At 72.5% G+C, this 57,671-nt stretch carries 48 protein-coding genes and 1 pseudogene (1 of these 49 running past the window's edge); 16 read left to right on the top strand and 33 right to left on the bottom strand.

Translation table 11 applies throughout. The annotated features are described in order from the left end of the window. From AB0B76_RS08085 to AB0B76_RS08070, 4 genes and pseudogenes are all read right to left on the bottom strand, one after another. On the bottom strand, positions 1 to 314 hold the 5' end (the start) of the coding sequence (locus AB0B76_RS08085) for a lysine 5,6-aminomutase subunit alpha (protein WP_360371250.1). Its footprint begins 1,228 nt before the window's first position; only the first 314 of its 1,542 coding nucleotides appear in the window; the start codon lies at positions 312 to 314; the stop codon falls past the left edge of the window. Between the two features lie 17 nt (positions 315 to 331). Next, the gene (locus tag AB0B76_RS08080) at positions 332 to 1,843 is read right to left on the bottom strand and encodes an amidohydrolase family protein (RefSeq protein ID WP_360371247.1); all 1,512 of its coding nucleotides are present in this window, start codon (positions 1,841 to 1,843) and stop codon (positions 332 to 334) included. After that, complete coding sequence (locus AB0B76_RS08075; RefSeq protein WP_360371244.1) at positions 1,840 to 2,844, bottom strand: hypothetical protein; 1,005 nt, start codon at positions 2,842 to 2,844, stop codon at positions 1,840 to 1,842. The genes AB0B76_RS08080 and AB0B76_RS08075 overlap by 4 nt, the downstream gene beginning before the upstream one ends. A gap of 67 nt (positions 2,845 to 2,911) precedes the next feature. Beyond that, positions 2,912 to 3,019: pseudogene (locus AB0B76_RS08070) on the bottom strand (ATP-binding protein); the annotation flags it as partial. Between the two features lie 354 nt (positions 3,020 to 3,373). Here AB0B76_RS08070 and AB0B76_RS08065 point away from each other — a divergent pair. Continuing rightward, positions 3,374 to 4,747 carry a lysine 2,3-aminomutase gene (locus AB0B76_RS08065; RefSeq protein ID WP_360371663.1) on the top strand — a complete coding sequence of 458 codons (1,374 nt, stop codon included), beginning with the start codon at positions 3,374 to 3,376 and terminating at the stop codon, positions 4,745 to 4,747. Positions 4,748 to 4,808: 61 nt separating this feature from the next. Then, positions 4,809 to 5,225, top strand: a complete 417-nt coding sequence (locus AB0B76_RS08060; protein ID WP_360371241.1) for a hypothetical protein — start codon at positions 4,809 to 4,811, stop codon at positions 5,223 to 5,225. A gap of 472 nt (positions 5,226 to 5,697) precedes the next feature. On the opposite strand, the gene dinB is transcribed toward AB0B76_RS08060, so the two are convergent. The 9 genes from dinB to AB0B76_RS08015 form a co-directional block, all read right to left on the bottom strand. Continuing rightward, entirely contained in the window at positions 5,698 to 6,888 is a 1,191-nt protein-coding gene (gene dinB / locus AB0B76_RS08055) for a DNA polymerase IV (RefSeq protein ID WP_360371238.1), read from the bottom strand. Between the two features lie 40 nt (positions 6,889 to 6,928). After that, the gene (locus AB0B76_RS08050; RefSeq protein ID WP_360371236.1) at positions 6,929 to 8,323 is read right to left on the bottom strand and encodes a GH1 family beta-glucosidase; all 1,395 of its coding nucleotides are present in this window, start codon (positions 8,321 to 8,323) and stop codon (positions 6,929 to 6,931) included. Between the two features lie 45 nt (positions 8,324 to 8,368). Beyond that, positions 8,369 to 9,382 carry an ABC transporter ATP-binding protein gene (locus AB0B76_RS08045; protein WP_360371233.1) on the bottom strand — a complete coding sequence of 338 codons (1,014 nt, stop codon included), beginning with the start codon at positions 9,380 to 9,382 and terminating at the stop codon, positions 8,369 to 8,371. After that, on the bottom strand, positions 9,379 to 10,422 hold the full coding sequence (locus AB0B76_RS08040; protein WP_360371230.1) for an ABC transporter permease: 1,044 nt from the start codon (positions 10,420 to 10,422) through the stop codon (positions 9,379 to 9,381). Before AB0B76_RS08040 ends, AB0B76_RS08045 begins: the two co-directional genes overlap by 4 nt. A 1-nt stretch (position 10,423) precedes the next feature. After that, a complete protein-coding gene (locus AB0B76_RS08035; RefSeq protein WP_360371227.1) occupies positions 10,424 to 11,404 on the bottom strand; it encodes an ABC transporter permease in 981 nt (326 codons plus the stop codon). Continuing rightward, complete coding sequence (locus AB0B76_RS08030; protein WP_360371224.1) at positions 11,401 to 12,528, bottom strand: ABC transporter ATP-binding protein; 1,128 nt, start codon at positions 12,526 to 12,528, stop codon at positions 11,401 to 11,403. Before AB0B76_RS08030 ends, AB0B76_RS08035 begins: the two co-directional genes overlap by 4 nt. 102 nt (positions 12,529 to 12,630) lie before the next feature. Further along, positions 12,631 to 14,286 carry an ABC transporter substrate-binding protein gene (locus AB0B76_RS08025; protein WP_360371660.1) on the bottom strand — a complete coding sequence of 552 codons (1,656 nt, stop codon included), beginning with the start codon at positions 14,284 to 14,286 and terminating at the stop codon, positions 12,631 to 12,633. Positions 14,287 to 14,423: 137 nt separating this feature from the next. Next, positions 14,424 to 15,443, bottom strand: coding sequence for a LacI family DNA-binding transcriptional regulator (locus AB0B76_RS08020; RefSeq protein ID WP_360371221.1), 1,020 nt, complete (start codon positions 15,441 to 15,443; stop codon positions 14,424 to 14,426). Positions 15,444 to 15,703: 260 nt separating this feature from the next. Continuing rightward, entirely contained in the window at positions 15,704 to 17,275 is a 1,572-nt protein-coding gene (locus AB0B76_RS08015) for a serine/threonine-protein kinase (RefSeq protein WP_360371218.1), read from the bottom strand. 132 nt (positions 17,276 to 17,407) lie between these two features. Here AB0B76_RS08015 and AB0B76_RS08010 point away from each other — a divergent pair, with 132 nt between their 5' ends. Then, complete coding sequence (locus tag AB0B76_RS08010) at positions 17,408 to 17,923, top strand: hypothetical protein (RefSeq protein WP_360371215.1); 516 nt, start codon at positions 17,408 to 17,410, stop codon at positions 17,921 to 17,923. Here the strand turns inward: AB0B76_RS08010 and ppgK are convergent. The 9 genes from ppgK to AB0B76_RS07965 form a co-directional block, all read right to left on the bottom strand. Beyond that, complete coding sequence (gene ppgK, locus AB0B76_RS08005) at positions 17,891 to 18,652, bottom strand: polyphosphate--glucose phosphotransferase (protein ID WP_360371212.1); 762 nt, start codon at positions 18,650 to 18,652, stop codon at positions 17,891 to 17,893. The genes AB0B76_RS08010 and ppgK overlap by 33 nt on opposite strands. 87 nt (positions 18,653 to 18,739) lie before the next feature. Next, positions 18,740 to 19,000 carry a Prokaryotic metallothionein gene (locus AB0B76_RS08000; RefSeq protein ID WP_360371209.1) on the bottom strand — a complete coding sequence of 87 codons (261 nt, stop codon included), beginning with the start codon at positions 18,998 to 19,000 and terminating at the stop codon, positions 18,740 to 18,742. Positions 19,001 to 19,064: 64 nt separating this feature from the next. Then, positions 19,065 to 20,642 (bottom strand): fused response regulator/phosphatase, encoded by a 1,578-nt coding sequence (locus AB0B76_RS07995; protein WP_360371206.1) that lies wholly within the window; start codon positions 20,640 to 20,642, stop codon positions 19,065 to 19,067. Next, positions 20,639 to 22,345 carry an ATP-binding protein gene (locus AB0B76_RS07990; RefSeq protein WP_360371203.1) on the bottom strand — a complete coding sequence of 569 codons (1,707 nt, stop codon included), beginning with the start codon at positions 22,343 to 22,345 and terminating at the stop codon, positions 20,639 to 20,641. The genes AB0B76_RS07995 and AB0B76_RS07990 overlap by 4 nt, the downstream gene beginning before the upstream one ends. Positions 22,346 to 22,382: 37 nt before the next feature. Beyond that, entirely contained in the window at positions 22,383 to 23,405 is a 1,023-nt protein-coding gene (locus tag AB0B76_RS07985) for an ATP-binding protein (RefSeq protein ID WP_360371200.1), read from the bottom strand. Beyond that, positions 23,402 to 23,821: an ATP-binding protein gene (locus AB0B76_RS07980; RefSeq protein ID WP_360371197.1), complete on the bottom strand. Its 420-nt coding sequence runs from the start codon at positions 23,819 to 23,821 to the stop codon at positions 23,402 to 23,404. The genes AB0B76_RS07985 and AB0B76_RS07980 overlap by 4 nt, the downstream gene beginning before the upstream one ends. Next, positions 23,814 to 24,215, bottom strand: a complete 402-nt coding sequence (locus tag AB0B76_RS07975; RefSeq protein WP_360371194.1) for an STAS domain-containing protein — start codon at positions 24,213 to 24,215, stop codon at positions 23,814 to 23,816. The genes AB0B76_RS07980 and AB0B76_RS07975 overlap by 8 nt, the downstream gene beginning before the upstream one ends. After that, positions 24,215 to 25,072, bottom strand: coding sequence for an STAS domain-containing protein (locus AB0B76_RS07970; RefSeq protein ID WP_360371191.1), 858 nt, complete (start codon positions 25,070 to 25,072; stop codon positions 24,215 to 24,217). The genes AB0B76_RS07975 and AB0B76_RS07970 overlap by 1 nt, the downstream gene beginning before the upstream one ends. A gap of 167 nt (positions 25,073 to 25,239) precedes the next feature. Next, entirely contained in the window at positions 25,240 to 25,485 is a 246-nt protein-coding gene (locus tag AB0B76_RS07965) for a hypothetical protein (protein WP_360371188.1), read from the bottom strand. Positions 25,486 to 25,520: 35 nt separating this feature from the next. Here AB0B76_RS07965 and AB0B76_RS07960 point away from each other — a divergent pair, with 35 nt between their 5' ends. The 3 genes from AB0B76_RS07960 (at position 25,521) to nth (ending at position 28,136) form a co-directional block, all read left to right on the top strand. Beyond that, positions 25,521 to 26,309 (top strand): methyltransferase domain-containing protein, encoded by a 789-nt coding sequence (locus AB0B76_RS07960; RefSeq protein WP_360371184.1) that lies wholly within the window; start codon positions 25,521 to 25,523, stop codon positions 26,307 to 26,309. Positions 26,310 to 26,378: 69 nt separating this feature from the next. Continuing rightward, positions 26,379 to 27,368 carry a malate dehydrogenase gene (locus AB0B76_RS07955; RefSeq protein WP_360371181.1) on the top strand — a complete coding sequence of 330 codons (990 nt, stop codon included), beginning with the start codon at positions 26,379 to 26,381 and terminating at the stop codon, positions 27,366 to 27,368. Between the two features lie 72 nt (positions 27,369 to 27,440). Then, complete coding sequence (gene nth / locus AB0B76_RS07950; protein WP_360371178.1) at positions 27,441 to 28,136, top strand: endonuclease III; 696 nt, start codon at positions 27,441 to 27,443, stop codon at positions 28,134 to 28,136. Between the two features lie 2 nt (positions 28,137 to 28,138). On the opposite strand, the gene AB0B76_RS07945 is transcribed toward nth, so the two are convergent. From AB0B76_RS07945 to AB0B76_RS07935, 3 genes are all read right to left on the bottom strand, one after another. Continuing rightward, the gene (locus AB0B76_RS07945) at positions 28,139 to 29,218 is read right to left on the bottom strand and encodes a crosslink repair DNA glycosylase YcaQ family protein (RefSeq protein ID WP_360371175.1); all 1,080 of its coding nucleotides are present in this window, start codon (positions 29,216 to 29,218) and stop codon (positions 28,139 to 28,141) included. Positions 29,219 to 29,724: 506 nt separating this feature from the next. Beyond that, positions 29,725 to 32,076, bottom strand: coding sequence for an endopeptidase La (gene lon / locus AB0B76_RS07940; RefSeq protein ID WP_360371172.1), 2,352 nt, complete (start codon positions 32,074 to 32,076; stop codon positions 29,725 to 29,727). A 477-nt stretch (positions 32,077 to 32,553) separates the two neighbouring features. Then, positions 32,554 to 33,738, bottom strand: coding sequence for an FAD-dependent monooxygenase (locus AB0B76_RS07935; protein ID WP_360371169.1), 1,185 nt, complete (start codon positions 33,736 to 33,738; stop codon positions 32,554 to 32,556). A gap of 90 nt (positions 33,739 to 33,828) precedes the next feature. On the opposite strand from AB0B76_RS07935, the gene AB0B76_RS07930 reads away from it, so the two are divergent. Continuing rightward, the gene (locus tag AB0B76_RS07930) at positions 33,829 to 34,401 is read left to right on the top strand and encodes a TetR/AcrR family transcriptional regulator (RefSeq protein WP_360371167.1); all 573 of its coding nucleotides are present in this window, start codon (positions 33,829 to 33,831) and stop codon (positions 34,399 to 34,401) included. Positions 34,402 to 34,404: 3 nt separating this feature from the next. Next, positions 34,405 to 35,634, top strand: a complete 1,230-nt coding sequence (locus tag AB0B76_RS07925) for an MFS transporter (protein ID WP_360371164.1) — start codon at positions 34,405 to 34,407, stop codon at positions 35,632 to 35,634. Positions 35,635 to 35,927: 293 nt separating this feature from the next. Here the strand turns inward: AB0B76_RS07925 and AB0B76_RS07920 are convergent, their stop codons facing one another. Both AB0B76_RS07920 and AB0B76_RS07915 read right to left on the bottom strand, forming a co-directional pair. After that, positions 35,928 to 36,683 (bottom strand): PP2C family serine/threonine-protein phosphatase, encoded by a 756-nt coding sequence (locus AB0B76_RS07920; RefSeq protein ID WP_360371161.1) that lies wholly within the window; start codon positions 36,681 to 36,683, stop codon positions 35,928 to 35,930. Between the two features lie 87 nt (positions 36,684 to 36,770). Beyond that, a complete protein-coding gene (locus tag AB0B76_RS07915; protein ID WP_360371158.1) occupies positions 36,771 to 37,067 on the bottom strand; it encodes a hypothetical protein in 297 nt (98 codons plus the stop codon). 49 nt (positions 37,068 to 37,116) lie between these two features. On the opposite strand from AB0B76_RS07915, the gene AB0B76_RS07910 reads away from it, so the two are divergent. The 5 genes from AB0B76_RS07910 to AB0B76_RS07890 all read left to right on the top strand — a co-directional run bounded on the left by AB0B76_RS07910 (position 37,117) and on the right by AB0B76_RS07890 (position 48,227). After that, complete coding sequence (locus AB0B76_RS07910; RefSeq protein ID WP_360371155.1) at positions 37,117 to 39,225, top strand: hypothetical protein; 2,109 nt, start codon at positions 37,117 to 37,119, stop codon at positions 39,223 to 39,225. Positions 39,226 to 39,840: 615 nt separating this feature from the next. Further along, the gene (locus AB0B76_RS07905; protein WP_360371152.1) at positions 39,841 to 40,152 is read left to right on the top strand and encodes a CAP domain-containing protein; all 312 of its coding nucleotides are present in this window, start codon (positions 39,841 to 39,843) and stop codon (positions 40,150 to 40,152) included. Between the two features lie 1,377 nt (positions 40,153 to 41,529). Further along, positions 41,530 to 42,828 carry a glutamate-cysteine ligase family protein gene (locus tag AB0B76_RS07900; protein ID WP_360371149.1) on the top strand — a complete coding sequence of 433 codons (1,299 nt, stop codon included), beginning with the start codon at positions 41,530 to 41,532 and terminating at the stop codon, positions 42,826 to 42,828. Between the two features lie 29 nt (positions 42,829 to 42,857). Next, on the top strand, positions 42,858 to 43,796 hold the full coding sequence (locus AB0B76_RS07895; RefSeq protein ID WP_360371146.1) for a ribose-phosphate pyrophosphokinase: 939 nt from the start codon (positions 42,858 to 42,860) through the stop codon (positions 43,794 to 43,796). 546 nt (positions 43,797 to 44,342) lie between these two features. Next, entirely contained in the window at positions 44,343 to 48,227 is a 3,885-nt protein-coding gene (locus tag AB0B76_RS07890; RefSeq protein WP_360371143.1) for a BTAD domain-containing putative transcriptional regulator, read from the top strand. Between the two features lie 28 nt (positions 48,228 to 48,255). On the opposite strand, the gene AB0B76_RS07885 is transcribed toward AB0B76_RS07890, so the two are convergent. Together AB0B76_RS07885 and AB0B76_RS07880 are read right to left on the bottom strand one after the other, a co-directional pair. After that, positions 48,256 to 48,903, bottom strand: coding sequence for a hemerythrin domain-containing protein (locus AB0B76_RS07885; RefSeq protein WP_360371140.1), 648 nt, complete (start codon positions 48,901 to 48,903; stop codon positions 48,256 to 48,258). An 84-nt stretch (positions 48,904 to 48,987) separates the two neighbouring features. Then, entirely contained in the window at positions 48,988 to 49,386 is a 399-nt protein-coding gene (locus AB0B76_RS07880) for an SRPBCC family protein (RefSeq protein ID WP_360371137.1), read from the bottom strand. A 66-nt stretch (positions 49,387 to 49,452) separates the two neighbouring features. On the opposite strand from AB0B76_RS07880, the gene AB0B76_RS07875 reads away from it, so the two are divergent. Beyond that, on the top strand, positions 49,453 to 50,664 hold the full coding sequence (locus AB0B76_RS07875; protein WP_360371134.1) for a cytochrome P450: 1,212 nt from the start codon (positions 49,453 to 49,455) through the stop codon (positions 50,662 to 50,664). A gap of 5 nt (positions 50,665 to 50,669) precedes the next feature. Here AB0B76_RS07875 and AB0B76_RS07870 read toward each other — a convergent pair whose 3' ends face one another. The 4 genes from AB0B76_RS07870 to AB0B76_RS07855 all read right to left on the bottom strand — a co-directional run bounded on the left by AB0B76_RS07870 (position 50,670) and on the right by AB0B76_RS07855 (position 53,378). Further along, entirely contained in the window at positions 50,670 to 51,269 is a 600-nt protein-coding gene (locus AB0B76_RS07870) for a hypothetical protein (protein ID WP_360371131.1), read from the bottom strand. A gap of 70 nt (positions 51,270 to 51,339) precedes the next feature. Continuing rightward, positions 51,340 to 51,696 (bottom strand): tetratricopeptide repeat protein, encoded by a 357-nt coding sequence (locus AB0B76_RS07865; protein WP_360371128.1) that lies wholly within the window; start codon positions 51,694 to 51,696, stop codon positions 51,340 to 51,342. A 36-nt stretch (positions 51,697 to 51,732) separates the two neighbouring features. After that, entirely contained in the window at positions 51,733 to 52,563 is an 831-nt protein-coding gene (locus AB0B76_RS07860; RefSeq protein ID WP_360371125.1) for a lysophospholipase, read from the bottom strand. 428 nt (positions 52,564 to 52,991) lie between these two features. Beyond that, a complete protein-coding gene (locus AB0B76_RS07855) occupies positions 52,992 to 53,378 on the bottom strand; it encodes a VOC family protein (RefSeq protein ID WP_360371122.1) in 387 nt (128 codons plus the stop codon). A 50-nt stretch (positions 53,379 to 53,428) separates the two neighbouring features. Between AB0B76_RS07855 and AB0B76_RS07850 the strand changes: the two genes are divergently transcribed. Further along, complete coding sequence (locus tag AB0B76_RS07850) at positions 53,429 to 55,789, top strand: hypothetical protein (protein ID WP_360371119.1); 2,361 nt, start codon at positions 53,429 to 53,431, stop codon at positions 55,787 to 55,789. Positions 55,790 to 56,353: 564 nt separating this feature from the next. After that, positions 56,354 to 57,625: an FAD-binding monooxygenase gene (locus AB0B76_RS07845; RefSeq protein WP_360371116.1), complete on the top strand. Its 1,272-nt coding sequence runs from the start codon at positions 56,354 to 56,356 to the stop codon at positions 57,623 to 57,625. Positions 57,626 to 57,671 lie beyond the last annotated feature (46 nt).

Raw genomic sequence — 57,671 nt, 5'->3', positions numbered from 1 at the left:
CGGACACTGCCGGCCGCCGCCTTCTGCGCCAGCAACGTCAGATCGCCGTGCCCGTCGCGGACCAGCGCGTCGAACACCGGCAGCAGCACCCCATGACCGAGGCCGACGTCGGCGACGACCGCGTCGACGAGCCGGTTCACCCACGGGATCCCGTCCGGGTCGGCGCCGCCGATCCCGGCCAGCCGCAGCGTCGCCCGCTCCACCGCGACCGTCGTGTGGGTCCGGGCCAGATCGACGACGGGCCGGCCCGCCGCCGCGGCGAGCCGCCGCGCGTGAGCGACCGTCGCCGGGTCCAGGCCGAGTTTCCCCGCCACCGGCGCCTCCTTCGGGGTCAAAGATTCCAGATGTCGGTACCCGCGAGCACCGTCGTGCGCGCCGCGGGCGTCTGCTCACCGCCGAGGACGGCGGTCAGCGGCAAATTCGTGTCCCACACGGTGAACGTCGCCGTCCCGCCCGGGTTCAGGACCCCCTCGTCGTCCTCGCCGACGGCCCGCCAGCCACCCCGGGTGTGCGCGGCGAACGCGGCCTTCGCCCCGATCCGCTGCACCGGATTGTGGTGCCGCATCGCCGCCCGGCACGACCCCCACGGGTCCAGCGGCGTCACCGGGCTGTCCGACCCGAACGCCAGCAGCACCCCGACGCCGGCCATCGACCCGATCGGGTTCGCGGCCACCGCCCGCTGCGGGCCGAGCCGCTGCGCGTACATGCCATGCTCCCCGCCCCACAGCCGGTCGAACGCCGGCTGCACCGACGCGACGATCCCGTACTCGACGAACTTCGCGATCGCCGCCTTGTCCAGCAGCTCCGCGTGTTCGATACGGTGCCGGCCGGCCCGCAGCCGCTCCACCCCGACCGTCGCCGCGGCGAGCCCGAACCCGGCCAGGACGGTACCGATCGCGGCATCCCCGATGGCATGGAAACCGCCCTGCACCCCGTGCTCCGCGCAGCCGGCCAGATGCGACCCGACCTGCTCCGCACTCAGATACCCGTGCCCGCACCCGCCGTCGCCGTCGTCGAGGTACGCGGCGCCGAGGTGCGCCGTGCGGGCACCGAGGGCCCCGTCGGCGTACAGGTCCCCGGCCGCGCCCCGCGCCCCCAGCTCCCGCGCCTTCGCCGCCGCCGCCGCCCCCGCCTCGCCCCACAGCCCGAACACCCGCGGGAACCCGGGCCCGTGCCTGAGGGCGGTCGTGAAGTCCGCCTCCCCGGACGTGCCGGGCCCGCCGCACTCGTGCACCGCCGCGATCCCCAGCGACGCCGCATGCCGCAAAGCCGCCTCCTGCGCGGCGCGGGTCTGCGCGGCGCCGATCGACGCGTACGCCGCCTCCCGGACCACGTGGTGGGCGTCGCGGCGCAGCCACCCGCCGTCGTCGTACCCGGCCGCCGCCTTCGCCTCCGCCGACAGCAGCGCCGACGACACCAGCGCCGCGTGCACACACGCCCGCGACAGATACACCCGCCGGCCCCCGCCGGCCCGGTCCAGTTCGGCGGCCGACGGCGTCGTCTGGTCGTCCCACCCGGACTCGTCCCAGCCGTGCCCGATCACGACCGCGTCGCCCGGCAGCGCCGCCGCGTGCGCCGCGACCGCGTCCAGGACCTCACCCGCGGACCGGGTCCCGGCCAGGTCCAGGCCCTGCCGGGTGAGACCGGTCGCGGTGGTGTGCACGTGCGCGTCGACGAACGCCGGCGTCACCAGGGCCCCGGCCAGGTCCACGACCCGGTCCGCGCCGGCCGGGGCGTCCGCGTCGGGGCCGAGCCACGCGATCCGGTCGCCGTCGGTGAGCAGCGCGGTCGCGGAGGGGTCGGCCGGGGTGTGGACGCGGCCACCGCGGAAGAGGGTTCTCATACCGCCAAGTCTGCCAACCGCGCCCGGAACAGCCGCCGCAGCGTCGGCTCGGACCGCAGCAGCCCGATCGCGTACTCGGCGTGGCCGGGCACGTAGCCGTTGCCGATCAGCATCGTCACGTCCGCCGCGAGCCCCTCCGCGCCCAGCGCCGCGGCCGGGAACGACGTGGCCATGGAGAAGAAGATGACGGTACCGCCGGGCCGGGTCGCCAGGATCGCCGCGTGCTCACAGCCGGGCACGTCGACACACACCACGGTCAGGTCCGCGGGCGCACCGACCGCCGCGGGCAGGCCCACCGCGTCGCGGGCGTCCGCGACCACCACCTCACCGGCCAGGCCCGACTCCTCGAGCGCGGCCCGTTCCCGCTCGTCGCGCACGACCCCGACAGTGTGCCGGCCGCGGGCGGCGGCCAGGGCGAGACTCCCCGACTTCCCCGCCGCGCCCAGCACCAGGACCCGGTCGGCCAGGTGCCGCCGCACCAGCGCCGGCGCCCCGCACACGTCCAGCACCGCCAGGGCCAGCTCCGGCTCCAGGTCGGCGGGCAGCACCGCCGCCACCGACCGGGCGAACAGGATCGCATGCCCGTCGCACGGCACCTGCTCGCCGAGGCCGTCCCACCGGGCCAGCCCGTCGTACACCTGCAGCGGCGTCAGCGTCAGCGACACCAGCGTCGCGACCCGGTCCCCCGGCCGCAGGCCCAGCGGCGAGTCCGGCCCGGCCTCCTCGACGACACCGATGAGCATCCCGCCCGACCCGGTCACCGGGTTGTGCATCTTGCCCCGCGCCGCGATGATCCCGGCGACCGCGGCCCGGATCGCCGGCCCGTCCCCGCCGTGCGCCCCGGCCAGCTGCCGGTACGAGGCGGCGTCGAGGTTGAGCCGCTCGACCCGCACCCGCACCTCGTCGGCCCCGACCACCGGGGACGCGTCGAGGCGCTCCGCGGCCTGCGGCAGCACTCCGGCCGGGGCCAGAACCCGATGCAACCCGATCGGCGAACCCACTTTTCCCGCACCACCCCACCGTTGACCGAAGATTTTCCGGCACAGTAACGCGAACACAGGATATTTTTCAAGACCGGGCCAGGATGAGGACATGCTCCACCAGCCCGATCAACACCGCCTTCGACGACTCCCGATCCCGGGCATCACACAACAACAGCGGCACCCGCCCATCCAGTGCCGCGCCTGCACCACCTGCGCCTGGCCGCTCTTACGCCCCGACGCCAGATACGCCCCGTCAGCTGCCGCTCGGACTGCAACGCCGACAGCATCGTCTCCGCCGGCTCACCGACCCGGCCGGCGATCGTGGACGTGCCGCGCAGATCCAGCGCGGACGGCAGCCTGATACTCACCGCGAACAGCCACCACGCCAGGAGCACGACCAGCGGCACGGTCATCATCGCGTCGCCCCGAACCGTATGCATGACGCTGCATGCCCCGTCGGGTCGCAAGATCACAAACTCGCCCGGTCAGGCGCCAGCCAATAAACCTTCCGCAACAGGGATCGCCTGCCGAAGAATTTCCCGATAATCTGCCATCAAGACACAAAACCTTGAGGAGCGGGACCGTGCAGCCATACGCCTACCAGCGCCAAGCACTCACCGAGCCCGACTGGCGCCGCTACCCAGGCTGGGCCACCATCACCCGCGACCAATGGGAAAGCGCCCAATGGCAACGCGCCCACTGCATCAAAACCATCCCCCAGCTCCGCGCCGTCCTCGGCACCACCGTCACCGACGCCTTCTACGACGACCTCGCCACCGACCAGGCCAACCACGCCACCATGTCGATGCTCATCCCACCCCAAATGATCAACACCATGAGCCCCGACACCCCACCCACCGACGACACCCTCCGCAACGACCCCATCCGCCGCTACATGCTCCCCATCGCCACCGACCGCCACCCCGACTTCCCCTCACACCCCTACGCCACCCGCGACTCCCTCCACGAACACGACATGTGGGTCGCCGAAGGCCTCACCCACCGCTACCCCACCAAAGTCCTCGCCGAACTCCTCCCCACCTGCCCCCAGTACTGCGGCCACTGCACCCGCATGGACCTCGTCGGCAACAACACCCCCACCGTCACCAAACTCAAACTCGCCGCCAAACCCGCCGACCGCCACACCGCCATGCTCGACTACCTCCGCACCCACCCCGGCGTCCGAGACGTCGTCGTCTCCGGCGGCGACGTCGCCAACCTCCCCTGGCACCAGCTCGAAACCTTCCTCATGTCACTGCTCGGCATCGACACCATCCGCGACATCCGCCTCGCCACCAAAGCCCTCGCCGGACTCCCCCAGCACTGGCTGCAACCCACAGTCGTCGAAGGCCTCGAACGCGTCGCCCGCACCGCTGCCCGCCGCGGCGTCAACCTCGCCATCCACACCCACGTCAACCACGCCCAATCCCTCACCCCCCTCGTCGCCAAGGCCGCCCACACCGCCCTCGAAGTCGGCGTCCGCGATGTACGCAACCAGGGCGTCCTCCTCCGCGGCGTCAACGCCACCGCCGAAGACCTCCTCGACCTCTGCTTCGGCCTCCAGGGCGAAGCCGGCATCCTGCCCTACTACTTCTACATGTGCGACATGATCCCCAACGCCGAACACTGGCGCGTCGCCGTCTGGCAGGCCCAGCAACTCCAGCACGACATCATGGGCTACCTGCCCGGCTACGCCACCCCGCGCATCGTCTGCGACGTCCCCTTCGTCGGCAAACGCTGGGTCCACATGGTCACCGAATACGACCGCGAACGCGGCATCAGCTACTGGACCAAGAACTACCGCACCAGCATCGAGGACGACGAAACCCAGCTCGACCGCACCTACCCCTACTACGACCCGATCGACACCCTCCCCCAGACCGGCGCCGACTGGTGGCGCAAGGAAGAGCACACCGCCTGACCCCCCACCACCTGCGGCAAAACCCCCGCCGACCCCGCCCCGGAAGGCGCACCCTGAGAAAGTGCGCCGCAAAACCCTCCGCCTCCTGGGCATCGCCATCGCCGCCGCGGCGCTCCTGACGTACGCCAACTGGGCCGGCGACCGCGACGCCGCCCGCTTCGACCCAGCCGCCCAGCTGCGCTGCGCCCGCGGCACCCAGATCGCCGGCGCCCAGGCGACCGCACCCCCCACGAGCCGCGAAACCCGCACCCCTGACGACCTCGCCGACGCCTGGGCCAACGCCCGCAACCCCGACCTCGTCGCGGGCAAACGCCGCCTCTTCAACAGCGACGACCGCATCGACATCGGCTTCGACACCAAGGCCCAGACCGTCGCCGTGCTGACGTTCCGCGCCGACAAGGCCCTCGGCTGGCACCTGGACGCCGTCGTGGCCTGCCAGTCCCAGGTACAGCAGTCGACCGCGCCCAAGGCCACCTAGGCACCGCAGGCAGCCGACGCCGCGAAACCGAAAAACCTAAGTCAGCCGCGCAGCGGCTAGGTACTTGCTTTTCAGGCGTGGCGTAGCCACGTCCCCTAAGGCTTCCTAGGATGCTAGGATTAGACATAACCGCAGGTCACCTCGGGCGCGCGGTAGCAATCGCGGCCGCGGTCGCGCTGGCCGGGACGGTTGGCCGCGCTTGGCGCAGGAGCCCCATCGGTGGCCGTGACCGAGTCGTTGTCTGCGGCGACTCGCAGTCCCGGCCTGGCTTCGCCGGCCGGCTCGAAGCCGAAGCCAAGCCACCCGGTCCCTGGATTACCGCAATTACGATTACCGGTAATCCAACAATCCAGTATTCGCCCGGCGAAGAGCGCCGCGCGCGTAGGGCATCCTAGGACACTAGGATCAGAGTCAGCGCGGGAAGGCGCCGCTCGGCAGCAGCCCGCGCGGGGTGGCGCAGGGGTCGGGGATCTTAGTCGGGCAGCAGCGGTACCGTCGGGCCTTGCCGGCGGCCCAGCAGCGACGCCCGGGTCAGGGCGGCCGAGCCGAACCGGTCGCGGACCTTGTCCATCGCCGTGTCCAGCTCGTCGCCGGAGGTCACGTCGAACGGCAGCTCGAGCTGGGCCGAGCCGTCGCCGTCGAGGTTCGACACGGCTATGCCGACCAGGGTCAGGCCGCGGTTGGCGATGTCGGACACGGCCGCGGCGTGCAGGCGCAGGACCGCGTCCAGGATCGTCTGGGTGTGCGAGGTCGCCCGGGGCAGGGTGTGCGAGCGGGTCACGCGCGTGAAGTCGGCGAAGCGCAGCCGCAGCACCACGGTGCGCCCGGCCCGCCCGGCCGCCCGCATCCGCCGGGTCACCCGGTCGGCGAGCTCGGCCAGGACGGCCTGCTGGAACGCGTCCGGATGGGGGCCGCGGCCCAGGGCCCGCTGGGCGCCGACCGAGCGCCGCCGGCGGCCCACCACGACCGGCCGCGGGTCCCGGTTGTGGGCCAGGGCGTGCAGGTGCCGGCCGGTGCCCCCGCCGAGCATCGACACCAGCGTGGCCTCGCCGAGCCGGGCGACCTGCCCGACCGTCGTCACATGGTGTGCGTGGAGTTTGGCGGCGGTCACGGTACCGACACCCCACAGTCGTTCCACGGGGAGCTTGTGCAGGAACGTGAGCTCGTCGGCGGGCGGCACGAGCAGCAGCCCGTCGGGCTTGGCGACGCCGCTGGCCACCTTGGCCAGGAACTTGGTGCGGGCCACGCCGACGGTGATGGCCAGGCCGACCTCGGCGCGGACCCGGTCCCGCAGCCGCGCGGCGATGCCCATCGGCGCGCCGGCGATGCGGTACAGCCCGCCGACGTCCAGGAACGCCTCGTCGATGGAGAGGCCCTCGACGACCGGGGTGGTGTCGCGGAAGATCGCGAAGACGTCCTTGGAGGCCTGCGAGTAGGCGCCCATCCGCGGCGGTACCACGATCGCCTCCGGACAGATCGCGCGCGCCTGCCGCCCGCCCATCGCCGTGCGCACGCCGCGCCGTTTCGCCTCGTAGCTGCACGCCAGGACCACGCCGCCGCCGACGATCACCGGGCGTCCGCGCAGGCGGGGGTCGTCACGCTGCTCGACGGAGGCGTAGAACGCGTCGAGGTCGGCGTGCAGGATCGTAGCCCCGTCCGACACGAACATATGTTCGCACAGGACGGGGCCACCAGGGAATATGTCAGGCGCGAAGGGCCCGGATCGTGTCGCGGTACCAGTGCGCCGAGCGCTTCGGGGTGCGCTCCTGCGTGTCGTAGTCGACGCGGACGATGCCGAACCGCTTGTCGTAGCCGTACGCCCACTCGAAGTTGTCCATGAGCGACCACGCGAAGTACCCGCGGATGTCGGCGCCCTGCTGGCGGGCCAGCGCGACCGCGCCGATGTGCGAGTCGAAGTAGGCGACGCGGTCGGCGTCGTCGACGTAGCCGGTCTCGTCGGGCACGTCGGCGAACGCGGAGCCGTTCTCGGTCACGAAGATCGGCAGCCGGTAGTCGGTGTACAGCCGCACCAGCAGCTGCGTGAAGCCCTCGGGGACGATCTCCCAGCCCATCGCCGTGATCGGCCGGCCGGTCGGGATGACCCGGCTCACCGGCAGCCCGTCGACGTCGGTGTCGTTGCCGTCCTCGTCGACGCCGGAGACCGTCTCGGAGAAGTAGTAGTTGACGCCGAGCACCTCGATCGGGGTCTTGATGACCTCGAGGTCGCCGTCCTGCACCGGCAGGGTGATGCCGCGGCGGGCCAGGTCGTCGACGAGGTCGGCCGGGTAGCGGCCGTGCACGAGCGGGTCGAGGTAGATGCGGGTGCCGAGCGCGTCGGCGCGGCGGGCGGCGTCGCGGTCGGCCGCGGAGTCCGTCTGCGGCGTCGACACCCCCATGTTCAGCGTGATGCCGAACTCGTGGCGGCCGTCGGAGGCCTCCCGCATCCGCTGGGTGGCCAGGCCGTGGCCGAGCAGCAGGTGGTGTACCGCCGCCATGCTCGCGGCGAAGTCCCGCCGGCCCGGGGCGTGCGCGCCGTAGGCGTAGCCGAGCATCGCCGAGCACCACGGCTCGTTCAGCGTGGTCCAGGTGGTGATCCGGTCCTGCAGCGCGTCGAAGACCATCATGCTGTAGTCGGCGAAGCGGTACGCGGTGTCGCGGTTGGGCCAGCCGCCGGCGTCCTCGAGCTCCTGCGGCAGGTCCCAGTGGTACAGCGTGACCCACGGGGTGACGCCGTTGGCCAGCAGTTCGTCGGTGAGCCGGTCGTAGAAGCCGATGCCCTCGGGGTTCACCGGGCCCCGGCCGCGCGGCTGGACGCGCGGCCAGGCCACGGAGAAGCGGTACAGGTCGACGCCGAGGTCGCGGATGAGCGCGACGTCCTGCGGCATGCGGTGGTAGTGGTCGCAGGCCACCTCGCCGGTGTCGCCCTTGTCGATCGCGTCGGGCACCTCGCAGAACGTGTCCCAGATGGACCGGGTGCGTCCGCCCTCGTCGACCGCGCCCTCGATCTGGTAGGCCGAGGTCGCCACGCCCCAGCGGAACGAGGGCGGAAGCGTGGCGATCGGGTTGGCTCGATCGAGGGGTGTCGCGGTCGTGTCCATGGTTCTCCTGGGTTGTTCAGCGAATGGGGTAGGGCGGGTCCCCCGCTAACCGGCGGTGACCGGGTGCAGGTGACAAGCCACCGAGCGGGCCGCTCCGACGTGGTCGTCGGGCTTGCCCAGGATCGGGACCACCTTGTCGCACGGCTCGAACCGCTTCGGGCAGCGCGGGTGGAACGAGCAGCCCGGCGGCATGCCGCGCAGGTCCGGCGGGGAGCCGGGGATGCCCGCCAGCTCGCGCCGCTCGCCGCGCAGGGCGGGGAACGAGCGCAGCAGGCCGGTGCTGTACGGGTGCAGCGGCTCGCGGTAGATGTCGGCCGACGGGGCCTCCTCGACGATCCGCCCGCCGTACATGATCGCGATCCGGTCGCTGAACTCCACCAGCAGCGACAGGTCGTGGGTGATGAACAGCACCGAGAAGCCCAGCCGCTCGCGCAGCTCGACGAGCTGGCCGAGGATCTGCCGCTGCATGACCACGTCGAGGGCGGTCGTCGGCTCGTCCATGATGACCAGCTGCGGCTGCAGGGCCAGGGCCATGCCGATCATGACGCGCTGGCGCATGCCGCCGGAGAGCTGGTGCGGGTACGCCTCCATGCGGTCCTCGGCGATGCCGACCAGCCGCAGCATCTCCTTGGCCCGGTCCAGGCGGGCGGTGCGCGACAGCTTCGGCTCGTGCGCCTTGATCGCGTCCATCATCTGGATGTCGATCTTGTGTACCGGGTTGAGCGAGTTCATCGCGCCCTGGAACACGATCGATGTCTCGGCCCACCGGAACTTGCGCAGCTCGGCGTGGGACAGGGAGAGCACGTCGTACGGGTCGCCCGACGGCGGGTGGTACGTGACGGTGCCGCCGGAGACCACGCCGGGCGGCGGCAGCAGCCGGGTGACGCCGTAGGCCAGCGTCGACTTGCCGCTGCCGCTCTCCCCGGCGAGGCCGACGACCTCGCCGCGGTGGATGGTGAGGCTGACCTCGCGGACCGCGTGGACCGCGTCTTCGCCGAGGCCGTAGTCGACGTTGAGGTTCTTGATCTCCAGCAGCGGCCGGGTGAGGACCTGGGTCATCGCTTGGTTCCGTCCCTCATCTCGATGTTCCCGGCCGGCTCGACGGGGCGCACGACGGGGGTGAAGCCGACCCGCATCCGGACCCGCTCACCGGTGCTGGTGCGCTTCGGGCCCTGGCCGGAGGTGCGCAGGCGCGGGCTGACGAACTCGTCGATGCCGAAGTTCACCAGGCTCAGCGCCGTGCCGAGGATGGCGATGGCCAGGCCGGCGGGGACGAACCACCACCAGGCGCCCTGGGCGAGGGCCTGCTGGCCCTGGGCCCAGAACAGGATGGTGCCCCAGTTCCAGGACGACACCGAGGAGATGCCGATGAACGCGAGCGTGATCTCCGAGAGCACCGCGAAGATGACGGTGCCGACGAAGCCGGAGGCGATGATCGCGGTCAGGTTGGGCAGGATCTCGAAGAAGATGATCCGCCAGGTCTTCTCGCCGGTGGCCCGGGCCGCGTCGACGTAGTCGCGGCGGCGCAGCGACAGTGTCTGGGCCCGTAGTACCCGTGACCCCCACGACCAGCTGGTCAGGCCGATCACCAGCGCCACGGTGAGGTCGTTCACGTGCGGCAGCGAGGTGCAGATGATGATGACCAGCAGCAGGCCGGGGATCACCAGGAACACGTTGGACAGCACCGAGAGGATCTCGTCGGCGATGCCGCCGAGGTAGCCGGCGGTGACGCCGACGAGGATCGACAGGACCGTGGCGACGATCCCGGCGACCGCGCCGACGAACACGACACTGCGCGTGCCGGCCAGGATCTGGCTGAAGATGTCCTGGCCGAGGTGCGTGGTGCCGAACCAGTGCTTGGCCGACGGCGCCTGGACCGCGTCCGAGGTGATCTTGTCCGGGTCGTACGGCGCGACCCAGGGGCCGATGATCGCGAACAGCACGTAGATGCCGAGGATGAACAGGCCGGTGGCGGCCTTGCCGTTGGCGATGAAGCGGAACCGCCGGCGCTTGGCCTTCTTGGCCACCGCGGGGTCCGGCTGCGCCATGGCGCCCTGGCCGGGGATGACCTGCTCGATGCTGGAGGGCGTGACGGTCATGTCAGCCGGCCTTTCGGGTGCGCGGGTCGAGCAGCGTGTAGGCCACGTCCGCGAGCAGGTTGGCGACCAGCACCGAGATGGTGATGACCAGGAAGATGCCCTGCATCAGCGGGTAGTCGTGCGCGCCGACGGCCTGGAAGAGCTGGAAGCCCACCCCCGGGTAGGAGAAGACGATCTCCACCAGCAGGGTGCCGCCGACGATGAAGCCCAGCGACAGCGCGAACGCCGAGATGTTGGGCAGCAGCGCGTTGCGGGCGGCGTAGCTGAACGCGACCCGCCGCTCGGAGAGGCCCTTGGCGTGGGCGACGGTGATGTAGTCCTCGGCCGACACCGTCACCATCATGTTGCGCATGCCGAGGATCCAGCCGCTCATCGACGACAGCAAAATCGTGACCGCCGGCAGGACGCTGTGGTTGATGGCCGAGCCGATGAAGGTCCCGTCGAAGTACGGCACCAGGCCCGGGGTGTAGCCGCCGGAGGACGGGAAGTAGCTGCCGTTGCCGGTGAAGACGGCGATGAAGACCAGGCCGAGCCAGAAGTACGGCACCGACGACAGGAACGTCGTGGCCGGCAGCAGGCCGTCGATCCAGGTGCCGCGCCGCCAGCCGGCGCCGATGCCGAGCGTCGTGCCGATCACGAAGCTCAGGATCGTGGTGACGCCGACGAGGCCGATCGTCCACGGCAGGCTCGACTTGATGACCTCGCTGACCGTCGACGGGAAGAACGTGAACGACAGGCCGAGGTCGCCGTGGAACAGCTGGCCCCAGTAGTCGATGTACTGCTCCCACAGGCTCTGCTTCTTGTCGAGCCCGAACAGCACCTCCAGCGAGTGGATCGAGTCCGATGACACCGAGCCCTGGTTGCGGGCCAGGAACGAGCTGATCGGGTCGCCGGGGATCATCCGCGGGATGAAGAAGTTGATGGTGATCGCGGCCCAGGCCGTGAACAGGTAGAAGGCGAGGCGTTGCAGCAGGAACTTCATCGTGCCTCCTCCGGCAGGTGCAGCGCCGGCGGCGTGGGGATGGACGGGTCGGCGGCCGAGCCGACGCCCTCCTTGGCGACGGTGTCGGCGTCGTAGAGCCAGCAGGCGGCCCAGTGCCCGGGCTCGCCGCCGACGTCCAGGCGCGGCGGCAGGTCGACGGTGCAGCGCGGCATCGCGTGCGGGCAGCGCGGGTGGAACCGGCAGCCGGCCGGGGGCCGGATCAGGCTCGGCGGCTCGCCGTTGCCACGGTCCTTCGCGGTCGCGTCGGCGATGCCGGCGATGCGGTCCGGGTCGGGGGCCGACTCGATGAGCAGCCGGGTGTAGGGGTGCGCGGGGTTCTGCGTGACCGACTCGCTGTCGCCGCCCTCGACCATGCGCCCGGCGTACATCACCATCGTCTCGTCGGCGAAGTACCGCGCCGAGGCGATGTCGTGCGTGATGTACAGGATGGCGAGGTTGAGCCGCTCCTTGAGGTCGCGCAGCAGGTTGAGGATGCCCAGGCGGATCGACACGTCCAGCATCGACACCGGCTCGTCGGCGAGCAGGGCCTCCGGGTCGGCGCCCAGGGCGCGGGCGATCGCGACGCGCTGGCGCTGGCCCCCGGACAGCTCGTGCGGGAACTTGTCGATGTAGCGCTCGGGCGGGGTCAGCGCCACCCGCGTCAGCAGCCCGTTGAGGGCCGCCTCGAGCTCCTCGGCGTTCCGGCCGGCGTTGCCGTGGATCTTCAGCGCCCGGGTCAGGTGGTAGCGCACCGTGTGCACCGGGTTGAGGGAACCGAACGGGTCCTGGAAGATGAGCTGCACCCGGCTGACGTACTCGCGGAACCGGCGCCCGCCGTGCACCCGGGTCGTCTCGCCGTGCAGGCGCAGGTCGCCGGCGGTGCGGGGGTAGAGCTGCGCGAACAGCCGGGCGACGGTGGACTTGCCGGAGCCGGACTCGCCGACCAGTGCGGTGACCCTGCCGCGGCGCAGGGTGAGGGACACGTCGTCCACGGCGTGGACGACCGCCCGCTTGCCGGTGAAGATGTCGCTCAGCTTCCGCCGGACGGGGAAATGCTTGGTCAGGCCCTCGGCCTCAAGCACCACCTCGCCGACCGGCGCCGCCGGGCTCTCGCTCAACGTCATTGCCGTTGGTCCTGTCTCGGGGGGTGTCTCGTCATGGGATACCGCTCCCCGGGCGACCCGCGCAAGGGCCGCCCGGGGAGCGGTGTCAGTACGATCCGGTCGTCAGGAGCCGGCCGGCTTGAGGTGCAGGATGACGTCCAGGGCGTTGGCCTGGGTCGGCTGCGCGGCACCGTACGGGTTGGCGTCGTCCGGCCAGCCCGTCCAGTTCTTGGCGCTGTACGCCGCGCCGATGTTGTCGGCACCGACCGGGATCATCGGGGCCTGCTCGACGAAGATCTTCTGCAGCGTGGCGAGCGCGGTCTTGCGGGCCGCGTCGTCGGTGGCGGCGGCGTAGGCGCGCAGGGCGGCCGTGGCCTCCGGGCTGTTGAAGCGGCCGAAGTTCGCGGCCGGGGACGCGGTGCCGATCGGCTTGAGCTGGTCGCCGTCCATCACCGTGCGGTAGATGTCGTACGGGGTCGAGCCACCGTCGGTCCAGCGGAACGCGGCGTCGAACTGGCCGGCCTCGATGTTCTTGAACCAGGCGTCCTGGTTGGCCTTGTCGATCGTGGCCGCGATGCCGATCTGGGCCAGGTTGGCCTTCACGATCTCCAGCGAGGTCTGGTAGTCCGACCAACCGGCCGGGTCGCTCAGCGTCAGGGCGACCGGCTTGCCGGACGGGTCCTTCAGCGTGGTGCCGTCGAGCTTGTAGCCGGCGCCGGTGAGCAGCGCCTTGGCGCCCTCGACGTCGACCTTGTAGTCCTTGCCCTTGTACTCGTCGGAGATGTAGGCGTCACCGGCGGGCGACGGCAGACCCGTCACGCTCTTGACCAGCGGGTGGAAGTAGCCGGCCTCGGCGGTGTTGAAGATGTCGTCGCGGTTGATGACCATGCCCATCGCGACGCGCAGCTTCGGGTCGTTGAACGGCGCCTTGGTGGTGTTGATGTACAGGCCGTGGATGCCCAGGACCGGCGGGGCCCAGATCTTGTGGCTGGCCGCGTCCTTGTCGATGAAGACGGTCTTCACGTTGGGGATGAAGACGAAGCTCCACTCGCACTCGCCGTTGGCCAGGGCCGTGGTCTGCGCGTTGTTGTCGGTGTAGGACGTGTAGCGCAGCTCCTTGACCTGCGGCAGCGCCTGCCAGTAGCCCTTGTCGCGGGCCGTGAGGGTCGTGGTCTGCGGGGTGAAGGACTTCAGCGTGTACGGCCCCGAGCCGATCGGGTTCTTGTTGGCCTCGGTCTTCGGGTCGGCCACCTTCTCCCAGACGTGCTTGGGCACGATCGGGATCTGGGCGATCGCCTTCTGCTGGCTGACGTACTGCGACTGCTTGAACGTGATGGTCACGTCGGCACCGCTCGCGACCGCGTCCGCGATCGCCACACCGCCGCCGTTGAGCGCCTCGTTGTCACGCACCAGCTTGTAGGTGAACGCGACGTCGTCGGCGGTGACCTTCTCGCCGTCGGACCAGGTGGCGTTGTCGCGGATGTTCACCTTGACCGAGGTGTAGTCCTTGTTCCACTCGGCCTTGGTGGCCAGCCACGGCTTCATCGGGTCCGCCGGCTTGACCGGGTTCCACATCATGAGCGGCTCGTAGATCACCCAGCGGTAGCCGTCCTTGGCCCCGGCCGAGGTGGTCAGGAACGGGTTCTCGTTCTCGGTCAGCGGGCCGTTCGGCATGCCGACGGTCAGGACCGTGGTCTTGGCGCCACTGCCCTTGTTCGGGTCGTTCGGCGAATCGCCGCACGCGGCCAAGGCGGTCGACGTGGCCAGCAGACCGGCCATGCCGAGCAGTACGGAGCGTCTGGTCAACACGGGGGTGTCTCCTTTGGTACCTGGATCGACAGGTGGGGCGGACAGTTACATTCGGGGTATCTCGACGGCGCCTCGAGGTGCGGTGCCGCCCGTGGTGCTTTGAGGCGTCAGGTGGTGCGCTCGGGCTGCGCCGCGACGGTGGACCCGCGCACGACGAGCGTGGTGGACAGGATGTTCGGCTCGGCCGTCAACGGCGTGCCGTCGAAATGCGCGATGAGCCGCCGGGCCGCCATCTCGCCCATCTGGCGCATGGGCTGGCGGACGGTGGTCAGCGGCGGCTCGGTGTGGGCCGCGTGCAGGATGTCGTCGAAGCCGACCAGGGCGACGTCCTGCGGCACGGCCTTGCCGGCCATCCGCAGCGCCTGGAGGGCGCCGGAGGCCGACAGGTCGTTGTGCGCGAACACGGCGTCGAACTCGAGGCCCTCGGCGAGGGCCCGCTGGATCGACACCATGCCGCACTCGTAGGTGAAGTCCCCCTCCACGACGAGGCGGGGGTCGATCGGGGCGCCGGCCGCGGCGAAGACGTCGGCGAAGCCGCCGAGGCGGTCCTGCGTGCAGCCGAACTTCTCGGAGCCGGTGATGACGAGGGGGCGCCGCCGGCCGATCTCGACGAGGTGCCGGGCGGCGAGCGAGCCGCCGGCCCGGTTGGTGGTGGCCACCGACGGCATGAGCGGCTTGTCGCCGCGGTCGTCGATGAGGACCACCGGCAGGCCGCCCGCGTACAGGTCGGCGAGGTAGTCCAGGGTGCCCTCGGGCTCGATGGCCAGCAGCCCGTCGAAGGACTTGCCGGACACCTGGGCGGAGAACTGCCGCATGGACTCGGCGCCGCGGTTGCACGTGAACAGCAGCAACCCGTACCCCTCCGACTCCACGACGTCGACCGCGCCCTGCACGACCTCACCCATCCACGGCCACGTCAGCGACGGGACGAGCATCCCGATCACCCGGGTGTGACCCCGGGCCAGGTTGACCGCCCGCGCGCTGGGCACGTAGCCCAGCTCGTCGATGACCGTGCGTACCCGTGCCGCGGTCGCCTCGTCGACCTCTCCTTTGCCGTTGAGCACCCGCGAGACGGTGGTCTTGCTGACCCCCGCCCGCGCCGCGACATCGGCGATGGTGATCGGCACGCCGCGATCCTTCCGGTGAGAGCGCTTTCTGGCAAGAGAGCGTGTTCTGGAACCGGTTCCGCAACCGGTTCCGGCACACTAAATCCGATTGCGGACTGTGGTGTCAATAACACGCTGGTAACGAAAGTTCACGAGCCGGCAACCCTTGCCAAGCGGCTGCTCATGGTGTTTGCTCGGGACCACCGTCGATGCGAACGCGGGCGCACGGCAATCCCGGCACCGCCCGCTCGGAACCGCTCCCATGGAGCGCTCTCACGTTCTCAGCGGAGTTTGATCGCGCTGCTGTCGCCGCCCACGAGCCCCGACTTGACCCGCAGCTCCGTGAACGTGACCCCGTCGGGCACGTCGAAGACGAGCGTGCCGGTCACCGCGTCGCCGGGCGCGATCTCGCCGAACAGCGGCCGCGACGGCTCGTAGTACACCCACGAGAACTCGTCAGGCCCGTACTCCTTGCCGTCGCCGTCGCGCAGCTTCTGGTTGCCGACCCAGATCCGGCCCTTGCTGTCGCTGGTGTTCTCCACCTTGAGCGCGGCCAGGCAGTACTGCCCGGCGGGCTTGCGGGTCAGCGGCCAGTCCCCGAGCTCCTTCTTGCCGCACTCGAACTTCGCCAGGGTGAAGCGCATCTTGCCGTCGGAGGCGACCGGGGAGCGCTTCGGCGTCGGCGAGGGCGTCGGCGACTTCGCCGGCTGCCCCGGCTGGGCGTCCGCCCCGCCGCCCTTGCCCGCCGACTCGGCCAGCTTCAGCCCGCCGAGCAGGCACGCGAGCAGGGCCACGAGCGCGACCACGGCGCCGATGCCGCGCCCGGCCCGGCGCGGCCGCCGGCGCGGCGGCGGAGGGGGCGGCGGCAGCGGCGGCGACCAGCGCCCACCGGCCGGGTCGAGCCGGGTCCCCGAGCCGCCCGGCGCCGCGGAGCCGCCCGGCGCCGCCGGGACCGGCTTCGTCGGCGGCGACACCGCCGCGGCGCCCTTGGCGAACGTGGCCGTCCGCGACGACGGCCGGGGCCGCGCCGCGCCGGACGCGCGTACGGTCGCGGCCACCTGCGCCGCGGCCGGGTCGTCCTGCCCGACGAGCGCGAGCAGCACCTGCCGCGCCGTGGGGCGCGCGGCGGGATCGGCCTTGAGGGCCTGCCGAACCACCTTGGCCAGGCCCGCGTCGAGCCCGGCGAGGTCCGGCTCGGCGCCGGGGTCGGCGCCCACGGGCATGCGCCCGGTCCCGGCCCAGGCGACGAGCAGGCCCCACGCGTACACATCGGAGGCCTGCGACGGTGGCCATCCGCGCACCTGCTCCGGGGCCAGCCAGCCGGGGGTGCCGAAGGCGGGCCCGTGCGCGGCGGTCTGCCCGAGCAGCCGCGCCACCCCGAAGTCGATGACCTTCGGCCCGAACGGCGAGAGCAGCACGTTGCGCGGGCTCAGGTCGGCGTGCACGAGCCCGACGGCGTGGATCGCGGTCAGCGCCGCCACCACCCCGACCGCGACCGCCTCGACCTGCCCGGCGAGGGGCCCGTGGGCGGTGGCGTAGTCGTGCAGCGACGGCCCCGCGACGTACTCGGTCACCAGGTGCGGCACGGCCCCGTCGAGGGCCACGTCGAGGACCCGCGCCGTGCAGAAGCCGGCGACCCGCGACGCCGCGGCGGCCTCGGCCGCGAACCGGTGCCGGAACATCGGGTCGTGGTAGAACGCCGCGTTGATGACCTTGAGCGCGACCTTCCGGCCGTCGGGCCCCTCGGCCAGGTACACGGTGCCCATCCCGCCGACGCCCAGCAGCCCGCGCAGCCGGTACGACCCGACCGACGCCGGGTCACCGGCACGCAGCGGCGCGGGCGAGTCCCCCATGCCCGCAATGGTGCCTCACCCGCGCACCCGGCCGGAAATCGGCCAGATGCCCAGAATCACCCGATATACTACCCATTACCCCGGCCACCAGCTACGACATCCTGAACCAGAAGTAGCGACTACCATGCATGCGTGCGGGGCCTGGTGTACGCCGCCAGGGCCGGACTGGCCGGCCTGCTCACCGGCGTCCTGGTCCTTGCCGCCGGGCTGCTCGTCACCGCCGCGCTCACCGCGCCGTTCTTCCTCGCCTGGCGCCACCAGCTCAACGAGGCCGCGTACGCCGACGGCCTGCACGGCACGATGACCGTCCGGCACACCGAGCGGCGCGACGGCACCTGGCACACCACCGGCCCGTTCCTCTCCGACGACGGCCGCTACGGCCTCGCCGAGGTCGCCGCGGAGCTGCCCGAACGGCCGGGCGAGCTCGTCGCGGGCTGGGTGCGCCGCGACGGCGAACCGCTGCTGCGCACCACCGTCGACCACGACCGCGGCCCCTGGGAGGCCACCTGGCGCTGGTGCACCCTCGCCATCCTCAGCGCCGGCAGCGTCGCTGCGGCGACCCTGGCCGTCCGGGAGGCAACCGCCACCACCGGCGCCGTGCGGGCGGACCGCAGCTCAGGCGACGCCGGCGTTGCGGGCGGCCAGTAGCGCCGCGCCCGCGATCCCCGCGTTGTTCTGCAGGGTCGCCGGGACCACCTTCGTCGGCACGTCGACGAGGTGCAGCCACCGGTCCGCCTTCTTGCTCACGCCACCGCCGACGATGATGAGGTCCGGCCACAGCAGGGCGTGCAGGTGCCGCAGGTACGTCTGGACCCGCTCGGCCCAGTGCGGCCACGCGAGCTCCTCCGCCTCCCGGATGCGGTCCGACGCGTAGTCCTCCGCGTCGCCGCCGTGCAGGTGCAGCCCGCTCATCTGCAGGTGCCCGAACTCGGTGTTCGGGACCAGCTTGCCGTCGATGAACAGCGCCGTGCCGATCCCGGTGCCGAACGTGACCATCACGACGAGCCCGGGCACGCCCCGGCCCGCCCCGTACTCCAGCTCCGCCACCCCGGCCGCGTCGGCGTCGTTCAGCACCGTCACCGGCCGGCCGAGGGCCTCGGAGAACAGCCGCTCGGCGGGCGCGTCGACCCACGACTGGTCCACGTTCGCCGCGGTCTTGGTGACCCCGTGCTGCACCACCGCCGGAAAGGTGATCCCGATGCTCTGCGCGGCGTCGAAGGAGCCGGCCACGGCCACCACGGTCTTCACCACGCTGGCCACGTCGGCCGGCTGCGGCGTCTCGATGCGGACCCGGTCGCTCGTGAACGCCCCGGTGGCCAGGTCGACCGGGGCCCCCTTGATGCCAGATCCGCCAATGTCGATTCCCAGGACGACCACAGCTGCTCCTCACGCGCGCGGGGGCTCCACAATGCCTGCGTAACCCAATCATGGCGGGGAAGTGCGATGATCACCGGGGGAACGGGCTCAGCCCGGGTACGCTCCCACCGCGTCGCGCACCTCGAAACCGATCGGCGCGTCAGCGGTACGGGCGCAATGGGCGCAGCAGTAGAACCGCCCGGACACCTCCGCGCCGTGGCCCACGATCCGGGTCCCGCAGTGCTCGCACACCGGCGCCAGCTTCTGGATCGCGCACTCGAAGGAGTCGAACGTGTACGTCCCGCCCCCGACGGTGCGCACCTCGAACGCCATGTAGTAGTCGTTTCCGCACGTCACACAGACGGCCATGTCATACCCCCGTTGGATGCGTCTCCCCCGAACGTCCCCGCGCCGGCGGCCCGGCGCAACCGGTTCAGGCAGAAATCCCCCGCCGGATCACCAGCATCGCCTGGTCGTCGTCGGACTCGTCACCCAGGCCCAGCAGCAGCCGGTCGCAGACCGCCTCGAGGTTGCCGTCGCCGCCGTCCGCGCCCAGATCCGCCGCCAGCGCCGCCTGCAGCCGCTCCAGGCCCTCGTTGAACGACGACCCGCGCCGCTCGATCAGCCCGTCGGTCACCAGCACCAGCGACTCGCCCGGGTCCAGGGTGAACACCGTCTCGGCGTCGTGGACGGTCGGCACGCCCAGCAACGCCACCCGGCCCTCCACCGGCGTCGCCCGCCCGCCGGCGACCCGCAGCGGCGGCGGGTGCCCGGCGTTGGCCATCCGGATCTCCCCCGACGCGAGCTCGATGCGCAACAGGCACATCGTCACGATCTCCTCCGGCAGGAACCGCAGCATCATCCGGTTCAGCCGCTCCAGCGTCGGCCCCGGCGCATGGTCCTCGGCCAGGTACGCCCGCAGCGCGTGCCGCACCTCCGCCATGATCGTCGCCGCGCGCAGCGAGTGCCCGGCCACGTCGCCGATCGCCGCCACGATGTGCCCCTCCACGGCCACGATCTCGTAGAAGTCGCCGCCCACGTACGCGTGGTCGCTCGCCGGGCGGTACCGCACCGCGATGTCGTAGCCCGGCACCGGCGGCAGCGACGCCGGCAGCATGCTCTGCTGCAGCGTCAGCGCCGTACGCCGCTCCTCGTCGTAGGAGCGCAGCGCCTCCACCGCCAGCGAGATCGCCTGGCCGAGCTGGCGCAGCACGTCGTGGTCGTCGTCGGTGAACCCGCTCGCCGGCACCGCGATGTGCAGCGGCTCCCGCCCCACCTTGGCCCGCGCCACGACCCGGAACACCGGCCCGTCCCACCACGGCCCCTCGTCCTGCCCGAACAGCTCCGCCCCGGCCGCCCCGCCCAGCGGGTCGGCGTCGAAGTGCTCCCGGTAGGCCCCCCGCACCACCGGCACCGCCCCGACCGCGTCCACCTGCACCGCGAGCGCCCCGGTCTCGGGCGAGGCCGCGGCGACGGCCGCCGCGCTGCCGAAGACCCGCGACGCGCCGACCGCGGCCAGGCGCAGCAGCTCCGGCAGGGTCGTGGCCGCGTTGATCGCCGCCGTCGTCTCCACCAGCCGGGTCAGCCGCTCCGCGAGCCGCTCGGCCCGCTGGCGGGCGCGGGAGTACCGCAGCAGCGCCCCCACCGTCGCCAGCAGCTCGTCGGGGTCGATCGGCTCGGCCAGATAGGCGTCCGCGCCCCGCATCAGCCCCTGGGTGCGGTCCACGGCGTGCACCGCCGTCGCCGAGATGTGGATGACCGGCACCGCCGCCGTGCGCGGGTCCTCCTTGATCCGCTCCGCGACCTCGAACCCGTCGATGTCGGGCAGGCGCACGTCGAGCACCACCAGCTCGGTCCCCGACGCCCCGTCGTGCAGCAGCGCCAGGGCCTCCTCGCCGGTCGCCGCCTCGACCACCCGGTGGCCTTCGCGCCGCAGCCAGCTGGTGATGACGTACCGCTTCGACGGGCTGTCGTCGACCACCAGGATGTCGGCCGCCGGGATGGGGGTCACGAGCCCAGCCCCGCGACGAGGTCGACGACGGTCCGGCGGGTCAGATCCTCCTTGGTCACCACCGAACGGGCGTGCGCCAGCTCGTGCGGCCCGAAGCCGGACAGGTCCGCCGCGGTCACCACGAACACCGGAATCCCGGCCACCTCCGGCAGCGCGGCCAGGTCCGCCAGCAGCAGCGTGCCGTCCCCGCCGGGCATCCGCAGATCCAGGAAGATCACCGACGGCCGCTCCCGGACCGCGATCGCCAGCCCCGAGCGCACGTCCGCGGCCTCGCTGACCTGGTCGGCGATGCCGGCCAGCAGCTGGCGCAGCAGGTGCCGGGCGGCCGGGTCGTCGTCGACCACCAGCGCCCGGTCCACGTGCGGCAGCGGCCCCTCCCCGTCGTGGCCGTCCGCGGGCACCGCCGGGCGCAGCGGCAGCGACAGCGTGAACGTGCTGCCCTCCCCCGGCTCGCTCACCATCGTCAGCGCCCCGCCCAGCAGCGTGGCCAGCCGCCGCGCGTACGGCAGCCCGAGCCCGGTCCCGCCGGTCTGCAGCGCCCCGCGCACCTGGTGGAACTCCTCGAACACCCGGGACTGCTCCGCGAACGGGATCCCGGTGCCGGTGTCGGCCACCGCGATGTACAGCCGCTCCCCGTCGACCCACGCCCCCATCCCGACCGTGCCCCGGTCGGTGAACTTCAGCGCGTTGGTGAGCAGGTTGCGCAGAATCTGGGTCAGCAGCAGCTCGTCGCTGACCAGGCCCGCCGCCGGCGGCTCGTCGACGGCCAGCTCCACCTCGGGGCGGGCCAGCGGCCGCAGCGTCCCGCGCAGCTGCCCGAACACCGCCGCCAGGTCGACCGGGCCCCAGTTCGGCTCGATCCGCCCCGACTCGGCCTTGGCCAGGTCCAGCAGGTCGTTGACCCGGGCCAGCAGATCCGCCGCCGAGCCCTGCACCAGCTCCAGCTGGTGGGTCTGCTCCGAGGTCAGCGACTCCGAGCGCGGGTCCAGCAGCAGCCGGGTCAGCCCGATGATCGCCGTCACCGGCGCCCGCAGCTCATGCGACACGTTGGCCAGGAACCGGCTCTTGGCCTCGTTGGCGTCCCGCAGCTGCGCCGAGCGCTCGTCCAGCTCCGCGTACAGCGCGACCACGCCCTGGTTGGTCTGCTCGAGCTCCTCCGACAGCTGCGTGTACAGGGCCATGACGCCCTTGTTCGTCTCCTCCAGCTCGGCGTTGAGCTGCAGCAGCTCGTCCCGGTGCGCCTGCACCTGCTCCAGCGCCGTGACCAGCTGCCGGTTCTGCACGCTCAGCTCGTCCAGCGCCGTCGTGGGCATGCTCGCGGCGAGCTCCTCGCGCGCCTGTTCGAGCCGCTCCGGGTCGACCTGCGCGGGCAGCCGCCGCGTCAGCACGATCCGTTCGTCCTCCACCCGCACCTCATCCATCAGCCGCCCGGCCGCCCGGACTCCCTCGAGCATGTGGTTACCCACGGCCGCTGACGAAAGAACAATGACGAGGTGGGGATACGGCTCCGTGGCCGCCGCGAACGTCACCTCGGCGCGGGGGACCTCCCGGCCGACCTCGCTCAGGGCGGTGGCCACCCGCACCTGGTCCTGCTGCTCCATGCCCAGTGCCGCCGCCACCTCCCGGCCCCGCTGGCGCAGCACGAACACGTCGTGCTCCTCACGGAGCAGCATCCGCAGCACCGGCACCGGCTCCCCGGTCACGCCGGCACCTCCGGGCCACGCGCGCCGGCCACGCCGGTCACGCCGGTTCCCCGCCCAGGGCCACGGCCACGCACGCGTCGTCGCGGCGCACCCCGGCGTCGCGCAGCAGCGTCGCCGCGACCAGCAGCGGCTCCTGCCGCACCAGCCCGGGGTAGTCGCGCAGGCTCCACCGGTCCGACACCCCGTCGGAGTGCAGCACCACGATCCCCTCCGGCGGCAGTTCGTAGCTGAACTCCCGGACCGTACGGGCCTGATGCCCCACGATGCCCGGCATGCTCACCATGCCCCGCCGGTCCCCGTCCGGAAACGCGATCGTCCCCGCGACATTGCCCAGCCCCGCGAACACCACCGACCCGCCGGCGATCCGGGCCACCGACACCGCCGCCCCGCGCGTGTGCGACACCGTGCGGTGCAGCTGCTCCAGGATCGCCCCCGGCGCCTCGACCTCCGAGGCCAGGAACCCGTCGGTGACCGCCGCCGCGGCCGCCGCGGCCAGCGTCCCGTGCCCGAGCCCGTCCGCGACCAGCACCAGCAGCGCCCCGGCGTTCGAGCGGCGGGCCGCGTACCGGTCCCCGCACACCTTCTCCCCGGTGATCGGCCGGGACAGCCCCGCCACCCGCGACGGCTCCGCCCGCCGCCGGTCCCCGGGCCACAGCTGCGCGATGAGCACCGTGCCCCGCCCCGGCAGCGAGTAGCCGGCCGCCCGGTCCGACAGCCGCCGGACCGCGCCGAGGCCGATGCCGAGGGTACCGGCGGTCGAATGGCCGTCCACCGAGCTGAACGGCAGGTCCCGCATGCCCGGCCCCGCGTCGACCGCGACGAGCTCGACCCCGCCCGTGGTCCCGCGGCGCAGGCACCGCACCGACAGCGCGCCCCCGTCGGCGTGCCGGTGCAGGTTGGACGCCAGCTCGGCGGCGACGATCGCCACCTCGCCGGCCCGCTGCTCGCTGAACCCGAGCCGGTGGGCGCAGTCGACCGCGACCCTGCGGGCGATCCCCGCCGCCCCCGGCTCGTCGACCGCGAGCCAGCCAAGTTCCTCAACCGTCGGCGGTACCGTCACCGAGCCCACTTCGTCACCGAGATTCGCGTGCCGCTGCCGGGCGTGGAGTCGATCTCGAACTCGTCGACCAGGCGCCGCGAGCCCGACAGGCCCAGGCCCAGCCCGCTGCCGGTGGTGTACCCGTCCGTGAACGCCAGCCCCAGGTCGGCGATCCCCGGCCCGGTGTCGACGAACTCGGCCCGCACCCCGGCCCGCCGGCCGTTGTGCACCCCGGCGATCGTCGCGAACCCGCCCCCGCCGTGGATGAGCGTGTTGCGCGCGAGCTCGCTGGCCGCGGTCACCAGCTTCGTCTGGTCCACCAGCGGCAGCTTGGCCTCGACCGCCGCGACACGCACCGCCTGGCGGACCCGCACGACGTCCTTGTCGTCGCCGATGTCCAGCCGCAGCGGCTCCTGCCCGGGCGTGAAGTCAGGCACCGTCGTCCTCGGCCGCGGCGAGCAAGCCGACGCCCCGGATGCGCCGGGCCGCGGCCAGGATCCCCAGGGCCTTGTCGACGTTGAGCGCGGTCCGCACGCCGTTGAGCGACAGGCCCAGCTCCACCAGCGTGATCGCGACCGCCGGCCGCATCCCGACCACGACCGTCTCCGCGTCGAGCACCCGCGACACCGCCGCGATCGTCGACAGCATCCGGCCGATGAACGAGTCGACGATCTCCAGCGCCGAGATGTCGATCACCACGCCGTGCGCGCCCGTCTCCACGATCCGGTCCGACAGGTCCTCCTGCAGCTGCAGGGCGGTCTGGTCGTCGAGATCGATCTGGATCGACACGAGCAGGATGTCGCCGATCTTCAGAACGGGCACCCGGTCCATCAGAGCGACCGGTTCCGCTTGCTGAACTCCACACCGCTGGCCCGCAGCGCGTGCACGAGCGCGTCGGCGAGGCTCGCCTTGGTCGCGATGTCACCGAACTCGATGCCCAGCGCGACCACCGTCTGGGCGATCTGCGGCCGGATGCCCGAGATGATGCACTCCGCGCCCATGAGCCGCGCCGCCACCACGGTCTTGAGGATGTGCTGCGCGACCTGGGTGTCCACCGCCGGCACCCCGGTGATGTCGACGATCGCGTAGGCCGATCCGGTGTCGACGAGCGTCTGCAGCAGCTTCTCCATGACGACCTGGGCGCGGGCCGAGTCCAGGGTGCCGACCAGCGGTACCGCCACCACGCCGTCCCACAGCTTCACCACCGGCGTGGAGAGCTCCAGCAGCTGCTCGGTCTGGTCCGCGATGATGGACTCGCGGGCCTTGGTGTAGGTGTCGAACGTGTACAGGCCCATCTCGTCCACGAGCAGCGACAGCACCAGGAAGTCGGCCGGCACCTGGTCGGTCTCGCCGGACTCCGACAGGTCGAGCATGACCTCCTTGATGGTGAACACCAGGTTCGCCGTCTCGGTCGGGGTGAAGCCCTGCCGCGCCCACGACCGCGAGAGCTCCCCGAGCGCCGCCCGGGACTCGCTGGAGCCGGCCCCGGCGAGCTCGCCGTCGCCCGCGCCCTCGAGCATGCCCATCAGCGCGACGTACACCTCACGGACCTGCCGGACCAGCTCGGCCTCGGTGAGCCGGCCCCGCAGCGACCGGGCCGCGATCTCCGCCCAGCGCTGCAGGACGTCGTTCTCGCGCGCCCGCAGGAGCGCACTGAGCCGCTGCCTCGCCTCGGCGTTCACCTTCACCGGTCCACTCCCCAAACGTCGTTTCGTGATTCGGAGAGGACGGTACCGCCCACGGCTCACCCGGGCGAACGCGGACACCTCTTTGCCGCAGAACAAATTTCCACAGGGGCGCACAGTGCCTTTAGCATCCTAGGAACCTAGGTGTTCAGACCTCGATCAGGACCGCTTTATAGCGTTGCGAGCCGGGACTCCCGGTGGGCAGACTCGATCGCCTCGCCGCGGGTGTCGCCCAGCCGCACCACGGGGCTGACCGGGTGCCCGACCCGGGACAGCTGACCGGTCTCGTCCGTCCACGCCACCAGCGGCACCGGCTGTACGTGCTCGGTCTGCCAGCCGATCACCCGGCCGGCGTGGATCTCGTTCTCGGCCGTGGTGGCGAGCCACAGCGGCGCGTTCTGCGGAATGATCGTCATGCCTGGGTGATGCCCCGGCAACGGAGGGTACAACCATGAACAACCTTGCTGACCTGCTCGACGAGGCGGAAGCGGCGCCGGTCGACGGGTGGGACTTCGCGTGGTTCGACGGGCGCGCCACCGAGGAGCGGCCGCCGTGGGGCTACGCGCGGCTCCTCGGCGAGCGCCTGCGCACCGCCGCGGCCGCCCTGGACGTGCAGACCGGTGGCGGTGAGGTCTTCCGCGAGGCCCTCTCTTCAGCGGGTACCGTCGCCGCCTGCCCTTCCGCGGTGGCGGCGACCGAGTCGTGGCCGCCCAACGCCGCCCTCGCCCGCGCCGCCCTCGCGCCCTTCGGGGCACAGGTCGAACTGGTCGCCGACGACGCGCCGCTGCCCTTCGCCGACGGCGCCTTCGACCTGGTGAGCAGCCGGCACCCGACCGTCGTCGGCTGGCCGGAGATCGGGCGGGTGCTGGCCCCGGGCGGCACGTACCTCGCCCAGCACGTCGGCGTCGGTACCGCGGCGCGGGTCACCGACTTCATGATGGGCCCGCAGCCGGTCGGCGACGGGCGCAGCGTGGCCCGGGCCCGCGCCGGGGCGGCCGCGGCCGGCCTCGAGGTCGTCGACGTCCGCGAGGCGACGCTGCGCCTGGAGTTCCTCGACGTGGCGGCGGTCGCGGTGTACCTGCGCAAGGTGATCTGGATCGTGCCGGGCTTCACCATCGCGGGGTACCGCCGCCGCCTGGAGGAGATGCACGAGGTGATCGGGCGGGAGGGTTCGTTCAGCGCGACGACGACGCGGTACCTGATCGAGTGCCGTAAGCCACACGGAGTGGCCGGAAGGTGAACGGCCATTCGGCGACAAGGATAGTTTGAGGGCAGAAGCACACCCGCCGTTGCTGCCAGGAGACTTCTCATGAGCGACTCGTCCGTCAACGTCACCGTGACCGGCGCGGCCGGCCAGATCGGCTACGCGCTGCTGTTCCGCATCGCCTCCGGGCAGCTGCTCGGCGCGAACACGCGGGTCAAGCTGCGGCTGCTGGAGATCCCGCAGGCCGTGCGCGCCGCCGAGGGCACGGCCCTGGAGCTGGAGGACGGCGCGTTCCCGCTGCTCGCCGGCGTCGACGTGTTCGACGACCCGAAGGGCGCCTTCTCCGGCACCAACGTGGCCCTGCTCGTCGGCGCCCGCCCGCGCACGAAGGGCATGGAGCGCGGCGACCTGCTCGAGGCCAACGGCGGCATCTTCAAGCCGCAGGGCGAGGCGATCAACGCGGGCGCGGCCGACGACATCAAGGTCCTCGTCGTGGGCAACCCGGCCAACACCAACGCCCTCATCGCCCAGCGCCACGCCCCGGACGTGCCGGGCGAGCGCTTCACCGCGATGACCCGCCTCGACCACAACCGCGCGATCTCCCAGCTGTCCCGCAAGCTCTCCGTGCCGGTCACGGAGATCCGCAAGGTCACCATCTGGGGCAACCACTCCGCCACGCAGTACCCGGACCTCTTCCACGCCGAGGTCTCCGGCCGCAACGCCGCCGAGACGGTCGGCGACCAGCAGTGGCTGGAGAACGAGTTCATCCCGCGCGTGGCCAAGCGCGGCGCCGAGATCATCGAGGTCCGCGGCGCCTCCTCGGCCGCGTCGGCCGCCTCGGCCGCGATCGACCACGTCCACGACTGGGTCAACGGCACCGCCGCGGGCGACTGGACCTCGGCCGCGATCGTGTCCGACGGCTCCTACGGCGTACCCGCCGGCCTGATCTCCTCCTTCCCGGTCACCTCCTCGGGCGGCCGGTGGGAGATCGTCCAGGGCCTGGACATCGACGCGTTCTCCCGCGCCCGCATCGACGCGTCGGTGGCGGAGCTGGAGGAGGAGCGTCAGGCGGTCGAGCGCCTCGGGCTCATCTGACCTTTACCACCAACGGTGGGGACGGTTCCTTCGGGGCCGTCCCCACCGGCGTTCACGCAGTAGGCTTCGACGGTGACTTCGGCGACCACGGCCCTGCCCATCGCGGAGACCCGGCGGGCGCGGCGGATCCTCAAGCTCCTGCTCGCCCGCTACCCCGACCACCGCCTCGAGCTCGACTTCGCCTCGCCGCTGCAGCTGCTGGTCGCGGCGACCCTGGCCGCCCAGACCCTGGACGAGCGCGTCAACGCGGTGACGCCCGTGCTGTTCGAGCGCTACCCGGCCGCCGCCGACCTGGCCGCCGCCGAGCAGGAGGAGATGGAGCAGATCCTCGTGCCGGTCGGGTACTACCGGCAGAAGACCCGCAACGTCATCAAGCTCGCCGCGGTCCTGGTCGAACGCCACGACGGCGAGGTGCCCGAGAGCCTCGACGAGCTCGTCGCGCTGCCGTGGGTCGGGCGCAAGACCGCGAACATGGTCCTGGGCAACGCGTTCGGCGTCCCCGCGATCTCGGTCGACACGCACGTGGGCCGGGTCGCCCACCGCCTGGGCTGGGCGCCGGAGAAGGACGTGGCCGCGGCCGAGGCGGCGATCCAGGCCCGGTACGACAAGAAGGACTGGGTCGCGGTCAACCAGCTGCTGATCCTGCACGGCCGGCGCACCTGCCACTCGCGCAAGCCGGCGTGCGGCGCCTGCCCGCTGGCCGCGGAGTGCCCGTCGTCGGCGCTGGGCGAGCAGGACCCCGAGAAGGCGCGCGCCCTGCTCAAGTAGCTCTACCTGGCGGCGATGCGGCGTCGCTCCGCCGCGATGCCCGCCGCCGGGACGCCGTCGTCGAACAGGGTCACCCCGTCGCCGTCCCAGACGCCCGCGACCCGGCCGCGGAAGGCGACGACCGGCGAGATCCACCCGGCCGCGCGGCTGACCTCGGCCCGTCGCTCCGGCGGCACCACCCGGGCGTCGGCGGTACCGGGGCCGAGGACGAACTGGTCGAAGGCGGGCAGCAGCCGTACCTCCGCGAAGTCCGCGACATCGGCGAGCGACCCGAGATCGTCGGCGCGGGCGAAGAGCCGCTCCCCCTCGACCTCGACCTCGGCGATCACCCCGTCGTCGAGCAGGTCCCGGAACCACTGCCGCAGCGCCGCCTTCTTCGACGCCCCGCGGCACAGCCACTGGTCGAACGTCGCGGGCGAGGCCGGCCCGTACGCCCCGAGGTACGCCGGCACCACCACCCGCGCCGCCGCGCCCGGATCGGGCAGCCCCGTCCAGCCCGGCACGAAGGTGTCCGGCCGCGTGAAGGTCACCCGGTTCTCGTCGTCGCTGTTCGGCCCGTAGACGAGCAGCCCCTGCCACGCGAGCGGCTTGAGCACCGCGCCCCAGCCCGACCCGATGTGCGCGGCGAGCGACGGGTCGCCGGCGTGCTCGACGATCGCCGCCGTCAGCTGTTCGCGGGTGAGCACCCGGCCGTCGAGCGCCTCGTACGCGGCCGCGGCCATCCGCTCCAGCTGCGCCACGGTCACGAACGTCTTCTGCCACGCCCCCTTCTCCCACGTGCGCGCGGCCGCGAGCAACGCCAGGTGCGCGGGGGCCTGGCGCGCCTCGAGCAGGTGCAGGGTCCCGCGCGCCGCCCACGTCTTGACGAGCCGCTTCGCCGCGACGGCCGCCCGCACCGACGCCGGGTCGGGCTCGGCCTGCCGGGCCGCGACGGCCTGCTCCGCGGCCGACGTGACCTGCGCCTGTACCCCGGCCAGCCGCTCGACCACGGCGACCGGGTCGGCGGCCTCGGCGGGCCGGTGGAGCCACTGCCGGCGGCACCGCCACGCGAGCACGGAGTCCCAGGTCAACGAGAGCGTCACGGCGCCACGGTACCGAAGGCGACCTCTCCACGGCCTTGCGCTTTCGGGCCGCTCTTTTCGCGTACCCACCTCGGCGTCTCTTTGCGTACCCGCCTCGGCGTCTCTTTGCGTACCCGCCTCGGCGTCTCTTTGCGTACCCGCCTCGCGCTCGGGCGTCTCCTTGCGCACCCACCCCGCGCCCGGACGTCTCTCTGCGCATCGCACGCTCGGGCCGGCCCTTGCGCATCCCGCTGTCGGGCGTTTCTTTGCGCACCTGTCCCAATCTCGGGCGTTTCTCTTGCCCACCCACCCGGCTCTCGGGGCCCGGCCTTGCCCATCCCGCTCCGGGGCGCGTCTCCGTGCACCCGGCCGACGCGACGCGGCGCCGCACCCTGTTCGGGTCCGGCGCCGCGTCTCCCCTTATCCACCCCCACGCCACGGTGCCCGGCCGCACCCCGCCAGGTGCGTTTCGCCGAGCCCGCAGTGCGGTCTCAGTCCCCCGCGCCCGATCGCGGGCGCGGGGTCGATCAGATGCCGGCCGGCGCGAACTCCGGCACCGCCGGCCCGTCGCTGCCCTCGCCGACGTCACCCGCCGGGCGCAGCGCCAGGGCGAGCACGTCGGCGACGTCGGCTAGGGCGTGCACGGTCAGCTGGTCGCGCACCTCCGCGGGCAGGTCGTCCAGGTCGGGCTCGTTGCGCTTCGGGATGATGACCTCGGTCAGCCCGGCCCGGTGCGCGGCGAGCAGCTTCTGCTTCACGCCGCCGATCGGCAGGACCCGGCCCGCGAGCGTGACCTCGCCGGTCATCCCGAACTCGGGCCGCACCGGCCGCCCGGTGGCCAGCGACGCCAGCGCCGTGACCATCGTGATGCCGGCACTGGGGCCGTCCTTGGGCACCGCACCCGCGGGAACGTGCAGGTGGATGCGCTTCCCGGCGAGCTCGTTGGGGTCGATGCCGAGCCGGCGCCCGTTCGAGCGCAGGTACGACAGCGCGATGTGCGCCGACTCCTTCATCACGTCGCCGAGCTGGCCGGTCAGGGTCAGGCCGGGCTCGCCCTCCATCGAGGTCGCCTCGATGAACAGCACGTCGCCGCCCGCCCCGGTCACCGCGAGCCCGGTCGCCACGCCGGGCACGGCCGTGCGCTCGGCGGACTCGGGCGTGAAGCGCGCCCGCCCCAGGTACTTCGCGACCTCGTCCACCCCGACCCGCACCGGCGCCGGGTCGGTCGCGAGCGCGACGGCGACCTTGCGCAGGATCTTCGCGAGGGCCCGCTCCAGCTGCCGGACCCCGGCCTCGCGGGTGTGCTCCCCGGCGATGCGGCCGAGCGCCTCGTCGGTGATCGTGAAGTCCGCCGCGTCCAGCCCGGCCCGCTCCAGCTGCCGGGGCAGCAGGTGGTCCCGGCCGATGGCGATTTTTTCCTGCTCCGTGTACCCGTCCAGCGCGACCAGCTCCATACGGTCCAGCAGCGGGCCGGGGATGGTCTCGACCACGTTCGCGGTGGCCAGGAAGAGCACGTCGGACAGGTCGAGGTCGACCTCGAGGTAGTGGTCGCGGAACGTGTGGTTCTGCGCCGGGTCGAGCACCTCGAGCAGGGCCGCCGCCGGGTCACCGGCGTAGCCGGCGGCCAGCTTGTCGACCTCGTCGAGCAGCACGACCGGGTTCATCGAGCCGGCCTCGCGCAGGGCGCGCACGATGCGGCCCGGCAGCGCGCCGACGTACGTGCGCCGGTGCCCCCGAACCTCGGCCTCGTCCCGCACGCCGCCCAGCGACACCCGCACGAACTTGCGCCCGAGCGCCCGGGCGACCGACTCGCCGAGGCTGGTCTTGCCGACCCCGGGAGGGCCCGCGAGGGCCAGCACGGCACCGGAGCCACGACCGCCGACGACCTGCAGGTTCTTCTCGGCGCGCCGGTTACGCACGGCGAGGTACTCCAGGATCCGGTCCTTCACGTCCGCCAGCCCGGCGTGGTCGGCGTCGAGCACCGCCCGCGCGGCGGCGAGGTCCGTGTTGTCCTCGGTCCGCTCGTTCCACGGCATCTCCAGCACCGTGTCGAGCCACGTGCGGATCCAGCCCGCCTCGGGCGACTGGTCGCTGGCCCGCTCGAGCCGGCCGACCTCGCGCAGCGCCGCCTCCTTGACCTTCTCGGGCAGCTCGGCGGCCTCGACGCGGGCCCGGTAGTCGGCGGACCCGTCGGGCTCGTCCTCGCCGAGCTCCTTGCGGATCGCGGCGAGCTGCTGGCGCAGGAGGAACTCGCGCTGCGTCTTCTCCAGCCCCTCCCGCACGTCGTGGTTGATCTTCTCGTTGACCTGCTGCTCGGCCGCGTGCGCCCGCGCCCACTCCACGAGCAGCTCCAGCCGCGCGGTGACGTCGGGCGCCTCGAGCAGTTCGACCTTCTGCTCGAGCGTCAGCCACGGCGCATACCCGGCCGAGTCCGCCAGCTCCGACAGATCCGTGATCTTCTCGACGGTGTCGATGACCTGCCACGCGCCGCGCTCCTGCAGCACGCCGATCACGAGCGCCTTGTACTCGCGCGCCAGCTCCCGAGCCTTCCCGGCCGGCGCCGCCTCGTTCACGAGGGTCGCCTCGACCCAGAGCGCCGCCCCCGGCCCGGGCACCCCGGCCCCGATGCGGGCCCGGTCGACCCCCCGGATCACGGCCGCGGGCTCCCCGCTGGGCAGCCGCCCAACCTTCTCGAGCACGGCAATGACACCGAATGAACCATAAGCTCCGTCAACCCGCGGGACGGCCAGCACCCGCTGGTCACCGGCAGCGCGAGCAGCGTCGACCGCCGCCTGCGTGGAGGCGTCGAGCGTAACGGGAATGACCATGCCGGGAAGCAGGACGTCGTCGTTGAGTGGAAGAACAGGAAGCGTTGCCATCAGGACACACCTGCCATCAGTAGGTTGAGCGTGTCAGGCTTAAGTTACAAACCATGCCCCTTGTTCCCGCCGGTACCCGCCATGTGACCCAGGCCACTCACCGCCGAGAACTCCCTCAGCAACGCACGACGAGGGCCGGAAGATCTGCACCGCCAGGCGGGCGTCGAGGCCACACACCGAGCGGGCAGGCTCCCTCAATTCACGCTCCGGCCCCCACTGCCGCCCGCAGTCAGCTCCCACCGAGCGCCCAGCCCAACCCTCAGCCACAAGACTCCAGCCGCCGACCACCGACCAACCGGCCACCAACCGGCAACCAACCGCCGGCAACCGGCAACCAACCGCCGGCAACCGGCCACCGGCCCGATGCCAGCCCCGACCGCCAGCCCAGCGGCCCCGGGGCACCTGCCGGCCAAGCCGACTGCCGCCGACCCGACCTCAACCTCGGCGCCGAGGTCCGAGGGTCCGAGGGTCCGGGTGTCAGACCAGAGCCGGCAGGTCGTACGCGGGCAGCTCGAACGCCGTAGCCGTCTTCGTCGCGAAGTGCTTGATGAGCCGGGGCGCCACCGGGAGATACCGCATCATCCTGAAGAACCGGTTCCGCTGCCCGATCTTCTTCCAGGTCGTCGGCACCAGGAAGTCGGGGCTCCCGCCGCCCTGCTTCTGACAGGTCGCCACGTAGGGCCGCATCAGCTCCTCGTAGCGGCGGAACGCCACCCGATGGTCACCCCGCGCCTCGTCCAGCTCGCCCGCCAGCACGTGCGCCCCGACGACCGCCAGCCCGGTGCCGTTGCCGCCGGGCCCGCCCGCGTACCCGGCGTCGCCGAGCAGCACGACCCGCCCCTGCGACCAGCGGTCGAGGTGGATCTGCGTCGTGGAGTCGAACCAGAAGTCCTCGGCGCGCTCCATCGCCTCGAGCAGCTCCGGCACCCGCCAGCCCACGCCGGCGAACCGCTCCGCCACGATCCGCCGCTGCTGAGCGACGTCGCGGTAGTCGAACTCCAGGCCGGGCTCGTACACGCTCATCGACACGATCTGGTTGCCGCCGTGCGGGGACATCACCGTGACCGCGCGGCCCGGCTCGTTGTACATGACGCCGCTGCGGTGCAGCCCGAGCGTGCCCGGCATGGTGAAGATGCCGCCGTACACGCCGAGCGGTTTCTTGTGCGCCGGATCGTCGCCGAACACCAGCCGCCGCACCGCCGAGTGCACCCCGTCGCAGCCGACCACGAGGTCGAAGCGCTGCGGCGGGCCGCCGGCGAAGGTGACGTCGACGCCGTGCTCGTCCTGGCTGATCGCGGTGATCTGGTCGCCGAAGCGGTACCGCACCCGCTGGCTCGTCGCCGCGTACAGCACCTCGGCGAGATCGCCGCGCAGCACCTCCAGATCGCCGCTGAAGACCGCCGACGGCAGCCCGGCCAGCCGCTCCCCGGCCCCGTCGACGATGGCGATCTCTCCCATGTGCGTGGCGCGCGCCTCGATGGCGGCGCGCAGACCCATGCGCTCCAGGGTCTGCAGGTGTACCGATCCGCGGAAGTCGACCGCGTAGCCACCGCCCCGCAGCGCGGGTGCCTTTTCGACGACGGTGACGTCGTGCCCGTACCGCCGAAGACACAACGCCAATGCAGGCCCCGCGACGCTGGCGCCCGAGATGAGGATGTCCATGCCGACGACCATACACCCGTGCTACACGTTTGTATAGAACGCTCGTGTAGTACGTCTGTATAGAACGGGTGTATAGTATGGTCATGACTCATGGGACATCGCGAAGACCTGCTCGAAGGGGCGGTTCGCTGCATCTACGAGAAGGGCTACGCCCGGACCACGGCGCGCGACATCGTCGAGGCCTCCGGGACGAACCTCGGCTCGATCGGCTACCACTACGGCGGCATGGCCAACCTCATGACCGCGGCTCTGGAGCGGGCGGTCGAGGACTGGGGCCTGTCGCTGGCGCAGGCGATCACGTCGGCCGACGCCGAGGGGCTGACCGGGACGGAGCGCTTCGAGAAGTACTGGGAGTTCATGATCGAGAGCGTGAAAGCCCAGCGCCCCCTGATGATGGCGACGTTCGACGCGTTCCTGCAGATGGACAAGTCGGAGGAGGTCCGCCGGCTGCTCGTCAACGGGATGCGCGACGCGCGCGGCCTGTGGGCGCAGGTGTTCCACGGCATCGACCCCGAGCTCGAGCCGACCCGCGCCAACCAGGTGGGGTCGTTCTACCAGGCGCTCATCAGCGGGGTGCTGACCCAGGTGTTGATCGACGAGGACGACGCGCCGACGGCGCAGGACCTGAGCGCGGCCGTCCGCCTGGTCGCCGCGGCCCTGTAGCCGATGCCGGCCCGGGCGAACCGCAACCTCCTGATCGTCGCCGGCGTGCTGCTCGTCGGAGCCGTCGGCCGGGCCCCGATCACGTCCGTCGGGCCGCTCGTCGCCGACATCCGGCACGACCTCGGCCTCACCTCCGCCGCCAGCGGACTGCTCACCACGCTGCCGCTCCTCGCGTTCTCGGTCTTCTCGCTCATCGCGCCGCGGATCGCCGGGCGGATCGGGCTCGAGCGCAGCCTCGGACTGGCGCTGGTGCTCCTGGCCGGCGGCATCGTCGTACGCTCCCTGCCCACCCAGCTGTGGACCGGCACCCTCGCCGTCGGCGCCGCGATCGCCTGCTTCAACGTGCTGCTGCCCGGCGTCGTCAAGCGCGACTTCCCCGACCGGGTCGCCCAGCTGACGGGTGGGTATTCCGCCACCCAGAGCGTTGTCGCCGCGGTCGCCTCCGGCACCGCGGTGCCCCTCGCGGCGATGGCGGGCGGCTGGCGGTACGCGCTGGGCGGCTGGGCGCTGCTCGTCCTCGTCGCGGTGGCCGTGTGGGTGCCGCAGCTGCGCCACGGCCCGGCCAGCGCCGCTCGCCCCGCGGTCCGGCGGGCGCCGCTACCGTGGCGCAGCCCCCTCGCGTGGCAGGTCACGGCGTTCATGGGGATGCAGTCGCTGTGCTTCTACGTGCTCGTCGCCTGGCTGCCGACCCTGGAGCGCGAGCACGGGATCGCCGCGGCCGTCGCGGGATGGCACCTGTTCGCGAGCCTGGCCGCGTCGGTGGTGGCCAACCTGACCGTACCGGTGCTGATCCGCCGGCTCCCCGACCAGCGGCTCATCGGCGCCGGGTGCGCGGCCTGCATCGGGCTCGGCATCGCCGGGCTGCAGTGGCTGCCGTGGACGGCCGGGTACGCCCTGGCCGCCGTGCTGGTGACCGGCTTCGGCGCCGGCATGGCCCTGGTGGTGTGCCTGTCGCTGTTCAGCCTGCGCACCCGGGACGACTCGCAGACCGCGGCGCTCTCGGCGATGGCGCAGGCGGTCGGCTACCTGCTGGCGGCCTCCGGCCCGGTGCTCATCGGCGCGCTGCGGGACCTGAGCGGCTCGTGGACGGTGCCCGTCGCGGCGCTGTGCGCCATGGCCGGGCTGATGGCCGTGGCCGCGTTCCTCGCGGGCCGGTCCGCGACGGTGACCGTTGCTGCCTGGACGCCGTTACCGGAAACCAGCGGGCGACTGCAAAGCAGCGAGCGGCCGTGAACCAGCGAGCGCGGCGGGGTGCGAAGCAGCCGACGGCCACCAGCACGTGCGGAGCGGACAGGAGAGGCGTCCACGGGGGTGGGAAGCGTCCGCTCCACGGGCCGGTCGCCGCCGGCGTGTGCGGTACAAGGGCGGATCGCCGCCGACACGCCCCGAAGCGGCCGATCCGCGATCCGATCGCCGTCCGCTCACCCCGTAGTGGCCGGTCACCTCACGAAGCGGTCGTTCCGCGGGACGAACAGAGCCGACTTCGCCGTGCCAGGGCACGGCGCCGTTACGTGGGCGCGCGGCGGTCAGGCGACCTTGACCACGACCGTCGTGGCGTTGTCGCGCCCGCCCGCCTCCAGGGACGCGGCGACCAGCGCCGACGCCATCACGTCGGGTGGGGCGCCGGAGCCGAGGGTGCGCTCCATGAGCTGGTACGGGACCTGCTCGGCGATGCCGTCGGTGCACAGGCAGTACACATCGCCGGGGAACATTGTCACGCTCAGCACGTCGGGCTCGGGCAGCCCGGGGTGCCCGATGAAACGGTGGAGCTGGTAGCGGGCGGCCGCCGCCTGCGGGGAGTCGGCCGGGTACCACCCGTGCACGGCGCCCAGCCACGCCGCGGTGTGGTCGACGGTGAGCAGCTCGAGGAGGCCGCCGCGGAGGCGGTACACGCGGCTGTCGCCGATCTGGGTCACCCAGGCGCCGGTCGCGTCGGCGACGAGGGCGGTCAGCGTGCAGCCGGTGAGCTCTCGCAGCTCCTGCCCGGCGGCGCGGACCTGGCGCTGGGCGTCGGCGACCGCGGCGAACAGCGGCGTGGGCTCGAACGGGCCGCGGTGCTGCTGGACGGCGGCCGTGAACACGTCGACGGCCATGCGCCCGGCGGTGCGGCTGCCCTCGCCGGCGCCCATCCCGTCGGCGACGACGGCGCACAGACCCGGACGCCGCTGCAGCTCGGTCGCGTGCAGCACGTCGAAGTTGGCCGGGTAGCGCCGGCCGACATCCGTGGCGGCCCCGACGCTGAGCTGCCGCCCCGCGCCTTGGACCTCGATCGTCATCGCCATCGACGGAAATCGTAACGGGTGCCCGGCCGACCGGGTGGCCCCGTGTTCATCCTCCGTTCAGCCGAAACGAGTGACGTTCGTCGCTCCCTAGGACTCCAACGGAGGAGGTTGGGCGAGCACTTCCCAGGTCCCGTCCTCGCGCCGCGACCACCCGTCGATCTCTCCGCCGAGCTCGGCGAACATGACCACGCGGTCGTAGAGCCAGTCGGCGAAGTCGTCCTGCTCGGCCTCGCTGAGGCCGGTGCGCACGACGGCGCCGAACGTGATGAGGCCGGTGCCCTCCAGCGGCGATGCGCCGAGCACCCCGATGGCGCCGGCCGTGACGTCGTCGCGCTCCTCGACCTGCAGGTATCCACCGTCGGGCATCTCTACCAGAAAGGCCACGAAACCCTACCGCCGAAGTTGCTCATGAATGCAACGGTACAGTCTCCGGATGGATCCGGCGGCGAGCCTTCCGGCCCCGCTCACCTCGCTGGTGGGTCGGGACGCCGAGGTGCGCCTCGCCGGTCGCCTCCTGGCCGGCGAGGACGGCCGCCTGCTGACCCTCGTGGGCGCCGCCGGCAGCGGCAAGACCCGCCTCGCGATCGCCGTGGCCGCCGCCGCGCCCGGCCCGGTGCGGTTCGTGGACATGTCCACGATGGACAGTCGCGACCCGGCCGGGTTCGTGCTCGACGCGCTCGGCGTGGCCCGCCGCCCGGACCTGAGCGGGTTCGACACGCTGCTGGAGGCCCTCGACGCGGCGGCGCTTCCGGGTGTACCGCTGGTGCTGCTGCTCGACAACTGTGAGCACGCGGCGACCGAGGTCGCGGCGCTGGCGGGACGGCTGCTGGAGGTACGACCGCTGCTTCGTGTCCTTTCGACGAGCCGGCAGCCCCTCGGTCTGCCGGCGGAGACGGTGCTCGGGGTGCATCCCCTCGATCCCGACACGGCGCTGCGGCTGTTCGAAACGCGCATGTTCGAGCGGACGGGCCGGCCGCTGCCACCGCCGCACCGCCCCGCGGCGGCCGCGATCTGCGCCGCGCTCGACGGTCTGCCGCTGGCCGTCGAGCTGGCCGCGGCGCGGGCCGCGCTGCTGTCGGTACCGGAGGTGAACCGGCTCCTCGCCGACCGCTTCCGGGTCCTGGCCGACGCGAAGGCGCCCGGCCCCGAGCACCACCGCACGCTGCGGGCCGCGCTGGACTGGTCGTACCAGCTACTGTCGCCGGACAAGCAGGCCCTGCTGCGCCAGCTCGCCGTCTTCCAGGGCGGCTGGAGCGAGGCGGCGGTGTCGGCGCTGCCCGGGTACCGGCCGGATCTGCTCGCCGCCCTGACCGAGCGCTCGCTGCTCACCGGCGGCCCCGGCCGGGGCCAGATGCTGCAGACCATCGCCGCCTATGCCGCCGCACGCCTGGCCGAGCACCCGGCCGAGGCGGCCGCCGCCCAGTCCGCGCACGCCGCCTTCTACCTGGGCCTGGCCGAGCGCGCCGCGGCGGGCATCCGCGGCCCCGAGCAGCGCGACTGGCTGCGCACGCTCACCCTGGAACAGGACAACCTGCGCGCCGCCCTGACGAGCCTGGCCGCCCGCCCCGGCCCCGGCGTCGACGCCGACCTGCGCATGGCCGCCGCCATGGCGCCATTCCAGCACTTCATCGGGGGGTACTCGCTGGGCCGCCTCTGGCTCGCCGAAGCCCTCGCCCGCCGCCCCGAGGCCCCGCCCGCCGCCCGGCTCACAGCGTCGTCGGCTGCCGCCACCCTGGCCATGCTCGCCTGCGACTACCCGGCCGCCGCGGCCCTGGCCCACCAGGCCCTCCCCCTGACCGCCGACGACGACGCGGCGGCGCGCGGCCCGCTGCTGACCCTCCTGGGCAGCGTCGAGCGCGAACGCGCCCGCTACGACGAGTCCCGCGCCCACCTGGAGGAGGCCCGCCGCCTGTACCGCAAGGCCGCCGACGCCTGGGGCGAGGGCCGCGCAACCCAGCTGGCGGGCGCGACCGCCTGGCTCTCGGGCGACCTGGACGCGGCCGCGGACCTGCTGGCCGCGAGCCTGACCGCGTTCCGTGACCTGGCCGACGCCGAGTCCGCCGCGTCCTCCCTGACCCACCTGGGCGCGGTCGCCCACTACCGCGGCGACCAGCCGGCGGCCCGCCGCCACCTGGTCGACGCCCTGGACCGCTTCACCGAGCTCGCCTTCCCGGAGGGCGTGGCGTGGGCCCAGGACATGCTGGCCCGGGTGGATCTGGCCGACGACCGCCTGGCGTCGGCAACGGAACGCCTGCGCGAGAGCCTGGCCCTGCACCGGAGGGTGGGCGACCGCTGGCGCACGGCGAGCGTCCTGGAGGCCCTGGCCGAGTGCCACCGCCGCGCGTCGGACCCGATGCACGCGGTGGCCTTGCTGGGGGCCGCAGATGTGGTACGCCGGGAAATAGCCGCCCCCACCCCCACCTGCGAACAGCCGGCGAGAACGACAACGGAGACCGCCCTGCGCGCAACGTTGCCGAATCCGGACTACGTCCGCGCCTACCGCTTCGGCACGCGAACCCCCGTGGACGATTTGCTCCCGTGACCGCGGGCTCGACATCTCCACCACACCACGCCGGGTACGCGCCCAAACTCAAAGAGTGACCCCAGGTCGGCGCGGAGCTGGCCGAGCGCACCGCCCCGGGCGACCGCATCCGGCTGCACCGCCCGACGGGCGAGCCGGTCCCCCTGGACGCCTGCCGTCCGCTATTGCTCGTCGCCGACCGTGACGCGATCGCCCCGATCCTGGCCACATTCGCGGCATTGCGCTCCGCCAATGACGGCGCCACCGAATGCAATGCCACCGTCTACTGGCCGACGCCGATCGAGCGCGACGTGTACCGCCTGGCCGACCTCGCCCCGGCCGGCACCCTCGTGGTCCGCGACCGCTTCAGCGCCGACGGCCGCGACTGGTCGGAGCACGCCGCGTTCGTGGCGGGAACGGCGGTGTCGACCGCACGGGAGGCCGAGAACCTCCGCCGGGCCGGCGTGCCGCCCGAACACCTCGTGATCGCGAGCATCGGCCAACCTGCCGCCCCGACGCGGGCCATCTGCATCGGCGACCGAGAGTTCACGATCCCGCACCGGCTGTGCCGCGTGGTCCCGCCTTGCGTGGCAGCCACCGTCGTTACGGATCGTCATATCGCCGTCACTCTCGCGGGTGAAATCCCGAAGTTTCGCTGCGTGGCAGCACTCGCGGGAGATGGCCGGGCGCGGTTACTTCTCGCACGGGCCGCCGAGTGGCGGCTCACCCGGCAGCCGGGTCAGGGCCGCCGGGTACCGCTGGTCCGTCTACGGCGAGAACATCGCCTGGGGCCAGCCGGACGCGGGAAGCGTCATGAACGCGTGGATGAACAGCCCCGGCCACCGGGCGAACATCCTCAACTGCCGGTTCCGCAACGTGGGTGTCGCCGTGGCGTACAACTCGCGCGGCGTGCCCTTCTGGACCCAGGACTTCGCCAGTCCGTGGTAGCACCGCACGGGCCCGGCTCCGCGCATGCCAGCGCGGAGCCGGGCGCGGGCGAAATTTCCGCGCCCAGAATGTGTCGACAGAGGGTGGCCCGGGAAGTACCCGCCGGAACGCATCGGCGAAATACCGGGTGATCAAGTCTGAACACGATCCGTAGTTCTTTGACTACTCCATGATGTCGAATTCGTGAGCGGTGCCGCGCATGAAAGCCGCCCGGCAATCGGGGCTTGCGGCGCCGTCGCGAACTGCACGCACCACCTCCCGGGCGACGCCGGGGTCACCGCACGAACGCATGAACGTCCACAACAGAGGGTGGCGCCGCTTCCACTCCAGCGCCTCGCATCGAGCAGGCGATTCGGCGCCGTGACGGACGGCGAACACCAGTCCGCCCCAGCGCCCGCCACACGGAGCGCGCACAGCACCTCGCGACACACGAACATCGCCAGGTCGGGCCGCCGTGACCCGCCCCGCCGTAACCCCCCGCCGCAGCCCGCTCCGCCGTAACCCACTCGCCATAACAGGTTCCGCCGTAACCCGCTCCGCCGTAACCCGCTCCGCCGTAACAGGTTCCGCCGTAACAGGTTCCGCCGTAACCCGCTCCGCCGTAACCCGCTCCGCTGCAGGATGCCCTGCTTCAGCACACCCGTTGCGGCCCACTGCGCTAGGCATCCTGTATGGCCGGCGCCCCCAGACCCGCGGTATCGCAGGCGACTCTTGGCACGAACGCTCCGTCCACGATGCACCGGGGCCACCCGCCGCACCGCCCTCCGGTTCCGCACGAGACTGCAGCCATGGTCGGCGCAACAGGGCGTCTCACACACCGCGCACACGCGGTGCCACCGACAGTTATCGTGGCGAGAGCGGTGGCGACGAGCGCGGGCCGATTCCCTGAGTACTGAGGTCGGCACGGTCCGCAATCAGTGCCGGAATTGTCGGCCGAAATGCACCACGCTCCAGCGTTCAACCGTTTCCGTATCGCAATTGTTTCGATGTTTTCGTGATCGGGCGACGCAGGGGCGGTACCAGAGAAAACGCTTTTAAAAATCTGATTCTTTAACCGATCTCCATCGATTCACCGCAAACTCGGAGCATGTCTGCACAGGGAGCGCAAGATCTGGCGCACCCGCGGGCGGAGGGCACAGATCTTGTTGACTTCCAGCGGCTTCCCATCCAGAGTTCACCGCGCGTTGTCCTCGAAGGCTGGACAGATCGCCCGAACGACCGCCTAATTGAATGCACCTCGCCCGGCACCCGCCGCCGGCCGAGCCCGCCGCCGCACCGCGCACCGCCCCGCCACTCAGCACGTCCCGCCTGAACGATCACTTTTCCCATCCGCAACACCACTCTGGGTAGCACGCACCCTTCTTCCGGGAGGCCGCCGTGAACGACACGACACCCGCCATCCTCCTTACCGAGACCACCGCCTCGGCGTATGTCGCTGCCGCCGGATTCCGGGTGGGGCCGGTCGGCCGCGTCGGCGTGGAACTCGAGTACTGCGTGCGTGACCATGCGCGACCGCTGCATCGCCCGGCGCCGGCGCGACTCCTGGAACTCCTGGCCCATCTGGGCAACCCGCTGCCCGGTGGCAGCGCGGTCACGATCGAGCCGGGCGGCCAGCTGGAGCTGTCCAGCGCCGTGGGTGCGTCGCTGACGGAGTGCCTGAGCGCACTCACCGGCGATCTGGCGCTCGTGCGGGCGACGCTGGCCGAGCACGGGCTGCATCTCGACGGGACCGGCCTCGACAAGCTGCGCCGACCACGTTTGGTGACGGATCACCCGCGCTACGTGGCCCTGGCCGAGTACCACGACCGATCGGGCGCTCGCGGACGCACCGTGATGACGAACTCCGCGTCGATCCAGGTGTGCCTTGACTCGGGTACCGACGCGTCGGGGGCCGACGCCGACGACTGGTCGCACTTTGCGCGGCGCTGGTGGCTCGCGGACGCCATCGGGCCCGTCATGATGGCCGCGTTCGCCAACTCCCCGCACGTCACCCGGGCCGGCCGCCGCTGGGCGTCCTACCGCCAGGCGCTGCGCTTCGGTACCGACGCCAGCCGCACGCGTGCGCCGCGGCGCACCGACGACCCGCGCCAGGCCTGGGCCCGGTACGCGCTCGCCGCGAAGGTCGTGATGGTCGCGCCGGCCGAGGACGACCCGGTCGCGGAGCCGAACGCACGCTGGCATGTACCGAGCGGCCTGACGATGCGTGACTGGCTGCGAGGGCACGGTCCACGCCCGGTGACGCTCACCGACCTGGAGCGGCACCTCGGCACCCTGGTACCGCCGGTGCGACCGCGCGGTTACCTGGAGTTGCGAATGATCGACCAGCAGGCCGGCGACGACTGGGTGGTGCCCGCGGCCGTGGTCACCGCACTGCTGGACGACCCCGAGGGCGCGCAGGCCGCCGTCGACGCCACCGAGCACCTGCGCTCACCGCTGCGCCGGCACCGCGACTGGCTCGCGGCCGCCCGGGACGGGCTCACCGACCCAGGCACCGCCGCCGCCGCGCTCGCCTGCTTCACCGCGGCCCAGGCCGTTCTCGCCCGCAGTGACGCCCCACTGACGGTACGTGATTCTGTCGCACAGTTCGTGGACCGCTACGTACGGCGAGGACGGTGCCCGGCCGACGATGCGCCGCAGGAGCGGACCCGCCGAATGGGTGTGGTATCAACGGGATGACCAGCCCCCGGCTTCGAGGAGTCCCGCTCGTGCGCGACATCGCCGTGTTCAGTGGTAGCGCGCATCCCGAGCTCGCGGAGGAGATCTGCGCGCAGCTTGAGGTGCCCCTGCTACCCGTCCGGGTGGATCGATTCGCCAATGACTGCCTAGAGGTACAACTGCAGGCAAACTGCCGCGAACGAGACGTGTTCCTGATCCAGCCGCTCGTGCCGCCGGTGCAGGAACACCTCGTCGAACTGCTGCTCATGCTGGATGCCGCACGCGGCGCGTCGGCGGCGCGGACCACGGTGGTCATGTCGCACTACGCGTACGCGCGGTCCGACAAAAAGGACGAGCCGCGCATCTCTATCGGCGGCCGGCTCGTCGCCGACCTGCTCTCGGCCGCGGGCGCGAGCCGCGTGCTCACGCTGACCCTGCACTCTCCGCAGGTGCACGGCTTCTTCTCGGTGCCGGTCGACCACCTGCACGCGCTGCGTGAGCTGGCCAGGCACTTCCGCGGCCACGACCTGTCGAACGCGGTCGTGGTGTCGCCCGACCTGGGCAACGCGAAACCTGCCTCGGCATTCGCGCGCCTTTTGTCGGTACCCGTGGCAGCCGGCGCCAAGCAGCGCTTCTCCGACGACCACGTGGTCATCAGCACCGTGATCGGCGACATCGAGGGGCGCGACGTCATCGTCCTGGACGACGAGATCGCCCGCGGCAGCACCGTGTTCGAGCTCATCGACCGGCTGCGCGAGCGGGGCGTGGCGAGCATCCGGGTGGCGTGTACGCACGGTCTCTTCACCGGCGACGCTCTGCGACGACTCCAGGAACAGGACGACGTCCTGGAGATCGTGTGCACGAACAGCGTCCCGCTGCCGAAGGACAAGTGGGTCCCGAAGCTGCGGGTGCTGTCGATCGCGCCGGCGATGGCGGAGGCCATGCGCCGCATCCACAACGGCGAGTCCGTCAGTTCGCTGTTCCACTGAGCGGTTCGCCGCCCGTTCCTCGCGGGTCCAACCGGGGTGGCGCGCCGTATCCCACGGCGAGCCATCCCGTTCCTCGCCGCTCCGCTCTCGCCGCTCCGCTCTCGCCGCTCCGCTCTCGCCGCTCCGGTGCTTGCCGCTCCGCTCTCGCCGCTCCGGTGCTTGCCGCTCCGACCGAGGCGGCGTGGCGTATCCCCCCTCGGTTTGCCGCCCTGTCTCACGGTCTCGCCGCCCGCTCCTCAGCGGGCGGCGTCACTTTTTCCCGCATCACGGGTGGGTCAATCTCGATCGCCTGAACGGTCGCGGCCGGCGCCCGCGTTCCGAATCGCCCGGCCCACTTCCAGCCCTCGGCACCCGCAGGTGTCCGATCTCCGCGGATCGGTTGTGCGCCCCTTTCGATCATGATCGGATGCCGGAACATCCCTGGACCAGTGGGAGAGTTCCCGATGTTCGTGACGATCCGTGGCTGAGGCGGCACGGAGTGACGATGGCCGCGGCAGCACGGTAGCCGCGCGCAACGCTGACACCTTCGGTGACGGTGTCGATACGGTGCGCATCGGCGTACTCGGGCCGCTGTGGACCGAGGTCGGCGGGGTCCCGGCCGACGCCGGTGGGCCGCGGCAGCGTGCGGTGCTCGCCCGGCTCGTGGCTGCCGGCGGGCACGTCGTGCCGACGGATCGGTTCATCGACGACCTGTGGCAGGGCGAGCCGCCGCCGAAGGCGCTCGCGGCCCTGCAGGTGTACGTCTCCAACCTGCGCCGAGCGCTTGAACCCGGGCGGGCGCCGCGCACACCGGCGACCGTTGTGGTGTCGGCGGCACCCGGGTACGCGTTGCGGCTGCCGGACGAGCGGGTGGACTCGTGGCGGTTCGAGGCCCTCCTGCGGCAGGGCAGCGACGTGGCGGAGTCGGACCCGCGTACGGCGGATCGGCTACTGCGGGCGGCGCTCGACGCGTGGGCCGGTCCCGCGTACGCCGAGTTTGCCGACGAGGCCTGGGCCGCCCCCGAGGCGGCTCGTCTCGAAGGGCTACGCCTGGCTTGCGTCGAGGCCGCCGGGCGGGTCGCGCTGCGGCTGGGCCGGGCGGCGCTGGTCGTACCGGAGCTGGACCGCCACGTGCAGGAGCACCCGCTGCGCGAGGAGGCCGTGCATGTGCTGGCCAGCGCGCTGTACCGGGCGGGGCGGCAGGCGGACGCCCTCGCCGCGCTGCGTCAGGCCCGCGAGCGGCTCGCGGACGAACTGGGCGTCGATCCCGGCCCGGCGCTGCGCGCCCTGGAGGCCGATGTCCTCGCGCACGCCGAGTACCTTTCCGCTGACGCTCCAATACCGCCGTCCGCCGCGGAACCGTCTCCAGCTTCGAACGCACAGCGTGATGCGATCACTACATCGCGGTCCTCGTCCGGCGCCGGACGTGGCGTCGAGGCACTCGGGCGCGACGAGGAACTGGCCAAGCTGTCAGCCGCGGCCGAGGCGGTGCGACGTGACGGTCTGCGCATCGTCTGGGTCGGTGGCGAGGCGGGAGCCGGCAAGTCGACGCTGGTGCGGGCGTTCTCGATGGCGATGGCGGAGCGTGGCTGGCGGGTCGCCTGGGGTCGCTGCCCGGAGGTTGACGGGGCGCCACCGGCGTGGGCGTGGACGGAGGTCCTGACTGGCAGCGGCGCGGACCTGTCCTCCTTCGGGCCGGTGCCCTCCACGGCTGGGCCAGCATTCGCACCACCTGCTTCCATGCCCAGTCCTCCTCTCGCGCCGTCGCCGTCGCCCTCGACGCCCGCGGCCCCGTTCGCGCCGTCGCCTTTGACGTCCGCGGCCGCGCCGTCGCCTTTGACGTCCGCGTCCGCGGCCGCGCCGTCGCCTTTGACGTCCGCGTCGCCCTTGGCGCCGTCGCCCTCGACGTCCGCGGGCCAGCCGTTCGCGCCGCCGTCTGCCGTGGCCCCGTCCTCGTTCGCGCCGGCGCCCTCCTCTGCGGCCGTTTCGGCAGACCAAGCCAGCGGCGCCGAACACGTTCGTCAGTTCGGCAACGGCGGCTTTGAGGCGAGCAACTGGCGTTCGGCCGACGCCACGGACCGGCGCGGCGACGGGGGCCATTTCCAGCTCGCGCAGGCCGTCGGGGAGCGGCTCGGGTCGGGCGGGGCGCTACTGGTCGTGCTCGATGACGTACACCGTGCCGATGGCGAGACGTTGCAGGTGCTGCGGCACGTGGCGGTTGCGCTGGGTGGGCGTTCCGTGCTCGTCGTGGCCACGTTCCGTACCGGGGAGGACCACCCGCAGCTTGGGGCCGCCCGCGCCGCGCTGGCCGGGCCCCGGTCGATGGAGCTGCTGCTCGGCGGGCTCGAGCCCGACGCGGCGGCGCGGGTGCTGGCCGGGCACCTCGGGGCTCCGGTGGAGGCCGAGGTCGCCGCGGTGGTGCACGAGCGTACCGGCGGCAACCCGTTGTTCCTGGCCGAGATTGCCCGGCTGATCTCGGCGGAGGGAGCCGGCAGCGCGGTCCGGGCCATTCCGGCCGGGATCGGGCACGTCCTGCGGCGACGGCTGGCCCGGCTGCCCGCGCCGGCGCAGACGGTACTGCGGCATGCCTCGATCCTTGGGCGTGACGTGGACATCGATGTGCTCGCCGAGGCGTTCACCGAGGACGAGGATGCGGTGCTCGACGGCCTCGAGGCCGGGGTGCTGGCCGGGCTGCTGGAGGAGCCCGGGCCCGGACGCGTGCGGTTCGGTCACGCCCTGTTACGGGATGTGCTCTACGACGACATGCCGCAGCTTCGTCGCCGACGGTTGCATGAGCGGGTACTGAACGTGTTGGAGCGGGCCGCGCCCGAGGACGTCGCGGCGCTCGGGCACCACGCGCTGGCCGCCGCTACCCCGGCAAGTGCGGTCCGGGCGGCTCGGCACGGCGCCGCGGCGGCCCGGCAGGCGGCGGGGATGTTCGCGCACCGAGAGGCGGCGCAGCTGTACGGGGCGTCGCTCGACGCACTCGGCCTGCGGCGGCCGGGCTCCGCTGAACCCGGTGACCACTCGGCCACGCTTGCCCTCGATCTGCTGTGCGGGCTGACGTCGGCGCGGGCGAACTCCGGCGATGCGATGGGGGCGCGGGCGGCGCGCTGGGACGCCGTCCGGGCCGCGGCGCAGTTGACGGGCATCGACCTGCGCGCATTCGAGGCCGATACGACCGGCGGCACCGCACGCGAATTTGAGGCCGCTACGACCGGCGACACCGCGGGCGTGATCGAAGTCGATGTGGCCGGCGGCGCCGGGAATGGAGCGACTCGTCACCCCGGCGTGGCCGCGCCGGCAGTGGCCGGTGTCGGCCGGCCGCGCACGGTGAACGTGGCGGACGCGACCGGGCTTGACGACGTCGTCGATGTTGAGCCGCTCGCGCGTGCGCTGGCCGCGTTCGATGCGCCCGTGGCGTGGACGATTCGTGTCGCACGGTACATCGACCGGCCGCTTGTCGGGTTGCTGGAAGGGGTTCTTGCCCGCGCCGATGTTCCTGCCCGGTTGCGCGGGCGGATGCTCGTCGCGCTCGTGTACGAGCTCGAGGGCGACGAGCTCGCCCGGTGCGCCGAAGCCAGCGCGGAAGCGTTGCGTATCGCGAGGGCAGAGGGTGACGCGCTGTTGTTGTGCCAGGCGCTCAACGCACGGTACTTCGCGGTGCTCAATCCCCAGCGCCGGCATGAACTGCCCGTCGTCGGGGCGGAACTGCTCGAGGTCGCGGAGCGCGCCGGGCTGCTCGGGTTTCAGGCTCAGGCGCATCACGTGCTGTACCAGGCGGCGCTGGAGCGCAACGACCTGCGCCTCGCTCAGGAGCACCTCGACCGGGCGCTCGAGCGGTCGACCGCCGGGCAGCTGGGCGTGACGCTCTCCGTGATGGCGATTCTCGGCGCGATCCGGGCCGTGTTCGCCGGTGACCACGCGACCGCGGAGCGGATCTACACCGAGCTCGGCGAGCGGATCGAGGCCGCCGGGCAGCCCAACGCCACCCTGGTCGGCATCGTCGGGGTGTTCTTCATCCGCCTCACGCAGGGTCTCGGGCACACCTGGCTGCCGGTGCTCGAGCCGTTGCGCGACCTGCCCACCGCCGAGGCAGAGGCCGGGGAGTTCATCGCCCGTGCGCTCGTCGACGCCGGGCGGCTCGACGAGGCCCGCGCGGCGTGGAAGCCGCACCTGCCGATTCGCGAGGACTACTACTGGCTGGCGATCATGGGGCTGCGCGGTGAGAACGCGGCCGCGCTGGGTGACGTGGCCGTGGCCGCCGAGTGTTACGAGCTGTTGCGGCCGTGGGCCGGTCAGTTCGTGGGCCTGGCCAGCGGTACCGTGCCCGGCCCCCCGGTCGACCTGGTGCTCGGGCGGCTGGCGATCGCGCTCGGGCAGCCCGCGGACGCCCACTTCGAGGCCGCGAAGGCCCTGGCCACCCGCACCGGCGCGACGCCCTGGATGTAGCGCGGGGCAGGGCCCGGGGCGGATCGGATCAGCCGAAGATCAGGCGTTCGCGGCGCAGGAAGCCCGGGCGTACCGCGGCCAGCATCAGGCGCAGCACCGGGCCGGCCAGGCGGTACAACTCCTCGAGCTCCCCGGCCGTTGCGTACCGCTCGATGCGCGGCAGCTCGAAGCCCATCTTGCCGCCCTTGCGGACCGCGTCCTCGACCTTCTGCCATTGGTCGCCGGAGACGTACCGGCGGATGACGGGGAAGATCGTGCGCTCCTCGTCCTCGATGTGCTCGTCGAGGAGGTCACGCAGCGTGGCCAGCGAGTCGGCCAGTCTCGCGGCCGCGTCCCGGTCACCGGGCGTAGCGGCGAGAGCGGCGGACTGTGTGCGGATGCGGTCGAGCAGCGGGTCGAGCTGGGCGTGGTCGTCGGTGAGCTCGGCGAGGTCGACCTCGGCGCCGGCGGTCGCGCGCAGGACCGGCCACAGGACGTCGTCCTCGGCCTGGTGATGGTGGTGGATGCCGGCGCAGAGGTCGGTCAGGTAGCGGTGGATGGCCTGGGCGCGACCCGGAGTGCCGGGGACGCCACCCTCGGCGATGGCGCGGGTCACCTCGGCGAACCGGTGGGCGTCGCCGCGCATCGAGCGGTGGTTGATGGTGATACCGAGGAGGTTGGGTTCGGAGCTCTTCATGCCGTACAGCAGACGACGACCCGGTTGGCGGGCACTTAACGGCGGCTTGGCGGGGGCGGGCAAACGCACAATGGCGATGCCCGGTCAGCGCGCCTCGACGATGCGCTTCAGCGCCTCCAGGTCGGCCCGGACCAGGCCGCTGTCGCGGGCGAAGTCGGCGTCCGACATGCCGGCCTGCCGGCGCAGCGTGAAGACGAGCTCGCTGCCGTCGTCGTGCGGGACGACGCGCAGCGGGTTGTGGAACACCTCGCCGGTGGGGAGGTGGACGGTGTGGTCGAGGACGCCGAACGGGTTGTCCGGGGGGAAGGTGAGCTCGATGCGGTCGTCGCCGGAGATCGCGTACCAGCGGTCGCCGTCGCGCTCCACGGCGCTGCACAGGCCGGGCGCCCACTCCGGGAGGCGGGCCGGGTCGGCGGCGTACTCGTAGACCTCGGCCGGGGGCCGCGCGATGTGCACACTGATGTGTATCGACTCGCTCGCCACGCCCGCCATCCTGCCACGATCGGGTCAGCGATTCCGGCCGCCCCGCTGATTGGTTACCGTTGATGTGTGACGGTGCCGATGCAGTTCACACAGGAATTCTGGAACAATCCCCATCCCGTGTACGCGCAGCTGCGGCAGGAAGCACCGGTGCACCCGGTGACGCTGCCGAACGGCATCGAGGTCTGGCTCATCACGCGGTACGCGGACTGCAAGGTGGCGCTGGCCGACCCGCGGCTGTCGAAGCGCCAGGGCGCCGGCGACAACGCCCGGCAGCTCGCGCGGCCGGTGAGTACGCCGCTGACCAGGCATCTGCTCGCGAACGACCCGCCCGATCACACCCGGTTGCGGCGGCTGGTGTCGAAGGTGTTCACGGCCCGCCGGGTCGAGGAGCTGCGCCCGCGGGTCGGTGAGCTCAGCGCCGCCCTGATCGAGTCGCTGCGCGCGAAGGGCGGCACCGCGGAACAGAGCGGCAAGGGCGGCGCCGCGGAACTGGTCGAGGATTACGCGGTACACCTCCCGATCCAGGTCATCTGCGAACTGCTCGGGGTGCCGATCGAGGACCAGGCCGACTTCCGGCGCTGGACCGGCGTGATGGTGTCGGCGTCGGCGGGCGGGCCCGGGGTTCCCGAGGCGGCCGCCGCGTTCGTCGGCTACCTGCTGGGGCTCATCGAGCGCAAGCGGTCGGCTCCGGCCGGTGACCTGCTCAGCGCGCTCATCGCGACCAGGGACGAGGGCGACCGGTTCAGCGAGGACGAGCTGACGTCGATGGCGTTCCTGCTGCTGCTCGCCGGGCACGAGACGACGGTGAACCTGATCGGCAACGGGATGTACACGCTGCTGACCCAGCCGGAGGCGTACCAGCGGCTGCGGAAGGACCCGTCGCTGGTGCCGGCCGCGGTCGAGGAGCTCCTGCGGCTGGAGAGCCCCGTGGAGACGGCCACGTCACGGACCGCCACCGAGGCGGTCACGTATGGCGATGTGACGATTCCGGCCGGGGCGATGGTGGCCATCTCGCTGCTGGCGGCGGACCGGGACCCGGAGCGCTTCCCGAACCCGGACGCGTTCGACCTGGATCGGGCCGACAACCAGCATCTGGCGTTCGGGTACGGGATCCACTACTGCCTCGGGGCGCCGCTCGCGCGGCTGGAGGCGCAGATCGCCTTCACGGACCTGCTGACGGCGTTCCCGGACATGCGGCTGGCGGTTTCGCCCGCGGAGGTGGCGTGGCGGACGGGCGTGCTGATCCACGGGCCGAGTGCGCTGCCGGTAACGCTGTAGGAAGTTCAGTCGTCGGGCATGTGGCCGCCGGCGCCCAGGAAGAACGCCGAGAGGCCCAGCACCGCCACCACCAGGGCGGCCAGCTTGGTGAAGCGGCCCGTCGGGTCGGCGATCGTGACGTTGAACCAGCCGCGGGGGTCCTTGCGGACGCGTACCGTGTCGCCGACCTTCGGCTCCGTGCTGAGGAACCGCAGCCGGCCCAGGTTCTCGCCCGTCGTGCGGTCGGCGACCTGGTAGGCCGGGAAGCGCTTCTCCGAGACCTTGCTCACGGCGCGCACGACGTGGGTCACCTGGGCGTCGGTGGGGACGCCCTCGCGGGACATGTACGCCGGCAGGACCAGCAGCGCCCCCAGGACCGACGCGAACGTCAGGACCAGCAGCATCACCACGCGGTTGCCGGCCGAATGGTCGGGGGCGCCGAGGCGGTAGAGGAGGTATCCGGGCACGGCCGCGAACAGCGACAGGGCCAGGCCGACCGCCAGCCAGGTGAAGCTGGGACCGCCGGCCAGGATGCCGGTCACGATGACGAACGCGGTCGTCAGGACCAGGGCCACCAGCGTCCGCCAGATGCCCTTGATCAACGCGCCCCACGGATAGTGCCTCACGAGTGGCCACCGTAGGCGATCAACGGGCGGAGCGCTGCCCCCGGGTCGGCATCAATTCGCCGACCCGGGATCAGATCGTGCCGGCCACCCGCTGTACCGCCACCGAATAGTCGGGAACGGCGGACATCGCCGCGGCCAGGCGCAGGAACGGCAGGGCCTCCCGGGGGCGGTTCTGGCGTTCGAGCGTGCGGCCCAGCAGGTGGCAGGCGTAGTGGTCGCTCGGGTCGCGGTCGACCAGCGTGCGCAGGTGCGTCTCGGCGCGGTTGAGCTGCGCGGAGGCGAAGTACGCACGGGCCAGCCACAGCCGCACCTCGGCGTTGCCGGGCTCCTCGTCCAGCACGCTGGACAGGATCTTGGCGGCCTCGATGGGGTCACCGGCGTCGAAGTAGAGGACTCCCCTGCGGTACTCGGCGATCACGTCGTTCATGGGTATCCACAACGCACGGCGGGTACCGATTGATTCCTAGTGCGCCTTCAACCACCCGATCAGGTCGTCGAGCACGCGCTCCTGCTCCGGCTCGTTGTACACCTCGTGGTGCAGGCCCTCGTAGATGTGCAGGGTCAGGTCGGACGAGCCGGCGCGCGCCGCGATCAGGCGGCTCGACTCGGCGTCGACCAGGCCGTCCTCGGAGCCATGCAGCACCAGCGTGGGCAGCGTGAGCTCGGGCAGGCGGCGCTGGAACACGGTCATCTGCGTGAGCATCGCGCCGCCGAGGCCGGCCGGGACCTTGCCGTGGTGCACGAGCGGGTCCGCGTCGTACTTCGCCACCACCGCCGGGTCCTTCGAGATCAGCTTCGACGGCAGCGACTGCACCGGCGCGCCCGGCGCGATGCGGCCGAGCACCTTCGCGACCGCGATGGCGGGCTTCGGAATACCCTTGCCGGGCACGACCGGCGTGCCGGACAGCACCAGCGCGCGCAGGCCGGCCTGGTGATCAAGCGCGTACGCGAGCGCGATCATGGCCCCCATGCTGTGCCCGATCAGGAACGGCACCTGCCCCGGATGACGCTCCCGCACCTGCGTGAAGAGCAGATCCAGATCCCGGGTGTACTCGCTGATGCTCCGCGCCAGCAACCGTTTACCCTCGGAACGTCCGTGCCCGCGATGATCGGGCGCGTACACGGCGAGCCCGATGTCACCGAGCCGCCGCACCACGTGGTCGTACCGCCGGGCGTGCTCTCCCATCCCGTGCGAGAGCACCACGACCCCGGTCGTGCCGGCCTCGGGCCGCCACACGTCGTAGACGATCCGGACGCCGCCGCCACCGGTGAGAGCGAGCTCTTCACGCTGCATGGCTGCATGGTCCGCCGCACGCCCGCGCTCCGCAAGGAGCCCCGCGGCGTTCGTGACAAACTGGCCACCGCCCGTCACGTTGTCGCCGGCGCCTCCGCCGGCGTGAGGCGAGCCGCCCGGCGGGCCGGATGGAGGGCGGCCAGGAGGGCCACCGCGCCCAGGCCGACGAACAGGGCGCGAACGTCCCCTTGGCGGCCGTGCGCTTCGCCGGGTCGGGTCCACGTCGCCCGCCGGGCTCGGGTCGGCCGCCCCGGCGCGGGCGGTTTTGTCGGAGGCGCGGCCGGCCGGCGCGGCCACGGTCACGGTCACGCCCATGGCCGCCAGTGTGCGAGCGGGCCGGTTTCGCCCCGGTGAGCACGGGCGCGACCCGTTTCGCCGTCCCCCGCGCTCCCGACCCCTACCGATGTCCGCCGTGGGTCACGAACATCTCACTCTGTGCGCTCGGCGGCCGATCTCTCGATGCAGAACTCGTTGCCCTCGGGATCGGTGAGCACGACCCAGCCGGTACCGTCTGGACGTCTGAAATCACCGATACGAGAGGCGCCCAGGGCAAGCACCCGCTCCACCTCCTCGTCGCGGGTCGCATCCAGCGGCTGGACATCGAAGTGGATGCGGTTCTTCACGCTCTTGGGCTCGGGGACGCGGATGAACAGCAAGCCGGCGGAGCCGTCTGGGGCAAGGATGAGCGCCTGATCATGCGTGGGCAGGTTGGGGTCGTTGGGTTGTTCCTCGTAGCCGGTAATCGCACTCCAGAAGAGGGACAAGCGGTACGGATCGGCGCAGTCGATCGTGATGTGCCTGATGCGGACGGTCATTGCGTCAAGGTATATGTGACAACGGTGTTGCCGCCGAGAGGAGCCGAAGGTTGCTGACAGCTGGCCCGGCGTGGACGGCCCCGGCCGACCGCCCGCAGACGCCCGCACCACTGCTGAGCGGCGCCGAAGAGGTGCTGGTCCTGACCGGCGCGGCCGACCTCGGGTTCGCCGAGGCCTGCCTGCGCGAGGCCCGGGCGGCCGGCGCCCGCACCACTGTGCTGTACGACGCGCGCGCCGGCGCTACGGTGGGTGACGGCTCGGCCGCGGTACGCGATGTCCTGCCCATCCCCGTCCTGCCCCGCTCCGGAGGCGCCTTCCGGGCACGCGTGGTGATCGCGGCGTCACCGGACGCGGCCACGGTGTCGATCGGCTCCGGCGACGCCACGCCCGGCGGCTGGGGGCGCGACGCGGAGGTGTGGACGCACCTGACGGCGGACGGCGCGACGGTACCGACACTGATCACCGACCTCGCGGACTGGCTGCGGCGCCTGCCCGGCCTGCTGTGGATCGAGGCCCTGGGCGTGGAGCGCCTCGAGGCGGTCGCGGCGCTGCTGAGCGCCCGCCCGCACGCGGCCGAGCCCGACGAGCCGCTCCTGCTGGTCAACGACCAGGTGCCGATCGTGGAGCAGCTGCCGTTCGCGGCGGGCGCCGACCGGCTCGGGGTCGCCACGAACGCGTTCGACCCGGCCGGGCGGGCGTTCGGCGAGATCGCCCGCGCGGTGCGCGCGTTGCAGGTGAGCCTGCTGGTGCCGTCCGGGGTCCGCAGCGACGTGGCCGGGCTGACCGGCGCGCTCGACGAGGTCGGCGGGTTCGACGAGACCGGCGAGGTGCTCGTGCAGACTCCGGCGGACGGACGGTACCGCGGCGCCGGGCTCGTCGAGTGGTGGACCGGCGACGCCGGCGTGCTCGTCACCGGCGGCCTGGAGTGCACGCCCGAGTCACTGCTGGTGACGGCGGCCGACCCGGGCGGCAACTGCGAGCTGGCCCTGCTGCAGGAGGTGACCGCGTCGCTGCTGGACGAGCTGGAGACGCGCGACATCACTCTCGGCGATGGTTCGCTCGCCGTCCGTACCCCGGAGCCGGTGCCGCCCGCCACGACCCGCGTGCTCGCGGTGCGTGTGCACGCCGACCGGATCGAGGCGAGCCTGGTCGCGGCCGGCTCGACGGCGCCCGACGGGCTCTTGGTGACCGCCGGCGAGACGTCGGTGAAGCTGCCGTGGAGCGGGGCGGAGGAGCGGTTGCACACGTACGTGGCGGAGGACGTGCGGCTCGGCGGCCGCTCGGCGCAGGTCCGGGCCGCGGACGGTACGCAGCTGGGCACCGCCGTCGTGAACGACGTCGCCGTGGCCGTGACCCGCTACAGCCACGCGTCGCCGCTGGAGTTCCGCGAGCTGGCGAGCGTGTTCGGCGACGCCGCGGACCTCGAGGCGCTCTTCGCCGCCGTCGCCCAGCTCGCCTCCGGGCGCACCCCGCGCCACGGCGTGCCCGTCGCCGAGCGCCGCGCCGCCGAGGAGGAGCGGCTGCGCGGCATCGTCGGCCCCGCGCTGCTCGACTTCGCCTTCGGGCGCGCCGCGGTGGACGCCGCCGACGAGCTCGGGATCGCGGTCATGGGCATGGACGCCGGCCAGATCGAGCGCCTGCGCCAGCAGGTGCTGCGCCTCGGCGGGGCGGCCGCGGGCTGGCCGCTGCCGGCCCGGCTGGCCGCGTTCCGCATCGTGCTCGTGCTCGCCGCGGCCGGCCTGTGGCCCGCGCCCCAGGACTGGACGCCGCTGGTGGCGGCCGGCCTCGACTCGCTCGTCGCGGCCGACGACGAGGCGTTCGCCGCGGAGCAGGCCGCGCTCGCCACGGTCGGCATCGCGGCGGTACATCACGGTCACCTCCTGTCACCGCTCGGCGGCTTCGAGGAGCTGCGCGCCCAGGTCCGCCTGGACGAGGCCCCGCCCGCCGAGATCGTCGCGCGCTACGCGAACGGCCTGGCCGGCGACGTCCTCGGCCCCGAGTTCCGCGCCGAGGACATCGCCGCCGACGCCGGGGAGCTGCTCGTGCGCTCCGCGTTCGACGACGCGGTCGACGCGATTCCGGAGTCGATCGGTACCGTGCAGCGCTCCGACGCGGGCGGCGTGCTGGTCGACACCTCGAAGGACCCGCGGCGCACGGCGCTGCTCGTCCTGGACCTGCTGCGCGACTTCCCCGACACGCACGTGACCGTCCGGGGCGCCGCCGGCACCGAGACCCACGGCTGGTGGAACGGCCGCCGGCTGGTGCTGCTGCAGCCGTTCGGCGGGCGGTGGCGAGGTTCGCTGTGGCCGGGCCTGATGACGGGCATCGCCACGTACGCGAAGGGCGCCTCCCCCCTCCCGACCGCGTCCCGCACCTGGATCACGGAGGTCGCCGAGATGGGCGAGGGCTGAGGCCCGCCGGATTATCGAATTACGATTATCGGCAATCCCCCGACGATAATTCGCCACCCTTCCCGCGATTACGGTGCGATCACCGCTCGGGGTCCCACGGCCGGCGATCGAGGACGAGGCCGGCCGGGCCGCGTCCGGTCCGGGCGGCAACCCCGTCTCCCGGCCCTGGGAGCCGTCGCGGTGCCGGCGACGACATCTCGCCGCGGGCCGGTGCGGCAACGCGCCGCGGGCCGGTGCGGCAACGCGCCGCGGGCCGGTGCGGCAACGCGCGGAGCATCCGGACGCCGTCCGACCGGTATCGCCAATGCACAACGGCGCCGCGGTGACGGACAGCCGACCGGCGACGTGCACGCGGGATCCGTCGTCCCCGCGTCAGGCATCGCCCGCGCACAACGGCGCGGACGCGGCGCCGTCGTTACGGACGGGCGGCCGGCGACCGGCATCCGATATCCGGTATCGCTCGCGCGCCATGGCACCAGCGCGGCGCAGTAGTGACGGATAGGCGGCTCCAGCAGGCCGTACTTGTACGCAGACGGCGCCGGTGCGGCGCTGCACGCTGCGTGCATGAAGCACAACGCAGTCGTCCTCGGCGGCAGCGTCGCCGGGCTCCTCGCGGCGGCCGCACTCGCGCCGCGGTACGACACCATCGAGATCATTGAGCGGGACATTCTCCCGGCCGGGCCGCAGGCGCGGCGGGGGGCGCCCCAAGGGCGGCACGTGCACGCGATGCTGCCCCGCGGGCTGCAGGCGATCGAAGGCCTGCTGCCCGGAATCACCGAGCGGCTCGAGGCGGCCGGCGGGATGCGCGGCGACGTGCTCGGCAACGCGCGCTGGCACCTCAACGGCCGGACCTTGCGCCGGCGGGACATCGGCCTCGCCGCGATCACCGCCAGCCGGGCGCTCATCGAGGCCACGATCCGGGCCGCGGTCCGGGAGCTGCCGAACGTCACCATCACCGACGGTCACGACATTGTCGGTTTCGCCACGGGCCGGGCCGTGCGCATCACCGGGCGGCACGGGCAGGGCTCGCGGGTCGTGCCGGCGACGCTCGTCGTCGACGCCACCGGGCGCGGCTCGCGTATGCCGCAGTGGCTCGCCGCGCTCGGCGGGGCGGCGGCGCCGCGGGACGAGGTGCTGATCGACGTGCGGTACGCCTCGCGCGTGTTCGAGGGCGACCTGCTCGGCGACGCCCTCGTGGTCGTCACCGCGCGGTACCCGGGGCAGCGGCGCAGCTCGGTGATGCAGCGGCTCGAGGGCGGCCGCGTCCTGGTGACGCTCGCCGGGGTGCACGGGGAGCGGCCCCCGGGCGATCCGGCCGGGTTCGCGGCCTACGCCGACACGCTCGCCGTCGCCGACACCGCCAAGGTCATCGCCGAGGGGCGGCCGGTCGGCGACGCGGTTCCGTTCCATTTTCCCGCGTACGTGCGGCACCGGTACGACCAGGCCGAGCTCCCGCCGGGCGTCGTCGTGATCGGTGACGCGGCGTGTGCGTTCAACCCCGTGTACGGGCAGGGCATGTCGGTGGCGGCGATGTCGGCCGAGCTGCTGCGCGAGGATGACGACCCGCGGCGCTTCCACGCCGGGCAGGCCCGGCTGCAGGATGCGCCGTGGACCCTGGCCGTCGGCGCGGACCTGGCCCTCGACGGCGCACCCCCGACTGGGCCGGCGGCGATGGTCCGGGCGCTGCAGCTGGCCGCGGTCGAGGACGCCGACCTGGCCGAGGCGTTCATCCGGGTGACGTCGCTCGTCGACCCGCCGTCGGCGCTCGGCGCGCCCTGGATCGCGCAGCGTCTGCAAGCAAGGCAGCGACCGCCGGAAGAGCAGACGACCGCCTAGCGATCACGCGAGAAACAGAAAACACAAAGCGAGAGCAGGGAACAGC

This window comes from Dactylosporangium sp. NPDC049140 (genome assembly GCF_040648435.1).
Note: the sequence above shows the minus strand (reverse complement) of the source record. Positions and strands in the feature narration are given on the sequence as shown.

Bases quoted from the DNA above. Each gene is read 5' to 3' on its own strand.
- AB0B76_RS08080 (WP_360371247.1), bottom strand. From the start codon at position 1,843: ATGAGAACCCTCTTCCGCGGTGGCCGCGTCCACACCCCGGCCGACCCC.
- AB0B76_RS08050 (WP_360371236.1), bottom strand. From the start codon at position 8,323: ATGGACACGACCGCGACACCCCTCGATCGAGCCAACCCGATCGCCACG.
- AB0B76_RS08045 (WP_360371233.1), bottom strand. From the start codon at position 9,382: ATGACCCAGGTCCTCACCCGGCCGCTGCTGGAGATCAAGAACCTCAAC.
- AB0B76_RS08040 (WP_360371230.1), bottom strand. From the start codon at position 10,422: ATGACCGTCACGCCCTCCAGCATCGAGCAGGTCATCCCCGGCCAGGGC.
- AB0B76_RS08035 (WP_360371227.1), bottom strand. From the start codon at position 11,404: ATGAAGTTCCTGCTGCAACGCCTCGCCTTCTACCTGTTCACGGCCTGG.
- AB0B76_RS08030 (WP_360371224.1), bottom strand. From the start codon at position 12,528: ATGACGTTGAGCGAGAGCCCGGCGGCGCCGGTCGGCGAGGTGGTGCTT.
- AB0B76_RS08025 (WP_360371660.1), bottom strand. From the start codon at position 14,286: ATGGCCGGTCTGCTGGCCACGTCGACCGCCTTGGCCGCGTGCGGCGAT.
- AB0B76_RS08015 (WP_360371218.1), bottom strand. From the start codon at position 17,275: ATGGGGGACTCGCCCGCGCCGCTGCGTGCCGGTGACCCGGCGTCGGTC.
- AB0B76_RS08000 (WP_360371209.1), bottom strand. From the start codon at position 19,000: ATGGCCGTCTGTGTGACGTGCGGAAACGACTACTACATGGCGTTCGAG.
- AB0B76_RS07975 (WP_360371194.1), bottom strand. From the start codon at position 24,215: ATGGACCGGGTGCCCGTTCTGAAGATCGGCGACATCCTGCTCGTGTCG.
- AB0B76_RS07965 (WP_360371188.1), bottom strand. From the start codon at position 25,485: ATGACGATCATTCCGCAGAACGCGCCGCTGTGGCTCGCCACCACGGCC.
- AB0B76_RS07960 (WP_360371184.1), top strand. From the start codon at position 25,521: ATGAACAACCTTGCTGACCTGCTCGACGAGGCGGAAGCGGCGCCGGTC.
- AB0B76_RS07955 (WP_360371181.1), top strand. From the start codon at position 26,379: ATGAGCGACTCGTCCGTCAACGTCACCGTGACCGGCGCGGCCGGCCAG.
- lon (WP_360371172.1), bottom strand. From the start codon at position 32,076: ATGGCAACGCTTCCTGTTCTTCCACTCAACGACGACGTCCTGCTTCCC.
- AB0B76_RS07935 (WP_360371169.1), bottom strand. From the start codon at position 33,738: ATGGACATCCTCATCTCGGGCGCCAGCGTCGCGGGGCCTGCATTGGCG.
- AB0B76_RS07930 (WP_360371167.1), top strand. From the start codon at position 33,829: ATGGGACATCGCGAAGACCTGCTCGAAGGGGCGGTTCGCTGCATCTAC.
- AB0B76_RS07925 (WP_360371164.1), top strand. From the start codon at position 34,405: ATGCCGGCCCGGGCGAACCGCAACCTCCTGATCGTCGCCGGCGTGCTG.
- AB0B76_RS07920 (WP_360371161.1), bottom strand. From the start codon at position 36,683: ATGGCGATGACGATCGAGGTCCAAGGCGCGGGGCGGCAGCTCAGCGTC.
- AB0B76_RS07910 (WP_360371155.1), top strand. From the start codon at position 37,117: ATGGATCCGGCGGCGAGCCTTCCGGCCCCGCTCACCTCGCTGGTGGGT.
- AB0B76_RS07885 (WP_360371140.1), bottom strand. From the start codon at position 48,903: ATGAAGAGCTCCGAACCCAACCTCCTCGGTATCACCATCAACCACCGC.
- AB0B76_RS07865 (WP_360371128.1), bottom strand. From the start codon at position 51,696: ATGAACGACGTGATCGCCGAGTACCGCAGGGGAGTCCTCTACTTCGAC.
- AB0B76_RS07860 (WP_360371125.1), bottom strand. From the start codon at position 52,563: ATGCAGCGTGAAGAGCTCGCTCTCACCGGTGGCGGCGGCGTCCGGATC.
- AB0B76_RS07855 (WP_360371122.1), bottom strand. From the start codon at position 53,378: ATGACCGTCCGCATCAGGCACATCACGATCGACTGCGCCGATCCGTAC.
- AB0B76_RS07845 (WP_360371116.1), top strand. From the start codon at position 56,354: ATGAAGCACAACGCAGTCGTCCTCGGCGGCAGCGTCGCCGGGCTCCTC.